Origin of the sequence: Brachybacterium phenoliresistens (genome assembly GCF_039530785.1) — a bacterium.
Classification (GTDB): Bacteria; Actinomycetota; Actinomycetes; order Actinomycetales; family Dermabacteraceae; genus Brachybacterium; species Brachybacterium phenoliresistens.
Genome location: NZ_BAAAOW010000001.1, coordinates 734,252 through 789,350 on the forward strand (window position 1 = coordinate 734,252; position 55,099 = coordinate 789,350).

Annotated in this window: 53 protein-coding genes, 2 tRNA genes and 1 other RNA gene (2 of these 56 cut by a window edge); 21 read left to right on the forward strand and 35 right to left on the reverse strand. The window is 72.7% G+C overall.

The genetic code is table 11. From position 1 onward, the window contains the following. Positions 1-26: the 5' portion of a nucleoside/nucleotide kinase family protein gene (locus tag ABD234_RS03370; protein WP_051487152.1), read on the reverse strand. The gene continues 700 nt to the left of window position 1, outside the view; only the first 26 of its 726 coding nucleotides appear in the window; its start codon is at positions 24-26; the stop codon falls past the left edge of the window. Then, the gene (locus ABD234_RS03375; RefSeq protein WP_038374385.1) at positions 23-241 is read right to left on the reverse strand and encodes a hypothetical protein; all 219 of its coding nucleotides are present in this window, start codon (positions 239-241) and stop codon (positions 23-25) included. Before ABD234_RS03375 ends, ABD234_RS03370 begins: the two co-directional genes overlap by 4 nt. Positions 242-450: 209 nt before the next feature. On the opposite strand from ABD234_RS03375, the gene ABD234_RS03380 reads away from it, so the two are divergent. Next, positions 451-524: transfer RNA gene (locus ABD234_RS03380), tRNA-Lys, on the forward strand. 148 nt (positions 525-672) lie between these two features. Further along, positions 673-2,163, forward strand: a complete 1,491-nt coding sequence (locus ABD234_RS03385) for a lipase maturation factor family protein (protein ID WP_038374384.1) — start codon at positions 673-675, stop codon at positions 2,161-2,163. A gap of 9 nt (positions 2,164-2,172) precedes the next feature. On the opposite strand, the gene ABD234_RS03390 is transcribed toward ABD234_RS03385, so the two are convergent. Beyond that, entirely contained in the window at positions 2,173-2,727 is a 555-nt protein-coding gene (locus ABD234_RS03390; RefSeq protein WP_038374382.1) for a P-loop nucleotide/nucleoside kinase family protein, read from the reverse strand. Positions 2,728-2,775: 48 nt separating this feature from the next. On the opposite strand from ABD234_RS03390, the gene ABD234_RS03395 reads away from it, so the two are divergent. After that, positions 2,776-3,543 carry a dienelactone hydrolase family protein gene (locus tag ABD234_RS03395; protein ID WP_232226486.1) on the forward strand — a complete coding sequence of 256 codons (768 nt, stop codon included), beginning with the start codon at positions 2,776-2,778 and terminating at the stop codon, positions 3,541-3,543. Positions 3,544-3,552: 9 nt separating this feature from the next. On the opposite strand, the gene ABD234_RS03400 is transcribed toward ABD234_RS03395, so the two are convergent. Then, on the reverse strand, positions 3,553-4,239 hold the full coding sequence (locus ABD234_RS03400) for an ABC transporter ATP-binding protein (RefSeq protein ID WP_051487151.1): 687 nt from the start codon (positions 4,237-4,239) through the stop codon (positions 3,553-3,555). Beyond that, positions 4,236-6,623, reverse strand: coding sequence for a hypothetical protein (locus ABD234_RS03405; protein WP_156954195.1), 2,388 nt, complete (start codon positions 6,621-6,623; stop codon positions 4,236-4,238). The genes ABD234_RS03400 and ABD234_RS03405 overlap by 4 nt, the downstream gene beginning before the upstream one ends. A gap of 190 nt (positions 6,624-6,813) precedes the next feature. Between ABD234_RS03405 and ABD234_RS03410 the strand changes: the two genes are divergently transcribed. From ABD234_RS03410 to ABD234_RS03420, 3 genes are read left to right on the forward strand one after another with little or no spacing between them, the layout of a single operon-like run. Further along, the gene (locus ABD234_RS03410) at positions 6,814-8,532 is read left to right on the forward strand and encodes a carbon starvation CstA family protein (RefSeq protein ID WP_038374379.1); all 1,719 of its coding nucleotides are present in this window, start codon (positions 6,814-6,816) and stop codon (positions 8,530-8,532) included. After that, entirely contained in the window at positions 8,532-8,879 is a 348-nt protein-coding gene (locus ABD234_RS03415) for a cory-CC-star protein (protein WP_332248925.1), read from the forward strand. Before ABD234_RS03410 ends, ABD234_RS03415 begins: the two co-directional genes overlap by 1 nt. Then, complete coding sequence (locus ABD234_RS03420; RefSeq protein ID WP_038374378.1) at positions 8,870-9,844, forward strand: ArsA family ATPase; 975 nt, start codon at positions 8,870-8,872, stop codon at positions 9,842-9,844. Before ABD234_RS03415 ends, ABD234_RS03420 begins: the two co-directional genes overlap by 10 nt. Positions 9,845-9,881: 37 nt before the next feature. Here ABD234_RS03420 and ABD234_RS03425 read toward each other — a convergent pair whose 3' ends face one another. After that, positions 9,882-10,439, reverse strand: coding sequence for a TetR/AcrR family transcriptional regulator (locus ABD234_RS03425; RefSeq protein ID WP_038374377.1), 558 nt, complete (start codon positions 10,437-10,439; stop codon positions 9,882-9,884). A 121-nt stretch (positions 10,440-10,560) separates the two neighbouring features. Between ABD234_RS03425 and ABD234_RS03430 the strand changes: the two genes are divergently transcribed. Continuing rightward, positions 10,561-12,084 (forward strand): MFS transporter, encoded by a 1,524-nt coding sequence (locus ABD234_RS03430; RefSeq protein WP_038374375.1) that lies wholly within the window; start codon positions 10,561-10,563, stop codon positions 12,082-12,084. Positions 12,085-12,114: 30 nt separating this feature from the next. Here the strand turns inward: ABD234_RS03430 and ABD234_RS03435 are convergent, their stop codons facing one another. The 4 genes from ABD234_RS03435 to ABD234_RS03450 form a co-directional block, all read right to left on the reverse strand. After that, positions 12,115-12,792 (reverse strand): DsbA family oxidoreductase, encoded by a 678-nt coding sequence (locus tag ABD234_RS03435; RefSeq protein ID WP_038374374.1) that lies wholly within the window; start codon positions 12,790-12,792, stop codon positions 12,115-12,117. A gap of 2 nt (positions 12,793-12,794) precedes the next feature. Then, positions 12,795-13,553, reverse strand: coding sequence for an SDR family oxidoreductase (locus tag ABD234_RS03440; RefSeq protein ID WP_038374372.1), 759 nt, complete (start codon positions 13,551-13,553; stop codon positions 12,795-12,797). Positions 13,554-13,678: 125 nt separating this feature from the next. Beyond that, positions 13,679-14,266, reverse strand: a complete 588-nt coding sequence (locus tag ABD234_RS03445; RefSeq protein ID WP_038374371.1) for a sugar O-acetyltransferase — start codon at positions 14,264-14,266, stop codon at positions 13,679-13,681. A gap of 43 nt (positions 14,267-14,309) precedes the next feature. Then, positions 14,310-14,750: a GNAT family N-acetyltransferase gene (locus tag ABD234_RS03450; protein ID WP_038374370.1), complete on the reverse strand. Its 441-nt coding sequence runs from the start codon at positions 14,748-14,750 to the stop codon at positions 14,310-14,312. A gap of 46 nt (positions 14,751-14,796) precedes the next feature. Between ABD234_RS03450 and ABD234_RS03455 the strand changes: the two genes are divergently transcribed. Further along, complete coding sequence (locus ABD234_RS03455) at positions 14,797-15,195, forward strand: YchJ family protein (protein WP_156954194.1); 399 nt, start codon at positions 14,797-14,799, stop codon at positions 15,193-15,195. A gap of 55 nt (positions 15,196-15,250) precedes the next feature. Here the strand turns inward: ABD234_RS03455 and ABD234_RS03460 are convergent, their stop codons facing one another. Beyond that, positions 15,251-15,571: a hypothetical protein gene (locus ABD234_RS03460; protein ID WP_051487150.1), complete on the reverse strand. Its 321-nt coding sequence runs from the start codon at positions 15,569-15,571 to the stop codon at positions 15,251-15,253. A 140-nt stretch (positions 15,572-15,711) separates the two neighbouring features. On the opposite strand from ABD234_RS03460, the gene ABD234_RS03465 reads away from it, so the two are divergent. Next, positions 15,712-15,793 (forward strand) — tRNA-Leu (locus tag ABD234_RS03465). Here the strand turns inward: ABD234_RS03465 and ABD234_RS19165 are convergent. Both ABD234_RS19165 and ABD234_RS03475 read right to left on the reverse strand, forming a co-directional pair. After that, positions 15,745-17,025: a glucose-6-phosphate dehydrogenase gene (locus ABD234_RS19165; protein WP_425546775.1), complete on the reverse strand. Its 1,281-nt coding sequence runs from the start codon at positions 17,023-17,025 to the stop codon at positions 15,745-15,747. The genes ABD234_RS03465 and ABD234_RS19165 overlap by 49 nt on opposite strands. Before the next feature lie 80 nt (positions 17,026-17,105). Beyond that, positions 17,106-18,887 carry a glycoside hydrolase family 15 protein gene (locus ABD234_RS03475; protein WP_344354057.1) on the reverse strand — a complete coding sequence of 594 codons (1,782 nt, stop codon included), beginning with the start codon at positions 18,885-18,887 and terminating at the stop codon, positions 17,106-17,108. A gap of 164 nt (positions 18,888-19,051) precedes the next feature. Between ABD234_RS03475 and ABD234_RS03480 the strand changes: the two genes are divergently transcribed. Continuing rightward, positions 19,052-19,720: a histidine phosphatase family protein gene (locus tag ABD234_RS03480; RefSeq protein WP_038374363.1), complete on the forward strand. Its 669-nt coding sequence runs from the start codon at positions 19,052-19,054 to the stop codon at positions 19,718-19,720. Next, the gene (locus ABD234_RS03485) at positions 19,717-20,256 is read left to right on the forward strand and encodes a DUF4916 domain-containing protein (protein ID WP_038374362.1); all 540 of its coding nucleotides are present in this window, start codon (positions 19,717-19,719) and stop codon (positions 20,254-20,256) included. Before ABD234_RS03480 ends, ABD234_RS03485 begins: the two co-directional genes overlap by 4 nt. Before the next feature lie 61 nt (positions 20,257-20,317). Here the strand turns inward: ABD234_RS03485 and ABD234_RS03490 are convergent, their stop codons facing one another. The 7 genes from ABD234_RS03490 to clpS all read right to left on the reverse strand — a co-directional run bounded on the left by ABD234_RS03490 (position 20,318) and on the right by clpS (position 26,955). Next, positions 20,318-22,180 carry an HNH endonuclease signature motif containing protein gene (locus ABD234_RS03490; protein WP_344354060.1) on the reverse strand — a complete coding sequence of 621 codons (1,863 nt, stop codon included), beginning with the start codon at positions 22,178-22,180 and terminating at the stop codon, positions 20,318-20,320. 612 nt (positions 22,181-22,792) lie between these two features. Further along, on the reverse strand, positions 22,793-23,431 hold the full coding sequence (gene rdgB, locus ABD234_RS03495; protein ID WP_038372938.1) for an RdgB/HAM1 family non-canonical purine NTP pyrophosphatase: 639 nt from the start codon (positions 23,429-23,431) through the stop codon (positions 22,793-22,795). Next, positions 23,428-24,186, reverse strand: coding sequence for a ribonuclease PH (rph, locus tag ABD234_RS03500; protein WP_038372937.1), 759 nt, complete (start codon positions 24,184-24,186; stop codon positions 23,428-23,430). Before rph ends, rdgB begins: the two co-directional genes overlap by 4 nt. Positions 24,187-24,227: 41 nt before the next feature. Further along, positions 24,228-25,025: an MBL fold metallo-hydrolase gene (locus ABD234_RS03505; RefSeq protein ID WP_038372935.1), complete on the reverse strand. Its 798-nt coding sequence runs from the start codon at positions 25,023-25,025 to the stop codon at positions 24,228-24,230. Then, positions 25,022-25,837: a glutamate racemase gene (murI, locus tag ABD234_RS03510; RefSeq protein WP_038372933.1), complete on the reverse strand. Its 816-nt coding sequence runs from the start codon at positions 25,835-25,837 to the stop codon at positions 25,022-25,024. Before murI ends, ABD234_RS03505 begins: the two co-directional genes overlap by 4 nt. A gap of 81 nt (positions 25,838-25,918) precedes the next feature. Then, on the reverse strand, positions 25,919-26,566 hold the full coding sequence (locus tag ABD234_RS03515; RefSeq protein ID WP_038372932.1) for a DUF2017 domain-containing protein: 648 nt from the start codon (positions 26,564-26,566) through the stop codon (positions 25,919-25,921). Continuing rightward, a complete protein-coding gene (gene clpS / locus ABD234_RS03520) occupies positions 26,566-26,955 on the reverse strand; it encodes an ATP-dependent Clp protease adapter ClpS (RefSeq protein WP_084148513.1) in 390 nt (129 codons plus the stop codon). Before clpS ends, ABD234_RS03515 begins: the two co-directional genes overlap by 1 nt. 112 nt (positions 26,956-27,067) lie before the next feature. Here clpS and ABD234_RS03525 point away from each other — a divergent pair, with 112 nt between their 5' ends. After that, a complete protein-coding gene (locus tag ABD234_RS03525; RefSeq protein WP_344354068.1) occupies positions 27,068-28,447 on the forward strand; it encodes a nicotinate phosphoribosyltransferase in 1,380 nt (459 codons plus the stop codon). Between the two features lie 34 nt (positions 28,448-28,481). Here the strand turns inward: ABD234_RS03525 and ABD234_RS03530 are convergent, their stop codons facing one another. Both ABD234_RS03530 and ABD234_RS03535 read right to left on the reverse strand, forming a co-directional pair. Further along, a complete protein-coding gene (locus ABD234_RS03530; RefSeq protein ID WP_038372930.1) occupies positions 28,482-30,296 on the reverse strand; it encodes a DEAD/DEAH box helicase in 1,815 nt (604 codons plus the stop codon). Between the two features lie 166 nt (positions 30,297-30,462). Beyond that, positions 30,463-30,843 carry a DUF3039 domain-containing protein gene (locus tag ABD234_RS03535; protein WP_038372928.1) on the reverse strand — a complete coding sequence of 127 codons (381 nt, stop codon included), beginning with the start codon at positions 30,841-30,843 and terminating at the stop codon, positions 30,463-30,465. Between the two features lie 72 nt (positions 30,844-30,915). Between ABD234_RS03535 and ABD234_RS03540 the strand changes: the two genes are divergently transcribed. Beyond that, positions 30,916-31,317: a VanZ family protein gene (locus tag ABD234_RS03540; RefSeq protein WP_051486898.1), complete on the forward strand. Its 402-nt coding sequence runs from the start codon at positions 30,916-30,918 to the stop codon at positions 31,315-31,317. On the opposite strand, the gene ABD234_RS03545 is transcribed toward ABD234_RS03540, so the two are convergent. Beyond that, positions 31,301-32,758 (reverse strand): NAD-dependent malic enzyme, encoded by a 1,458-nt coding sequence (locus ABD234_RS03545; RefSeq protein ID WP_038372926.1) that lies wholly within the window; start codon positions 32,756-32,758, stop codon positions 31,301-31,303. The genes ABD234_RS03540 and ABD234_RS03545 overlap by 17 nt on opposite strands. A gap of 76 nt (positions 32,759-32,834) precedes the next feature. Next, on the reverse strand, positions 32,835-36,719 hold the full coding sequence (gene hrpA / locus ABD234_RS03550; RefSeq protein WP_038372924.1) for an ATP-dependent RNA helicase HrpA: 3,885 nt from the start codon (positions 36,717-36,719) through the stop codon (positions 32,835-32,837). Between the two features lie 621 nt (positions 36,720-37,340). Between hrpA and ABD234_RS03555 the strand changes: the two genes are divergently transcribed. From ABD234_RS03555 to ABD234_RS03565, 3 genes are all read left to right on the forward strand, one after another. Further along, entirely contained in the window at positions 37,341-38,246 is a 906-nt protein-coding gene (locus tag ABD234_RS03555; protein ID WP_156954138.1) for a hypothetical protein, read from the forward strand. A gap of 155 nt (positions 38,247-38,401) precedes the next feature. Then, positions 38,402-39,466 carry an L-threonine 3-dehydrogenase gene (gene tdh / locus ABD234_RS03560; RefSeq protein ID WP_038373008.1) on the forward strand — a complete coding sequence of 355 codons (1,065 nt, stop codon included), beginning with the start codon at positions 38,402-38,404 and terminating at the stop codon, positions 39,464-39,466. A 42-nt stretch (positions 39,467-39,508) separates the two neighbouring features. After that, positions 39,509-40,729, forward strand: a complete 1,221-nt coding sequence (locus ABD234_RS03565) for a glycine C-acetyltransferase (RefSeq protein ID WP_038372922.1) — start codon at positions 39,509-39,511, stop codon at positions 40,727-40,729. A 12-nt stretch (positions 40,730-40,741) separates the two neighbouring features. On the opposite strand, the gene ABD234_RS03570 is transcribed toward ABD234_RS03565, so the two are convergent. The 4 genes from ABD234_RS03570 to ABD234_RS03585 form a co-directional block, all read right to left on the reverse strand. After that, a complete protein-coding gene (locus ABD234_RS03570; protein ID WP_198025424.1) occupies positions 40,742-41,707 on the reverse strand; it encodes a phosphotransferase in 966 nt (321 codons plus the stop codon). Positions 41,708-41,795: 88 nt separating this feature from the next. Beyond that, positions 41,796-42,683, reverse strand: a complete 888-nt coding sequence (locus ABD234_RS03575; protein ID WP_038372921.1) for a prolipoprotein diacylglyceryl transferase — start codon at positions 42,681-42,683, stop codon at positions 41,796-41,798. Positions 42,684-42,970: 287 nt separating this feature from the next. Beyond that, entirely contained in the window at positions 42,971-44,305 is a 1,335-nt protein-coding gene (locus ABD234_RS03580) for an MFS transporter (protein WP_038372920.1), read from the reverse strand. Between the two features lie 145 nt (positions 44,306-44,450). Further along, positions 44,451-45,656, reverse strand: coding sequence for a Gfo/Idh/MocA family protein (locus tag ABD234_RS03585; RefSeq protein WP_051486896.1), 1,206 nt, complete (start codon positions 45,654-45,656; stop codon positions 44,451-44,453). A 282-nt stretch (positions 45,657-45,938) separates the two neighbouring features. On the opposite strand from ABD234_RS03585, the gene ABD234_RS03590 reads away from it, so the two are divergent. From ABD234_RS03590 to ABD234_RS03600, 3 genes are read left to right on the forward strand one after another with little or no spacing between them, the layout of a single operon-like run. Then, complete coding sequence (locus tag ABD234_RS03590; protein ID WP_038373003.1) at positions 45,939-46,766, forward strand: sugar phosphate isomerase/epimerase family protein; 828 nt, start codon at positions 45,939-45,941, stop codon at positions 46,764-46,766. A 42-nt stretch (positions 46,767-46,808) separates the two neighbouring features. Further along, positions 46,809-47,678, forward strand: a complete 870-nt coding sequence (locus ABD234_RS03595; RefSeq protein ID WP_051486895.1) for a sugar phosphate isomerase/epimerase family protein — start codon at positions 46,809-46,811, stop codon at positions 47,676-47,678. A 42-nt stretch (positions 47,679-47,720) separates the two neighbouring features. Further along, positions 47,721-48,653: an aminoglycoside phosphotransferase family protein gene (locus tag ABD234_RS03600; protein ID WP_051486894.1), complete on the forward strand. Its 933-nt coding sequence runs from the start codon at positions 47,721-47,723 to the stop codon at positions 48,651-48,653. A gap of 32 nt (positions 48,654-48,685) precedes the next feature. Here ABD234_RS03600 and ABD234_RS03605 read toward each other — a convergent pair whose 3' ends face one another. The 3 genes from ABD234_RS03605 to ABD234_RS03615 form a co-directional block, all read right to left on the reverse strand. Continuing rightward, positions 48,686-48,895 carry a hypothetical protein gene (locus ABD234_RS03605; protein ID WP_038372918.1) on the reverse strand — a complete coding sequence of 70 codons (210 nt, stop codon included), beginning with the start codon at positions 48,893-48,895 and terminating at the stop codon, positions 48,686-48,688. 135 nt (positions 48,896-49,030) lie between these two features. Further along, on the reverse strand, positions 49,031-49,237 hold the full coding sequence (locus ABD234_RS03610) for a CsbD family protein (RefSeq protein WP_038372917.1): 207 nt from the start codon (positions 49,235-49,237) through the stop codon (positions 49,031-49,033). 113 nt (positions 49,238-49,350) lie between these two features. Further along, positions 49,351-49,944 (reverse strand): TetR/AcrR family transcriptional regulator, encoded by a 594-nt coding sequence (locus tag ABD234_RS03615; protein WP_051486893.1) that lies wholly within the window; start codon positions 49,942-49,944, stop codon positions 49,351-49,353. 192 nt (positions 49,945-50,136) lie between these two features. Between ABD234_RS03615 and ABD234_RS03620 the strand changes: the two genes are divergently transcribed. After that, positions 50,137-51,795, forward strand: coding sequence for an MDR family MFS transporter (locus ABD234_RS03620; RefSeq protein ID WP_038372916.1), 1,659 nt, complete (start codon positions 50,137-50,139; stop codon positions 51,793-51,795). 75 nt (positions 51,796-51,870) lie between these two features. Here ABD234_RS03620 and ssrA read toward each other — a convergent pair. Further along, positions 51,871-52,242, reverse strand: a transfer-messenger RNA (tmRNA) gene (gene ssrA, locus ABD234_RS03625). A gap of 231 nt (positions 52,243-52,473) precedes the next feature. Between ssrA and ABD234_RS03630 the strand changes: the two genes are divergently transcribed. Then, positions 52,474-53,034, forward strand: coding sequence for a hypothetical protein (locus ABD234_RS03630; protein WP_038372915.1), 561 nt, complete (start codon positions 52,474-52,476; stop codon positions 53,032-53,034). A gap of 84 nt (positions 53,035-53,118) precedes the next feature. Here the strand turns inward: ABD234_RS03630 and smpB are convergent, their stop codons facing one another. The 3 genes from smpB to ftsX form a co-directional block, all read right to left on the reverse strand. Further along, the gene (gene smpB / locus ABD234_RS03635; protein ID WP_038372914.1) at positions 53,119-53,628 is read right to left on the reverse strand and encodes an SsrA-binding protein SmpB; all 510 of its coding nucleotides are present in this window, start codon (positions 53,626-53,628) and stop codon (positions 53,119-53,121) included. Positions 53,629-53,734: 106 nt separating this feature from the next. Next, positions 53,735-55,030 carry a M23 family metallopeptidase gene (locus ABD234_RS03640; protein ID WP_038372913.1) on the reverse strand — a complete coding sequence of 432 codons (1,296 nt, stop codon included), beginning with the start codon at positions 55,028-55,030 and terminating at the stop codon, positions 53,735-53,737. A gap of 3 nt (positions 55,031-55,033) precedes the next feature. Beyond that, positions 55,034-55,099, reverse strand: partial view of a permease-like cell division protein FtsX gene (gene ftsX, locus ABD234_RS03645; RefSeq protein ID WP_038372912.1) — the 3' portion only. It continues 852 nt past the right edge of the window; the window shows 66 of its 918 coding nt (coding positions 853-918); the start codon falls outside the window, past its right edge — the gene reads right to left on this strand; the stop codon is at positions 55,034-55,036.

A 55,099-nucleotide genomic window follows, 5' to 3' on the forward strand; every position in this document is an offset into this window, starting at 1 on the left:
CCGGAGGTCGCCGCCGGCGGCGTCACCAGTCGGTCGCCGAGCCCTGCAGCACGGAGGCATCCAGCACACGCTGGGGCCCGGGCGGCGCGCCCTCGGAGGGCGTGACGACGCTCGTCGCCCCGGAGGCGCTCGAGATGCCGGCGAATCCGGCGCTCATCAGGCCGAATCCCGCGATGAGCGGGACGGACACGGCGAGCGCGATGGAAGCCCGACTGCGGCGGCGGATGCTTCGCATGGACATGCGTACCCCTCGTGCTGGACGTCGGGCGACTCCCCTGTCCCCCGACGTTTTACCGTTCGTTGACTCTTTCGCCCACTGCGCCATACCTTTGCACGCCCGTCGGACGGAGTCAATCCGTCGCACGGTCGGCGAGGTGACGGGCATCATGGCCCCGACGTGACGCAGGCGGCAGACCTCGCCCGCATCGGCGTGTAGAGTCTTCTCCGTTCGCGTCATTAGCTCAGTTGGTTAGAGCAGCTGACTCTTAATCAGCGGGTCCGGGGTTCGAGTCCCTGATGACGCACCCGCGAGAGAAGCCCCATCGGTCCGCCGGTGGGGCTTCCTCGTCTCCGGACGTCTCCGGACCATCGGCCCTGGGGCCGCAGCAGCTCTGGCCATCGGCCCCCGGCGAGGGGAGAATTCCCGGTGCCGGTCCGAGAGGAGGCGATCCGATGGACATCGGCCCCTGGCTCGCGCTGCTGGATGCGCACGAGTACTCGATCTCGCGCGAGGTGATCCAGCGCGGCGTCGCCGCCGTGTACGTCCTCGCGTTCCTCTCGAGCTTCCATCAGTTCCCGGCCCTGCTGGGCGAGAGGGGCCTGCTGCCCGCCCCCGACTACCTGGCCCGCACCGCGGCGGATCCCGGCCGCTCCCCCAGCCTGTTCCGCTGGCGCGCCGTCCCGTACTCCGACCGGGCGCTGCGGACGGTGTGCGTGCTGGGCATGGCGCTGGGCGCCGCGGTGGTCCTGGGCCTGCCCCAGGCCGGCCCCGCCTGGGCGCCGATGCTGGTCCTCCTGGCGATGTGGGGGCTCTACCTGTCGATCAATTCCCTGGGGCAGCGCTTCTACGGCTTCGGATGGGAGTCGATGCTGCTGGAGACGGGATTCGTCGTCGCGTTCCTCGGCTCCCACGCGGTGGCTCCGCCGCTGCTGGTCATCCTCTTCCTGCGCTGGCTCCTGCTGCGCCTCGAGTTCGGGGCCGGCATGATCAAGATGCGCGGCGACGCGGCCTGGCGGAACCTCACGGCGATGGACCACCACCATCAGACGCAGCCGATGCCGAACCCCCTCAGCCGGTTCGCGCATCAGAAGCCCGCCTGGTGGCACCGCGCGGAGACCCTGGGAAGCCATATCGTCCAGCTCGGCGCGCCCTGGCTCCTCCTGCTCCCGCAGCCGCTGGCGTCGATCGGCGCGGGAGCCATCATCCTCACCCAGCTGTTCCTCGTCCTGACCGGCAACTACGCGTGGCTGAACTGGCTGACCATCCTCATCGCGACCAGCGGCATCAGCGACCCCGTCTGGCGGTGGCTGCTGGGAGGGCCGTGGCCCGGCTGGGGCTGGGAGCGCACGGCCGATGCCCTGGCCGCCGCGGATCCGGCGGGGCTCTCGCCGCTGTGGTGGCAGGTGATCGTCGTCCTGGTCGTCGCCGGTCTCGTGGCCCTCAGCCGGAGGCCGCTGAGGAACCTCTTCCGCCATGACCAGCTCATGAACGCGAGCTTCAACCGCTTCCACCTGGTCAACGCCTACGGGGCGTTCGGCTCCATGACGCGGATCCGCCGGGAGGTGATCATCGAGGGCACCGAGGCCGAGAATCCGCGCGAGGAGGACTGGCTGCCCTTCGAGTTCCGCGGGAAGCCCGGCGACGTCCACCGCCGCCCCGGGCAGTTCGCCCCGTACCACCTGCGTCTGGACTGGATGATGTGGTTCGTGCCGCTGGGCCAGTGGCACAGCCTCTGGTTCGCCCGGCTGCTCGAGCAGCTGCGCCGCGGCGACCCGGGGATCCGGCACCTGCTGCGCCACGACCCCTTCGCGGGTCGGGCGCCGCGGGACCTGCGGGTGCGGGTCTTCGAGTACCGCTACGCGAGCCGTGCGGAGCGCCGCGCCACGGGAGCCTTCTGGGTGCGCCGTGAGGTCGGCGAGCTCACCGGAGCCCGGCCGGGATGAGCGGCGTGCTCAGGACCGCCCGAGATCGAGGCGGGGCAGCGAGGGCCAGCGGCCGCAGGCCCAGGCCGCCCAGCTCCCGCAGCCCTCGGGCGGGGCCGGGATCGGCGCGCCGCGCAGCTCCTGCGCGTCGGGCGGCTCGAACATCGCGGCGTAGCGATCGTGGTCCGCGGCGCTGATGTCCACGGTCGTGCCGGCCCCCTCGCGGAAGCGGGCATCGGCCCGTCGCCGTCGCTCCGGCTCCGGAAGGCTGAGCGCGTGCAGGACGAACCGCGCCCCCGCGCGCTCGGCGAGGTCGCGGATGGCGTACCGCTCCGGCGCGGACCAGCATCCGAAGTCCAGGATCACCGACATCCCGCCGCGCAGGACCCGGTCGGCGACGACGAGGAAGCGGCCCTCGAGCACGTCCCGGGCGGGCTCGACCTCGAGCTGCCCGAACAGCGGCATCATCCAGTCGTCGGGCGTGAGCCGCAGGGCGCCGTGCTCCTGCTCGAGCCGCCGCGCGAGGGTCGTCTTGCCGACGCCGGGCAGGCCGACGGTCAGGTGCAGGGAGGGCTGCGGGGGCATCCGCTCATCGTGCCACCGGCGCAGCGCGGGCCGCGCTAGAGTCTCGCTGTGACCTCCGCCATGCCGCCCTCCGCCACCGAGATCGCCATCCCGACCGATGCCGGGCAGCTGCCCGGCCTGCTCTGGCTGCCTCCGGGCGGCGGGGACCCCGTCGCCGGGATCGTCGTGCTCCAGGAGATCTTCGGGCTGTCCGACTACATCCTCGGCCGGTGCCGGGACCTCGCCGAGCAGGGGTACGCGGTGCTCGCGCCGCAGCTGTTCGCGCGGCTGGACCCGCCGATCGATGCCGTGCCCGAGGACGAGGACACGCAGGCATGGATCGGCGCGGGCATGGAGCTGGCCCAGGCGCTGCCCTGGGAGCGGGCGGAGGCCGATGCCCTCGCCGCCCTGGAGGCGCTGCGCGGCCGTCCCGAGGTGGACGCCGGGCGCACCGCGCTGCTCGGCTTCTGCTACGGCGGCGGGCTCGCGTTCTCCGCCGCGGCCGCCGCGAGCAGGCAGGGACGCGCCCCCGCCGCCCTGGTCAGCTTCTACGGCTCCGCGCTGCCGGGCCTGCTCGACCTCGCCGGGGACGTCACCGTGCCCAGCCTGCACATCTTCGGCACCGATGATGCGTTCATCCCGCGCGAGAGCGTCGAGCGGATCCGCGAGGCCGTCACCGCCGGCGGCACGCGCGAGCAGATCCGCTTCGCGCTGTACGAGGGGGCGGGCCATGCCTTCGACAACCCGCATCCCGCCCTGCACCACCCCGATGCGGCCCCGGCCGCCTGGCTGCGCACGGCCCGGTTCCTCGCCGAGGTGCTCGCCCCGCAGCGCTGAGCGCGCCGATCAGGCCGCGCGCAGGCGGCCGTCGACCATCTCCTGCACCCGGTCCGCGCGTCCGGCCACCGCGGGATCGTGCGTGACCATCAGGATCGCCGTGCCCTGGTCCCGCACCCGCGAGAGCAGCGCGAGCACCGTCCGCGTGGCCTCCGCGTCCAGGGCGCCGGTCGGCTCGTCCGCGAGCAGGACCCGGGGCGCGTTGATAAGAGCGCGGCAGATCGCCACCCGCTGCAGCTGACCGCCGGAGGCCTCCGTGATGCGCCGCTCGGCGAGCTGGCCGACGCCGGCGTCGGCCAGCAGGGTGCGCGCCCGGTCGACCACCGCGGTGCGGGGACGGCCGCCGGCGGCGAGCCCCGGCAGCAGCACGTTGTCCAGCAGGCTGAGCCCCGACAGCAGGTGGAACTGCTGGAAGACGACGCCCAGGCGGTGCAGCCGGGCTCGGGCCTGCGCGGGCTCGGACAGGGCCAGCAGATCCTCCCCGTCCAGCTCGACCCGTCCCGCATCGGGCGGGTCCAGGGTCCCCAGGGCGTGCAGCAGGCTCGACTTCCCGCTCCCGGAGGCGCCGACGACGGCGAGCATCTCCCCGGGGGCGAGGTCGAGATCCACCCCGTCGAGCAGGGTGCGTCCGGCGATGCGCCGGCGGAGCCCTCGGGCTCTCAGCACGGGGCCAGGGGCTGTGGTGTCGGGGGTCATGCGAGGGCCTCTCGGAGCTCGTCGGGATGCGGGTCTCGGGTGCCCGCCCAGGTCGCGGCGCCGACCACGAGGGCGAGCGCCGCCGGGGCGAGGACGGCGGTCAGCACGGGGGCGCCGTGCAGGGGCAGAGCGCTGGCCCCCTGGCCGAGGGCCTCGAAGCCGCCGTACATGCCCTCCAGGACCAGGTCCAGCAGAGGCTGCCCGATCGCCTGGGCGGCGGCGGCCCCCAGCGGCAGGGCCGCGGCCAGGGCGAGGGCGACGGGCACCGCGCCGGCGCGCCGCAGCACGACGGCGGGGACGCCCACGGCGCGGTGGATCGCCGACTCCCGCGCCGCCACGGCGCGCTCCAGCCGCAGGCACAGCACCGTCACCAGGGCGGACAGGGCGAGCGCGGCGGCGCCGGCGAGCAGCGCCGCCGCGCGCATGCGGGCGGCGATCGGCCCCAGCAGCTGCTCGCGGTACTCGTCGACGGCGAGCACCCGGGCTCCGGGCACCTCGCCGGCGATCCGCCGGGCCGCCGTCGCGGGATCCGCCCCCGGCGCCATCGCGACCGAGAGCACGTGGTCGACGGTCGGGGCGCCGGGGACGGGCTCCGCGGTGCGGGCCGTGCGCCCGCCCTGGGTGATGTCCTGGTAGGCGCCGACGATCCGCAGCGGTGCGCCCGCACCGTCCCCGCCGCTCCCGCTCAGGGTCACCCGGTCGCCGACCGAGAGGCCGGAGTCCGCCAGCAGCAGCAGCGAGAGGGCGACCTCTCCCGGAGCGTCGGGAGCCCGTCCCTGCGCGACGGTGATCGGGAGCCGGGTGTGGTCGCCGGCCAGGACGACGACGGGGACCGGGAGGCCGTCGGCATCGGGGAGGGTCGCGCGCTGGACGGTGTGCGCGACGGCCTCGGCGACGGCCGGATCCTGCCGCAGGGCCGCGGCCGCGGGCTCGGCATCGTCCGCGGCGACGGCGTCGGCCAGGAGATCCGCCGGGGTGATCCCGAGCGATCCGATGACCTCCGGCGAGCCGAGGGTCGAGGCGGCCCGCATCGGCGTGACCATCACCAGCATGGCTCCGGCGAAGATCATCGAGAGCAGCAGCAGGGTTCCCCCGCGCTGCACGGCGGACAGCAGCCCCAGGCGCAGCGACAGCGGACCGCGGGCCGCGTGCTGCAGGGACAGGCGGCCGGTCGCGAGGCGGCGCAGCCGTCCCGTCCCGCGGTCGATCCCGCGGGCGCGCAGCGCCGCCGCGATGCCGGTGCGGCCGATGCCCCGCAGGGCACGGTGGACGGTGGCGAGCACCAGCAGCAGCGCGAGCACGGCGGCGATCGGCGGGGCCAGCCAGGGCGCGATGCCGGACACGGGGCCGAGGTAGGCCCCGGCCGGTCGCAGCAGCAGCAGGCCCAGGCCCCAGCCCCCGGCCGTGCCCAGGCCCGCCCCGAGCAGCCCGATCGCCGCGAACGGCGCTGCCTGGATCCCCTGGATCCCACGGCGGGGGATGCCGAGGGCCGCGAGCACGCCGACCTGGCGCAGGCTGCGGCGCAGGGCGGTGAGCACCGCCAGGTGGAGGCAGAGGATGCTGATGCCGGAGAGCACCGCCGCGGCCAGCAGCACCAGCGCCGCCGGCAGCCCTTCGCCGATCATGCTCAGCAGCAGGAAGGTGGAGCGGTCCACCGTCGGTCCGTCCTGCGGGAGACCGGCCGCGAGATAGGCGGCGCTGACCGCGCCGGCATCGGCCGGATCGTGCAGCCACATCTCGACCAGGTGCTCGACGGTGCCGGTGCGCGCGGCGGCCTCGGCGAGGTCCTCCGGGTGCACGGCCAGGCGCTCGGAGCTGGAGATCGGGGTGGACATGGCCGCGTCGCGGTGGAACCCGGTCACCGTCAGCGCGAGCTCCCAGCCCGTCCCGTCGATGACGCGGACCTCGTCGCCGAGCTGGGCCGCCCCCGAGATCCGGTGGTGGACGGGCAGGGACACGGTCCCGCGCTCGGGCACGCCCAGCGGCTCGCCCTCGAGGTCGATCAGCATGTCCCGCCGCTGGCCGGGGACGGTCAGCGAGCTCTGCTGGGTGCTGGAGGCGCGGTCGTGCCCGTCGATGACCAGGTCCTGGCCGCGCAGGGTGAGCAGCTCGGCCACGCCGGCCTCGCGGATCTCGGGACGCCCCGCGGCCCAGTCCCGGATCGGCGCCGGATCCACGGCGCCGGTGTGCATCTGCACCAGATCCGGGGAGCGGGCCTGATCCAGCAGGCGGTCGGCGGAGGAGGACACTCCCATCAGCAGGAACCCCGCGCCGCCGGCGAGGGCCACCGCCAGGGCGATCAGGCCCGTCAGCGCGGCCGGGACGACCGGAGCCCCGCGCAGCTCTCGTCCGGTCATCGTCATGAGCAGTCTCGTGGTCCCCATCGGGCCGCCTTCCCTCTCGCATCCGAGGCTAGGAGAGGACGGCGGCGGCGAGAATGCGGCTCTCCCCCCGGCGATGCGGGGGCCACCTGGGATGCCGGCGGACTACAGTGACCGGGTGCACCCCCTGAGGTGCCGCGGGCCGCCGACGTCCCCCGGCGGTCCGGCGCGCCTCCCGACCGCTAGGAGCATCGTGAACTCCCTCCTCCTCGCCGCGATCGGCGTGAGCATGATGATCGCCGGGTACCTGCTGTACTCCCGCTTCCTCTCGCGCCGCGTCTTCCGGCTGTCCTCCTCCTTCCGCACCCCGGCGCACGAGCTGTCCGACGGGGTGGACTACGTCCCCACCAACAAGTTCGTGCTGTGGGGGCACCACTTCACCTCCGTCGCCGGGGCCGCCCCGATCGTCGGCCCGGCGGTCGCGGTGATCTGGGGCTGGGCCCCGGCCTTCCTCTGGGTCACGCTGGGCACCGTCTTCTTCGCGGGCATGCACGACCTCGGAGCCCTGTGGGCCTCGGTGCGCAACCGCGGGCAGTCCATCGGCGCGCTCTCGGCCCGCTACATCGGCGTGCGCGGCAGCCGCCTGTTCCTCGTGGTGATCTTCCTGCTGCTGCTGATGGTCAACGCCGCCTTCGCGGTGGTGATCTCGGGCCTGCTGGTCTCCACGCCCTCGGCCGTGATCCCCACCTGGGGAGCGCTCGTGGTCGCCGTGCTCATCGGACAGGCCATCTACCGCCTGCGCTGGAACCTGGCGACCGTCTCGGTGGTCGGCGTCGCCGCCCTGTACGGGCTGATCCTGCTGGGCGACCGGTTCCCGCTGGCCCTGCCGGAGACGGTGCTGGGCATGTCCGCCGGGGCGTTCTGGATCGTGGTGCTGTTCCTCTACGCCGGCATCGCCTCGATGCTGCCCGTGTGGGTGCTGCTGCAGCCGCGCGACTACATCAACGGCCTGCAGCTGTTCATCGGACTGGGCCTGCTGTACGGCTCGGTGCTCATCGCGAGCCCGACGATCGTCGCCCCCGCCCTGAACCGGGCCCTGCCCGAGGGCACCCCGGGCCTGATGCCGCTGCTGTTCGTGACCATCGCCTGCGGCGCCATCTCCGGCTTCCACGGCGTGGTCTCCTCCGGCACCTCCTCCAAGCAGCTCGACGCGGAGACCGATGCCCGCTTCGTGGGCTACTTCGGCGCCGTCGGCGAAGGGCTGCTGGCGCTCGGCGCGATCATCGCGACCACCGCCGGCTTCCGCACCCTGGCCGACTGGGAGCAGGTGTACAGCGCCTTCGGACAGGGCGGCGTGGTCGCCTTCGTCAGCGGCGGCGGCGCCATCCTGAACGCCGGGCTGGGCCTGCCCGCCTCGCTGTCCGCGACGGTGCTCGCGACGATGGCCGTGCTGTTCGCGGCCACCACCATGGACACCGGGGTGCGCCTGCAGCGCTTCGTGGTGCAGGAGATCGGAGAGATCGCCGGGCTGCGGCTGACCCCCGTCATCGCGACAGCGATCGTGCTGGTGGTCTGCGTGGGCCTGGCCTTCGGCGCCGGGGCCGACGGCTCCGGCGGCATGGTGATCTGGCCGCTGTTCGGCACCACCAACCAGATCCTCGCGGCGCTGACCCTGTCGATCCTCGCGGTGATGCTGACCCGCAAGCGCCGGCCCGTCCTGCCCGTGCTGCTGCCCCTGCTGTTCGTGCTGGTGGTCAGCCTGTACGCGCTGATCATCCAGATGGGCACGTTCTTCGCCGAGCGCAACTGGCTGCTGCTGGTGCTGGACGTGATCATCCTGATCGCCGCCCTGTGGGTGGTCCTCGAATCGGCGGTCGCCCTGAGCCGGGCCCGCAGCGCCGCCCCGGAGGTCGAGGAGGACGACGAGAGCGCCCCGGTCGGCGGCCGATCCGTCGGCGACGGCCCGGCCTGATGCGCGGGACGAGCCCGAAGCGCACGACCGGCCCGGAGCGCGCGGCCATCCCGGAGCGCACGGCCGACCCGGCGCCTCGTGCGGGCCGGCTGCGTCGGGGCTGGCGGGAGCTCGGAGCGGGTCTTCACGAGTTCTACGCCGCCCCTTATCGCCGCACCTTCGCGCGGGCCCGCCGGGACCAGGACGACCTGTTCACCATGATGGTGATGTCCGAGGCCCTCGGCGTGCCCACGCCGACCGGGCTGCTGTCCCTCGAGCTGCTGCCGGCGATCTACGAGGACTTCCACGACTGGCACCGCCGCGCGGGCATGGACCGCTCCCCTCTGGAGGGCATCGGGTGCTGCTGAACCTCGCCGCGCGGCGCCGTCTGCTGCTCCTGGGCGGCAAGGGCGGGGTCGGCAAGACGACCCTCGCCGGCGCCGTCTCCCTGGCCCAGGCTCGGCAGGGGCGGCGCACCCTGGTCGTCTCCACCGATCCGGCGCACAGCCTGGGCCATCTCTTCGACGTGCCGCTGGGCGACCGGCCGGCGGCCCTGGCGCCGGGACTGGACGGGCTGGAGATCGATCCCGATGCCACCGTCGCCCGGCACCTCGAGGACGCCGGGACGATGCTGCGGTCCATGATGCCCGCGCACCTGGCCGGCGCCGTGGACGCGCACCTGGAGCTGGCGCGCAGCTCCCCGGGCACGCACGAGGCCGCGGTGCTGGACCGGCTCGCCGCGGTGGTCACCGGAGCGCTCGAGGGCGGGCACGGGACGCCGGCGTACGACCTGGTCGTCGTGGACACGGCCCCCTCCGGGCACACCGCCCGCCTGCTCTCCCTGCCGGAGTCGATGACGCTCTGGATGGATGCCCTGCTGCAGCGCCGCGACCGATCGGAGCGCTTCGGCGAGCTGGTCTCGGCCCTCGGGCCGTCCGCGGCGGCGTCGGGGCGCGCCGCGCGCGACGCGCAGATCCGGGAGGTCATCACCCGGCGGCGCGACCGGCTGAGCGGACTGCACCGGATCCTCACGGACCCGCGGAGCTGCTCCTTCGCGATCGTCCTGAACGCCGAGCGCCTGGCGGTGCTGGAGACCGGCGAGCTGCACGCGCAGCTCAGCGCGGAGGGCGTGGACGTCGGCGCCCTCGTGGTGAACCGCCGCTCCCCCGCCGATCAGGGGCCCCAGCTGGCGGCGCGCCGGGAGCGGGAGGAGGTCCATCTCGCCGCGCTGCGCACGGCTCTGCCGCAGGTGCCGCTGCTGGAGGTGCCGCACCTGGAGCGCGACGTGCTGGGCACGGAGGGCCTGGAGGCGCTCGCCGCCCACGGGCTCTGAGCCGCCGTCGCGGCGGGTCGGGCGTCTCCGCGCCGGGTCAGGCCGTGCCGCGCCGGGTCCGGGCGAGCTCGACGAGATGGTCCACGACCTCCAGCAGCTCCTCGAGCGAGCCGGAGCTGCCCGGGGCGGGGACCTCGGCGCCGCCGACGAGCGCCGCGTCGTAGTAGAGCCCGTCCCCCATGAGGAGGATCGCCCGGCACACCGCCGGATCCCCGAGCTCCTCCATCAGCAGCTCCCGCCACGCCTCGCCCATGCGCACCATCATGTCCCGGGCCGCCGGCGTGGAGGCCTGGGCGAGCTGGGCGACGGCGATGCAGGCGCGGTCGAAGGCGCTGCCGGTCCACACGGAGGAGCGCACGTAGTAGCGGGCCGGCCCCTCGGGCGCCGCCCGCATGAGCTCGCGGTCCTGGGCGGCCAGCTCCTCCAGGCGCGCCAGCAAGCCCTCGGCCAGCGCCTCCTTCGAGCGGAAGTGGTAGAGCAGCCCGCCCTTGGAGACGCCCGCACGGGAGGCCACGGCCTCGAGGGTCGCGGCGCGGGCGCCCTCGTCGATGAGGATCGCCTCGTAGGCGTCGAGCAGGGCATCGCGAGCGGACATGGAAGCACCCTAGCGAGCCGGGGGCGTTCCTCGTCACCACCCCTCGACTGTACCGACCGGACGGTATAGCTTGGACGTGTGGCGCGGAGGTCCCGCGCCCGAGCCGTCCCAGGAGGTCCCTGTGCTCACCGCACCCAGCTCCGTCCGCTCCCCCGTCCGGTCCTCGGCCGGTCGCCGGTGGACGGCGCTCGCCGTGCTCATGCTCCCCGTGCTGCTGGTCGCGGTGGACAACACCGTGCTGTCCTTCGCGCTGCCGATGATCTCGGAGGCGCTCGCCCCCTCGGGGACCCAGCTGCTGTGGATCGTGGACATCTACCCGCTGGTCCTGGCGGGGCTGCTGGTGTCGATGGGCAGCCTCGGGGACCGTCTGGGCCGTCGGCGCCTGCTGCTGGTCGGCGCCACGGGCTTCACCGTCATCTCCGCCGTCGCGGCGTTCTCCACGGACGCCTCGCACCTCATCGCCGCGCGCGCCCTGATGGGCTTCTTCGGCGCGATGCTGATGCCGGCGACGCTCTCGCTGATCCGCAACATCTTCACCGACCCGCTGGAGCGGCGCACCGCGATCGCGGTGTGGGCGGCCGGGTTCTCCGGCGGCGCCGCCCTCGGCCCGATCGTCGGCGGCTTCCTGCTGGCGCACTTCTCCTGGGGATCGGTGTTCCTGCTGGCGGTGCCGGTGATGCTGCCCCTGCTGGTGCTGGCCCCGATCGTCGTGCCCGAGTCGAAGGATCCCGCCCCGGGCCCCGTCGACCCGCTGAGCGTCCTGCTGTCCCTGGCGACGATGGCCCCGCTGGTCTTCGCGATCAAGTCCTTCGCCGCGGAGGGCCCGACCACGGTGGGCCTGGCGGCCGCGCTCGTCGCGGTGCTCGCCGGCATCGGCTTCGTCCGTCGCCAGCTGCGGCGCCCCGTGCCGATGCTCGACGTCACCCTGTTCACCCGGCCCGTGTTCGCCGGCGCCGTCACCGCGAACCTGCTGAGCGTGTTCTCGCTGGTGGGCTTCCTGTACTTCGTCTCGCAGCACCTGCAGCTGGTCAGCGGCCGCACGCCCCTGCAGGCCGGATTCGTGCTGCTGCCGGGGCTGCTGGTGACGATCGTCGCCGGGCTGCTGGTGGTGCGCGTCGTGCGCCGCGTGGCCCCGTGGATCGTGGTCACCGCCGCGCTCTCGCTGAACGCCGTCGCCTTCACCCTGGTCGCGGCGACGGGCTCCTGGGGCAGCGACGCGACGCTGCTGCTGGCCTTCGTGCTGCTGGGCGCCGGCGTCGGCGCCGGGGAGACGATCAGCAACGACCTGATCCTCTCGGCCGTCCCGGCGGAGAAGGCCGGCGCCGCCTCGGCGATCTCCGAGACGGCGTACGAGACGGGGTCGGTGCTGGGCACGGCCGTGCTGGGCAGCCTCCTCAATGCCGCCTACCGGGCGCATGTGGAGCTGCCGGGCGGGCTCACCGGGGCGCAGCGCGCCGCCGCCGGGGAGACCCTCGGCGGGGCCACCTCGGTCGCGGGGTCGCTGCCGGCCGATGCCTCGGCGGCGCTGCTCTCGTCCGCGCAGCACGCCTTCGACTCCGGGGTCGTGATCACCGCCGGCATCGGGGCGGCGCTCATGGTGATCGCCGCGATCGTCGCCTCGCGCACCCTGCGCGCGGCCGCCTGAGCCCAGCAGCCGGGACGGCGCCGGCCGGTGTCAGCCGGCGTCGGTCCCGGCGAGCTCCCGCCCCTGGCGCAGGGCGTCGCGGAAGGCGTCGACGCCCACCGCGCCGGGCACGCCGAGGCGCCCTGCGATCACCACGAAGGGCACGCCGCGGGCGCCGAGCCGGGCGGCGGCGTCCTCGTCGGCCCGCACCGCCTCCTCGGAGGCCGGGTCCGCGAGGTCGGCGCGCAGCGCGTCCTCGTCCAGCCCCTGCGCCCCGGCCGCACGGATCAGCGCCTCGGGGTCGAAGGGATCCAGGGTCCCGGCGAAGTACGCCTGCTGCAGCGCACGGAACAGCTCGTCGTCCCGACCGCTCCGTCCGGCATGCTGCACGACCCGATGCACCGCGAGGGTGCTCGCGACCGGCCGCTCGAGCACGAAGTCGAGACCGAGGGCCTGCGCGGCGGACTGCACGACCTGCTCGCGGCGGATCGCCTCCTCCCGGTCCGTGCCGGTCTTCTCCGCGAGGTACTCCAGGTTGCTGCGGGGCTCGGCGGGCGCCTGCGGATCCAGCTCGAAGGAGTGCCGGCGGATCCGGACCGCGCCGGTGAGGCCCTCGGCCTCGATCGCCCGGCGCAGCTGCTCGTCGCCGAGCAGGCAGAACGGGCAGATGACATCGGCCCAGACGTCCAGCAGCAGCTCCTGCGGGGCGGGGTCCGGATCCGGGGCCATGATCAGGCCCCGGAGCCCTGGGCGAGGAAGTCCCCGGCGCCGCCGACCAGCTCGATGTGACCGGTCTCGACCTCGGCGGTGGCCATCTTCGCGACCTCGGCGGCGAACTCGGCGACCGAGTAGAGCCTGCCGGCGGCCTCGCGGCGCTGCTCGAGGGCGCCGGGGCGGGCACGGTTGAGCAGGGTGGCGGTGACGGTCCCCTCGATCATGTCCCCGGAGACCACGACGAAGGTGACGCCCTTGGCGGTCATGTCGGGGATCAGCTCGGTCAGGGCGTCCTCGCCGGCGCGCTTGGAGCGGGCCACGGCCTCGTACTCCGGCATCGTCTCCACCTCGTGGATGAAGTGCGCCTGGTGGCTGGTCACGAAGACGATCCGGCCGCCCTCGCCCATCAGCTCGAGGCCGGCCAGCAGGGCGTCGCGCTGCGCGTCGCGGTTCAGGCGCAGCGCGTAGTCCTCGCCGAGGTCCGTCTCCATGCCGCCGGAGGCGTTCAGGACCAGGATGTCGAGGCTGCCGTAGGTGTCCACGGCGGTGCGCATGAGGGTGCGCACGTCCTCCGGCTCGGTGAGGTCGGCGCCGACGGCGACGGCGTGGCCGCCCTCGGCCTCGATCTGCGAGACCACCTTGTTCGCGCGCGGCGCCTTCTGGCGGTAGTTGATGACCACGTTGGCGCCCTGCGCGGCGAGGAGCTTGGCGGTGTCGGCGCCCACTCCACGGGACGATCCGGTCACGACGGCGGTCTTGCCTGCCAGAGAGGTCATGGGAACTCCTGTTCTCGGGGTGCCGGGCCGGCGCTCGGCGCGCCCGGACGGGGGTCGCCCCGAGCCTACCGGCGCGGGCCCGGCGGCACCGGCGAGCACGCCGGGTCGGCCCTGTGGTGCTTCGCTCAGAGCGAGCGGATCACCCGGGCGGGGCTGCCGACGGCGAGGCTGCCGGCCGGCACGTCCCGGGTCACCACCGACCCGGCGCCGATCACCGAATCGGCGCCGATGCTCACGCCCGGGCAGACGACGACCCCTCCGCCGATCCAGACGTTGTCGCCGATGCTGATCGGCTCGGCGGCCTCCCAGCCCGCCCGGCGCGGCTCCGCCTCCAGCGGGTGGACGGCGGTGAGCAGCTGGATGTTCGGGCCCAGCTGGCAGTTCGCCCCGATGCGCACGTCGACGACGTCCAGCGCCGTGAGCCCGAAGTTCACGAAGGTCCCCGGGCCGATGAACAGCCGGCTCCCGTAGTCCACCGCGATCGGGGCGCGCACGTGCGCTCCCTCGCCGAGCTCGCCGAGCAGGTCCCGCAGGATCTCCTGGGCGGCGTCGGGGTCCTGGGGGTATGCCTCCTGGAAGCGGGCCGTCGCGGCGAGGGCCGCCCGGAATGCGTCCTGGATCTGCGGGTCGTCGGCGATGTACCAGTCGCCGGCGACCATGCGCTCGTAGGCGGTGCGGGGATCCTCGGGCGCGGGAGCGCGGAATTCCTTCATCGGTCTCTCCTGTGTCGGGCGGGCTCTCGCCGGCGTCGGGCGGCTATCGGGGCAGCAGCATGCCCAGGCTCGGGGCGGCGTCGACGAACCCCAGGGAGCGGTAGAGCCGCCGGCCCGGCGGGTCCGCCATCAGGGTGATGTACGGGTGCGGCGGGGCGGCGGCGTCGATGCGGCCGATGAGGTCGCGCATCACCGCCCGTCCCAGCCCCTGCAGCTGGTGCCGGGGATGCGTGGCGATGTCGACGATGTGGAAGTACCAGGTGCCGTCGCCGATCACCCGCCCCATCGCGGCGAGCGTCCCGTCCGGCGCCCGCACGCTGGTCCAGGCCCAGCTCGCGGCCAGCGCGCCGACGGCCTGCTCGGCGCTGCGCTCGCTGAGGCCGGCGTCGCGTCGCAGCGCGCAGTACTCGGCGGCATCGGGCGCCTCGCGCAGCAGCCGATATCCCTCAGGCAGGGGCTCGGGCGTCGGATCAGGCTCGGTCATGCCCTCGATCCTGCCAGGTCCCGGCGTCTGGGAGGATCGAGGGATGATGGACGATCCTCCCTGCCCCTGCCGCAGCGGCGAGAGCGCCGGGACGTGCTGCGGGCCGATCCTGGCCGGACGGCGCCGGGCGGGCACGGCCGAGCAGCTCATGCGCTCCCGCTTCACCGCCTTCGCCCGCGGCGACCTCGCGCACCTGCTCGCCTCCTGGCACCCGCGCACCCGACCGGGCGCCGATGATCTCGCCACGTCGCTGGGCGACGGGACGCGCTGGCTGCACCTGGAGATCCTGCGCACCGATGCCGGCGGCCCCTTCGACCAGGCCGGCACGGTCGAGTTCCGCGCCACGGCCCGCGGCCCCGAGGGGCGCCTCGTGCTGCACGAGGTGAGCCGCTTCGTCCGCGAGGACGGCGCATGGCTCTACCTCGACGGGGACGTCTCCGCCTGAGCCCGGGCATGCGACGGCCCGGCGACCGCGGAGGTCGCCGGGCCGTCGCGGACGATCAGTCCTTCGCCGCCTTCCGAGAGGATTCCTCCTCCTCGCCGCGCCCGCGGACCGCCGCGAGGACCGCGACGCCCGCCGCGAGCACGATCACGCCGATGACGCCGCCCGCGACCGCAGCGATGCGGCCCTGGGCGCCCTGTCCGTCACCGGCGGCGGAAAAACCCTTCGCGGCGTCCAGCGCCTCGTTCTTCCAGCGCATCAGGGCGTTCTTGGGGTGGATGCGATCGATGAGCTCGTCGATGTCGGCGGCGAGATTGTCCTGTCGGCGCTCGGCCTCGCGGCTCATGTCCTCGAGGCTCGCCTTCTTGCTCTTGCTCACCAGTTCCTCCGATGCGTTGCCGGTGCGTCTGCCCGGAATCGTATCGTGCCCGTCCCGTCGCCGCGCACGCGACCGCCCTGCGCTCGCCCGCTCGCCCTGCGCCGAGCGCCTCCGCTCCCGGATAGGCTGTGCGGGGTCGCGCGCGAGTGGCGGAATCGGCAGACGCGCTGGATTTAGGTTCCAGTGCCTTCGGGCGTGGGGGTTCGAGTCCCCCCTCGCGCACGCGGTCTCCACGTCTCCGGCACGCCCGAGCCGGCGGAGTACTCGTCCATCTCCACGCCTCCTGCCGACCAGGTCGCTCGCACCTCGTCGATGATCCGCCAGCATTCCTCGACGGCATCGGACCCCACTCCGAGAGCATCGCGCCCGTCGAGCACGGCTCCGACCACCGCACCATAGGCGCCCACGTGCGTGCCCTCCGCCGCCCCGTCGACCAGCGGCAGCAGGACCGGCTCAGCATCGGGCATCCTCAGCGCGACATGCTGCGCCGGCGCGCCCAGCGCCTTCCCCGAGCGCAGGGTGATCGGCACGCCCGCCCACGCCGGGAGATCGACCTCGACAGTGATCTGCGCGAGGGTCTCCGTCCCGCGCGCCGCATCCACCCCGGTCTCGTCCGTGTAGGCGGGAATCCGGCGCCCGCCGATGCTGCCCGCCGTGTACCGGCCTCGGCGCGAGGCCGATGCCGGATCGCCGCCCCATGGCCGGAGGGCCCGCAGGATGCGGACGCGCTCTTCGTGCACCGCGGAGCCGCTCCCGGGGGCCGCGGCAGGACGCAGCAGCTCGGCGAGGACCAGCAGCAGATGGGACTGGATCATGTCCACCAGCGCTCCGGCCCCGTCGTAGTACCCGGCGCGGCCCTCCAGCGCCAGGGACTCCTCGAAGCAGATCTCGATCTCCTCGGGACGATCCGACGCGGCATCGCAGCCGGCCAGGCGCTGCACGGAGGACATCCCGAGGAAGTGGTCGATCCGATGGATACGCTCCGGGGGCGCCAGCCCCAGGACGAGCTCTTCCATGTCCCGGGAGCTGCGAAGATCGCTCCCGAACGGCTTCTCGAGAGCCAGATGCGTCCTCTCACCCAGTCCCACGTGGCGCAGGGCCGCGCACACCCTCCGCGTGACCTCCGGCGGCAGGGCGAAGTAGAGGACGAGCCGCTCGGCATCGGCATAGCGGTCCAGCAGCCGGGCGAGTTCGCCCGGATCAGACATGTCGATCCGATGATGATCGGCTTGGTCCCGGATGCGGTCGATCGCCTCGGCACCGGCTCCGCCCGACGCCAGCGCATCTGCGACCAGCCCGGCGAACTCGCTCCGGGGTCGGTCCCGCCGCCCCACGCCGATCACCCGCAGGCGCCGGCCAGGTTCCCGCGACAGCAGCGATCCGATCCCGGGCAGCAGGAGTCTCAGGGTGAGATCGCCGGTGGCGCCGAGGATCAGCAGGGTCGGATCGGACAAGGCGGTCTCCTGGAGGTCGTGCTGTTCGAGTCGAGACCCAGAGTACCCGATTAGTTGCCCTCGCTAACTAAGCGGAGTCCCTACCGTTCGCGCGCAGCGTCGCGGATCGCATCGGCCGCCCGCACCAGTGCCAGATGGCTGAACGCCTGCGGGAAGTTGCCCATCTGCCGGCCCTGCTGCGGGTCGTGCTCCTCCGCCAGCAGGCCCAGCGGGTTCGCGCAGTCCACGAGCTCCTCCATGAGCGCCGTCGCCTCGTCGAGCCTGCCGGTGCGGGCGTACTGCTCGACCAGCCAGAAGCTGCAGGCGAGGAACGGGTACTCGTCGCCCGTCAGGCCGTCGGTGCTCGTCGCGGTGCGATAGCGCAGCAGCAGCCCGTGATGCATGAGGTCCCGCTCGATCTGCTCGACGGTGGCGAGCATGCGCGGATCGTCGTACGGGACGAAGCCCGTCTGCGGGATCTGCAGGAGCGAGGCATCGACCTCGGTCGTGTCGTAGGTCTGGGTGAAGCCGCCGGTCTGCGCGCTGACGCCGTGCTCGAGGATCTCCTCGCGCAGCGCGTCGCGCTGCCGGATCCATTCGGCGTCCGGGCCGGACAGGCCGTGCTCGGCCACGGCGCGGATGCCGCGGTCCAGGGCCGCCCACATCATCACGCGCGAATGGGTGAAGTAGTGGGCGTCCCCGCGCATCTCCCACACCCCCTGGTCCTTCCGATCCAGGTGGGTGGTGACGTGGCGGAGCATGCTGCGCTGCAGGGGCCAGGAGAAGTCGTCCTCCGCGACGCCCGCCTCGCGCAGAGCCTCCAGCGCGATCATCACCTCGCCGATCACATCGGCCTGGTACTGGGCGACGGCGCCGTTGCCGATCCTCACCGGCACCGATCCGAGGTGCCCGGGCAGATGCGGGAGGGTCCGCTCGGGCAGGGACCGCTCCCCCGCGATGCCGTACATGATCTGCAGATCCTCCGGATCGCCGGCGACGGCGCGCAGCAGCCAGTCCCGCCAGTGCAGGGCGCTCTCGGTGCGCCCGTGCAGCAGCAGCGCCTCGAGGGTGAGCGCCGAGTCGCGCAGCCAGCAGAAGCGGTAGTCCCAGTTGCGCACGCCCCCGGGGTCCTCGGGCAGGGAGGTGGTGGGAGCTGCGACGATGCCGCCGGTGTCGGCGTGCGTGAGGGCCCGCAGCACCAGCAGCGAGCGGTGGACCGCATCGGCCCAGGGGCCGTCGACCGTGATCGCATCGCTCCAGGACGTCCAGAAGCGGCGGGTGTCCTCGAGCGCCGCGTCCACGTCGATCGGCTCGGGCACCTCCAGGTGCGAGGGCACCCAGGTCAGCACCCAGGTGCAGCTGCGCCCGGCGCTCAGGTGGAAGACGCCGCCGTGGCGGGTCCCGTCGGCCTCCAGCCGCGGCCCGCGGAGGATGTACGCATCAGGGCCGGCCACCGCCTGCAGGCAGGGGCCGTGGCGGGTGTCGACGCGGCGCACCCACGGCAGCGTGGCGCCGTAGTCCGGCCGAAGCCTCAGGTCGACGTCCACCTCGATGGTCCCGGACAGGCAGCGGATCCGGCGCACCATGTCGGCGCGGCCGTCGGCCGAGGGCATGAAGTCCACGGACTCCGCCTCCCCGGTGGGGGTGCGCCAGCGGGTGCGCAGCACGAAGGTTCCCTGCTCGTAGTGCTGGTCCACGACCTCGCCGTCGCGCGGGGCGATGAGCCAGCGGCCGTGCTCCTCGGTCCCGAGGATCGCGGCGAACACCGCCGCGGAGTCGAACCGCGGCAGGCAGAGCCAGTCCACGCTGCCCTCGCGCGAGATCAGCGGGCCGGTGTGCAGGTCGGACAGGAGGGCGTGGTCGCCGATCGGAGTGCTCACCATCACATGCTCGCACGTGCCCGGAGCACGATGCAGGCCCTCGGCGCCGCCACCCCGGGTCCGTCCCGTGACCAGCGCCGATGCTCGCCAGCGCCGGGCGTGGCGGCGTGGCGCGGGATGTACCCTGAGAGCTGACGCCGCAGCCTGCCCCGCCCCGAGGAGCCCCCATGACCCTGTTCGGCCTCGTCCGCCACGGACAGACGGACTACAACCTGCGTGATCTGTTCCAGGGGTCCTCGGACATCCCGCTGAACGACACCGGGATCCAGCAGGCGCATCAGGCGCTCGACGATCTCCCGCCCGTGGACTGGGACGTGGTGGTCTCCTCCCCGCTGCAGCGGGCCCAGCAGACGGCGCAGATCATCTCCGAGGACCACGGGATCCCCTTCGGCGGCACCGATGCCCGGCTGGTCGAGATCGACTGGGGCGTCGCCGAGGGCAAGCCCACCCGCGAGATGGAGGAGACGTACCCCGAGCGCTCCTTCCCCGGCCGCGAAGATCATCAGGCGGTCGCCGATCGCGGCTACGACGCCCTCGAGGACCTCGAGCGGCGGTACCCGGGACAGAAGGTCCTCGTGGTCGCCCACGGCACCCTGATCCGATTCGTCCTGTCGGGGATCATCGAGAGGCCGCTGCCCTCGATCCCGAACGCGACGCTCTCGCTGGTCGACCTCGAGGGCACCACCTGGGGCGTGCGGATGATCGCGGGCGCTCCGGTCGAGCACGAGGTGCGGGTCGTCTCCCGGGACCAGAATCCCCGGTTCATCCTCGAGAAGTCGCATCTCGCTCCCGGCCAGATCGCGGCCGAGGTCCAGGAGTCGGAGGCCCGCCGATGAGCCCCCGGACGGCCATCGATGCCGAGGGCGCGTGGTTCGAGCCCGACCGCATCGCCGAGCTGCGCCGCCATCTGCCCATCCCGTACATCGACGTGGTGCCGGTGCGCACAGACGTCGACGGGACGGTCGCCCAGGTGGGCCTCCTGCTGCGCGCCTCGGGGACGGGGCGGATCGTGCGGACCATCGTCTCGGGCCGCGTGCTCATCCACGAGACGCTGCGTGAGGCGATCGCCCGCCACATCGACAAGGATCTCGGGTCGATGGCTCTGCCGCGCATCCCGGCGAGCCCGGTGCCGTTCACCGTCGCCGAGTACTTCCCGACGCCGGGGCAGTCACTGTTCACCGATCCGCGGCAGCATGCGATCTCCCTCGCCTACCTGGTGCCCGTGGACGGCGAGGCCTCTCCGCAGGAGGACGCGCTGGAGCTGAACTGGTACGACGTCGCCGAGCTCCTGGAGTCCGGGGTGATGGACGAGCTCGAGGGCGGTCACGACATCGTGGTGCGTCGCGCCCTGGCCCATGCCGGCGTGATCTGACCTCCTGCCCTGCCCGTCCTGGGCGGGCTGGCGGTCACGGTGCGATCCGATCCTGCCATCTTCAGAAGGGCGGGGGTCCGTCGGAGCCGAAAGGGAAGGCCAAACCGCCCTCGGTCCCGGAATCTCGATTCCGCTTCCGACGCTGCTGGATGCCCCACGGGTCGGCAGGATCGACGGTCGCCGGTGACACTCGGGTCGAGGCGTCGGTAGCGCGGCTGGGAGCACCATCATTCCTGGGGCGCTCGACGTCGTCGCCTCTCCCGGGGCGCACGCCAGCGCCACCGCCATGACCTCCAGTCCCATGCCCGGAGTCGTCTTCCCCGGACTCGCCGTGTCCTCCACCCCGGTCTCCGGGGTCGCTACCTCCAGGGTCCTTGCCGCCGGGACTTCCGCCTCCGGGGTCATCGCCGCCGCCGGGGTCCTGACCGTCGGGAGTGGGCGGGTCGTCGGGATCGTCGTCCTCGTCCGGGGGGATCGGCCGGCCGAAATGGCGGCAGTCCTGACCGCAGAGCACGCCCTGGTGGTCCTGGTAGTGGTCCATCAGATGCTTGACGGTCATCGTCCCGATCAGATCGACATCATCGACCACATCCCGGATCACGTGATGCCCCTCCCTGCTCCCGATCAGCCACCGCGTCCGCCCCGGACGCGTCACCCCGTCCGGACCGATCTGGACGGGCTGGATCCGGACAGGGTCGAGGACCCCGTCGGTCTTCTCCTGATGATGGAACCGGCACAACCAGTGCAGGTTCTCCAGATCCGTCGCCCCACCAGCGAGGAACTCCTCGATGTGATCACACTCCGACCCCAGCGACACCGGCCTCCCGCACCCCGGCACCGCGCACTGCGACCCCCGCAGACGCAGATGCTCCCGCATCGCCGCGGTCGGCCGGTACGTCGCCGCCGGAAGCTTCACGAACGCCCCGCTGACCGGGTCGGTCAGCACCCGGTACCAGTCCTCCTCCCCCGCCGCCAGCGTCCGCGCGAGGTCTGCCGGGACCGGCACCATCCCATCCAGCATCCCCGGCGCCTCACTCACCCCCAACAACGACAGGATCGGCACGGTCACGGTGATCCGGAACCGGTCCGCCGGCACCTCCACCCCATCCGTATCCACCTGCCCACGGGTCGCCAGCAGGAACCGCAGGGTCGCCAGGGACATCGGCCGCTGATCCTCCCGCACCATCCCATCCGGATCCCACGGAACCTCCCCACCCGCAGCCAGGGCCGCGCGCTGCTGGGCCTGGACCGCCCGCGCCGCCACATCCAGACGCCGCGCCGCCGAGTACACCTCGGGCGTCGGCCCGGTCAGGGTCATGCACGACATGCCCCCACCGACCTCCTGCACCCGCACACCCCGCTCCACCGGCACCGGCGCCTCGTCTGCCGCCTGCAGGGACTCCGCCCACGCCACCAGGGCCCGGAGGTTCTTGAAGAAGGTCTTCGGGGTGCAGTGCAGGTCCCAGCCGGCGACGACCTCATCGATGCCCTGCTGGAGGACGTGCCGCAGCGTCCGCGTCATCCGGATCATCTCCCGGAACCAGAAGGCCGGGAATTCCTCCCCCTCCAGACGCGTCAGGCATCCCGGGAAGTGCTCGACCGCCGTATACCCATCTGCGACCTCCCGCGCCCCGCGGGAAGCCGAGACCCGCAGCGCCTCCGCCGCGATGAGACTGCCGCAGTCCCCCTCCAGGCCCGGCTCGGGTGCCTCGTCGGGCCGATCCGACAGAGCATGCAGCGCGAAGTACTTCCGCGCCAGCAGAGGGCCTTCCTGGACCTCGAGATCCCACAGGGTCCGGGCGACCCCCGCCAGCACCGGGTCCTCCTCCACCCCCGCTCGCCCCGGCAGAGCCTCCCGCGACACCGGCCGACGGATCGCTCCCCGCGCGAGCGACAACGGCACCCGCGCCACGAACTGCTCCACCGTCGCCGGTCCCGGGAGTCGGGAACCCCGTCCCGCACCCTCCCCGTCGTCACCGGCGTCCGCTGCGGCACCCGCCGCGCGAGGGGCAGAGGCGGCCGGCGAGGACGCGGCGCGCGCTGAGCGCCCGGCCTCAGGAGCCGACGCAGGCAGAGCACGCGCGGGGCGATCGGGCATCCCCGGAATCTGATCCTGCGACATGCCGCCCCGCCCCCCTCCCCAGACTCTCCGGCGGCCCCGTCGCCGCCGATTTCGATTGCCTGTTCGAAACCCAGCCTACACCCGTACGCCGGTCGATGGAAGGCCATCACGACCATTGTGGAGAACTTCGTCCCACCTCTCCTCCCCACCGCGGCAGACCTCCCCGAATACGCTCTGACCAGCCACGTCATCGGGCGACGATGCGGTTCTTCGGAATACGTCCATGATGCACACGTTCCGCCACAGCGAAGCGCGGAAGATCATTCATCCTCGACCCCCGTAAACACGGGTGGCGGGACCCGGACGGCATCAGCGACGACGGCAGCCCCGCGGACGGTACCCGGAGGCCGGACATGACAAGAGCTCCTGACACCCCCTCTCGGGGACGCCAGGAGCTCAGGTCGGCCAGAAGCGCTAGGAGAGCAGCTCCCCCAGCCGCGTCGTGAGCTCTCGCAGGGCGCGGCCGCGGTGCGAGACCGCGTCCTTGTCCTCCGGGGAGAGCTCCGCAGCGGTCAGGGAGCCGCCGCCGGGCTGATCATCGGGCACGAACAGGGGGTCGTAGCCGAAGCCGCCCTCGCCGCGCCGCGCACGCAGCAGGGTGCCGGGCATCTCCCCGCGGCACACCAGCTCGCGACCGTCCGGGTGGACCGCGGCGACGACGGAGACGAAGCGCGCCGAGCGGTGCTCGTCCGGGACATCGGAGAGCTGGGCGAGCAGGAGATCGTTGTTCGCCTCGTCGTCGCCGTGACGGCCCGACCAGCGGGCGGAGAAGATCCCCGGGGCGCCGCCGAGCACGTCGACCGCGAGGCCGGAGTCGTCGGCGACCGCGAGCAGGCCCGTGGCCGCGGCGGCGGAGCGCGCCTTCTTCAGGGCGTTGCCCTCGAAGCTGACGGCGTCCTCGACCACATCGGGAAGGCCGAGGCCAGCGGCGGAGACGATCTGCTCCGCCTCCAGGCCCGGGACGGCCGGGGCGAGGATGCGCTGCAGCTCGCGCAGCTTCTTCGCGTTGTGGGAAGCCAGGACGATGCGGGCCCCGGCGGGAGCCGCGCTCACCGCTGCTCCGCGAGCACGTCCCGCTGGATCTGCGCGAGGGAGGCGCAGCCGGACTCGGCGAGATCCAGCAGGGTGGTGAGCTCGGCGCGGGAGAAGGGGACGCCCTCGGCGGTGCCCTGCACCTCGACGAGGCCGCCGGTGCCGGTGACGACCACGTTCATGTCGGTGTCGGCCGCGACGTCCTCGCGGTACTCGAGGTCCAGCAGCGGCCGGCCGTCGACGATGCCGACGCTGATGGCGCTCACCGAATCGGTGAGGACCGTCGCGGTGGCGGACAGCGAGGTGTGGCGCCGGCCCCAGGAGATCGCATCGGCGAGGGCGACGTAGGCGCCGGTGATCGCGGCGGTGCGGGTGCCGCCGTCGGCCTGGAGGACGTCGCAGTCCAGCTGGATGGTGTTCTCGCCGAGGGCGTCGAGGTCGATGACGGCACGCAGGGAGCGGCCGATGAGGCGGGAGATCTCGTGCGTGCGCCCGCCGATCTTCCCCTTGACGCTCTCGCGCGGGGACCGGGAGTCGGTGGCGCGCGGGAGCATCGCGTACTCGGCGGTGACCCAGCCGGAGCCGGACCCCTTCTTCCAGCGCGGCACGCCCTCGGTGAAGGAGGCGGCGCACAGCACGCGGGTGCGGCCGAACTCGATGAGCGCGCTGCCCTCGGCGTGGTCGAGCCAGCCGCGGGTGATCCTCACCTCGCGCAGCTGGTCGGGGGTGCGTCCGTCGACGCGGTCGCCGGTGGTCTGCGGGGTGGTCTCGCTCATCGGGTGCCTTCCTGGTGGGTGTCCTGCTTGCTGCAGCCGGCCTACTGCAGCTGGCGCTGCGCGGCCACCTCGAGGATAGCCATCGGCGCTGCCAGCTCGATCGGCCCGGGGTAGACGGCGCGGGCCTCGGCCAGCGGGACGGCCGGATTGGTCCAGGCGGGGATGTGGGTGAGCACCAAGCGGCGGGCCCCGGCGCGATCCGCGGTGAGCCCGGCGCGGCGACCGGTGAGATGGATGCCCGTGAAGCGGTCGTCGCGGCCCTCGATGTACCCGGCCTCGCAGAGGAACAGGTCGCAGCCCTCGGCCAGCTCGTCCAGGGTGGCGCACTCGTCGCAGTCGCCGGAGTACACGAGGACCTCGTCGTCGGCGGTGATGCGGAAGCCGTAGGTCTCCACCGGGTGGATCACGGGGCGCGGGGCGAAGGTGATGGGGCCGATGCTGAACGGCTCGCCGTCCACCAGCGTCCGATGGGCGAAGGGCACGGCCTGCACGCCGTCGGGCACGTCGCAGCTGCGGCCCTGGATGGCGCGCAGCTTGGCGGGGAGGTCCGCCGGGGCGTACAGCGGCAGCTGCGGCAGGTCGCACCGCTCGTTATAGGCCCAGAACACCTCGAGGCCGGTGAGGTCGAGGTAGTGGTCGGGATGCAGGTGGGAGATGACCACGGCGTCCAAGGAGGCCGGGTCGAGCACCTTCTGCAGAGGGCCGAAGGCGCCGCTGCCCAGATCCAGGAGGACCCGCCAGGTGCGCCCGGCGGCGTCCTCGTGCTCGATGAGGTAGCTGGAGGCGGCGCCCTCCGGGCCGGCGAAGCTGCCCGAGCAGCCGATCACGGTGACTCTCATACCGTCACCGCCGGGAGCGTCGCGGTCATCGGCACGGCCGGGCCCAGGAAGCGCCGGGAGAGCGGGCCGAAGGTGGAGGTCCCGCCCAGCTCGGTGCCGGTCTCGGCGAAGACGTGCCGCGGGGCGGTGACGTCGGTGCGCTCGAGGCCCGCCTGGCGCAGCTGGCGGTACACGTCCAGGGCGGTCTCCTCGGCGGAGGAGACGAGGGTGACCTCGGGGCCCATCACGTAGCTGATCGGGCCGGTGAGCATCGGGTAGTGCGTGCAGCCCAGCACGAGGGTGTCGACGCCGGCATCGCGCACCGGGGCCAGGTACTCCTCGGCGATCTCGACGATGTCGTCCCCGCCGACCTCGCCGCGCTCGACGAACTCCACGAACCGCGGGCAGGCCGCGGAGGTGATCGTGAGGTCCGGGGCGGCGGCGAAGGCGTCCTCGTAGGCGCGCGAGCCGATGGTCGCCTGGGTGCCGATGACGCCGACGCGACGGTTGCGGGTGGCGGCGACGGCGCGGCGCACGGCCGGCTGGATGACCTCGACGACCGGCACGTCATAGCGCTCGCGGGCATCGCGCAGCACGGCCGACGAGGCGGTGTTGCAGGCGATGACCAGCATCTTCACGCCCCGCTCGACGAGGGTGTCCATGATGTCGAGCGCGAGGGAGCGGACCTGCGCGATCGGGCGGGGGCCGTAGGGCGTGTGCGCGGTGTCGCCGATGTAGACGATCTCCTCGCGGGGCAGCTGGTCGAGCACCGCTCGCGCGACGGTCAGACCGCCGACGCCGGAGTCGAAGATGCCGATGGGCGCGTTGTTCATCCGGTCCAGGTTAGGCACAGCTTTCCTGGTCGGCAGTGATGCCGCGCTCACTGCGGGGCACATCACACGCGCCGGGAGCGCTCAGAAGGGCTCGAGCACGCGGATCAGGCTCTCCTGCAGCCAGCTCAGCAGCTCGTAGATCGCGATCATGACGTCCCCGCCGGCGGTCTCGGAGGACTCGTCCTCGCCCTCGGCCGCCTCGGGGACCCGCTCGCCGATCTGCTGGAGCATGCGGACGGTCTCGAAGTCGCCGTCCCGCTCCACGCCGAGGCGGTCGGCGACGACCGTGCGCAGGGTGGTCAGGGCGCGCAGCCAGTGCATCGCCTCGTCCTCGGTGAGCGAGACCTCGGTGGTCCCCGGGCCGGTGCGGTCGATGCTCTCGCACAGCGCCGCGAGGTCCTCGAGCTTGATGGCCACGAGGTCCTGCTGCCCGAAGCGGCGGAACTCGGCGGCGAGGGCCTCGTCCGGGGAGGCCTCGGGGAACAGGCGGCGCACGGCCGGGTCGCCGGGCTCGCGGGCCTCGTGGGTCGCGAACTGCGCCTCGAGCCTCTCGAGGGGATCGTCCGATGCGGCGGCGCGGCGCACCGCCAGGGAGTCCTCCGTCACCGCGAGGTCGAGGCGGACGAGGTCGGAGACCTCCTGCGCGACCTGCACGATGACCGCCTTCTCCTCCCCCTCGAGACGGCAGGCGAAGCTGCCGTCCGCGCGGGGCCGGAACGCATGCGCCATCAGTCCTCGCCCTCCTGCTCCATGGTGGCGTGCAGACCGAAGGAGTGCATGGCCTGCACATCGGACTCGACCCGCTCGCGCGATCCCTGGGAGACGATCGCCCGGCCCTCGTGGTGGATGCGCCGCATGAGCACGTCGGCATGCTCGCGGGAGTACCCGAAGTAGCGCTGCAGCACGAACACGACGTAGCTCATGAGGTTGATCGGGTCGTTCCAGACCACCGTGCGCCAGGGGCGGGCGGTGCCGGCCTCCTCCCGCTCCTGGAGCCCGGTGGAGCGGGAGCGCTCGGGCGCGCCCTCGGTCTGCGCGAGGGACGGGGCGAAATCGGGCGAGGGGGCGTGCAGCAGCGAGGGGCCCTCGCTGCGCGGCGTCGTCCCGTGCTCCGACATGCTCAGCTCCGTCCTCCTGATCCGGCCGGTCGCCGGGATCGCATCGATTCTACGGTCGCGCGCGGCAGCGCGGGGAGACGGCGCGCGGCCCCGCACCCAGTACCGTTGACCCGTGACATCCTCACTGATGACGGATCTGTACGAGCTGACCATGCTGCGCGCCGCGCGCCAGGCCGGGATCGCCGATCGCCGCTGCGTGTTCGAGGTCTTCGTGCGGTCCCTGCCCGCGGGGCGGCGCTACGGAGTGCTCGCGGGCACCGGGCGCGTGCTCGAGGCGATCGCCGACTTCCGCTTCGACGCGGAGGACATCGCCTACCTGCGCTCCCTGGACGTGATGGACGAGGACACCCTCGCCTTCCTCGCGGACTACCGCTTCGGCGGGACGGTGCTCGGGTACGAGGAGGGCGAGCTGTTCTTCCCCACCTCTCCCGTGCTGCGGGTGGAGGGCACCTTCGCCGAGGCGGTGCTGCTGGAGACGGTGATCCTGTCGATCATCAACCACGACAGCTCGGTCGCCTCGGTCGGCTCGCGCATGGTCACGGCGGCCCGCGGGCGGCCCTGCATCGAGATGGGCGGTCGGCGCGTGCACGAGGAGGCGGCGGTCGCCGCCGCCCGCGCCGCGGCGATCGTCGGCTTCGCGGCCACGTCGAACCTCGCCGCCGGGCAGCGGTACGGCATCCCCGTCCGCGGCACGGCGGCGCATGCCTTCACCCTCCTGTTCGACCAGGAGCGCGAGGCCTTCACCGCGCAGATCACCGCGCAGGGGGCGGGCACGACCGTGCTCGTGGACACCTATGACGTCGCCGAGGCCGTCCGCACCGCCGTGGACATCGCCGGGCCCGAGCTCGGCGCGGTGCGCCTGGACTCCGGCGACCTCGCCGAGCAGTCCCGCGCGCTGCGGGCGCAGCTGGACTCCCTCGGCGCGACCGGCACGAAGATCACCGCCACCAGCGACCTGGACGAGTACCGCGTCGAGGCGCTGGCCGGGGTGCCGGTGGACTCCTTCGGCATCGGCACCCGCCTGGTCACCGGCGGCGGGCACCCCGCGCCGGGATTCGTCTACAAGCTCGTCGAGCGGGAGGGGGCCGATGGCCTCATGCACCCCGTCGGCAAGCGGTCGGAGAACAAGTCCACCCTGGGCGGGGCCAAGCGCGCCTTCCGCCTGGGCGCGGCCGGCACCGCGCGGGCCGAGCTGGTGCTCCCCTCGGCCGCGGAGATCTACGAGTTCGAACGCGAGCTCATGGACGAGCTGGACCGCCGCGAGGCGTCGCCGCTGTGGACGGAGGCCACCGTCCGCGAGCTGCAGGTGCCGCTCATCGTCGACGGCGAGCCCGTCGAGACGCCCACCCCCGCCGAGCAGGTCGCCCGGGCGCGGGCCCGCCACGAGGCATCGCTCGCGGAGCTGGGCCTGACCGCCGAGGACGGCCCGGACGGCCATCTCGCGATCCCCACCATCACCGACGGGCTCCTGGCCGCCGCCGTGCTGGACTGACTCCGGAGCGGGCGCCGATCGGGCGCGGCGGCGCTCAGGAGCGGCCGACGAACCAGCCGCGGACGGTGTCGATGCGGACCTGGATCTGCTCGGCGCTCGCCTGGGCGACCGCCGGCCCGCCCGAGCGGGTGCGCAGCGTGGCATGGATCTGGCCGTGCGGGATGCCCGATCTGCGCGACCAGGCCCCCACCAGCGAGGACAGCTCCTTGCGCAGCTCCATGAGCCGGCGGTGGTCGACCACCGCCGGAGCCTCCTGGGCCGCGGGGGCGGGGCCGCCGCCGCGGCGGGCCTGCTGATCCGCCTGGCGCTGCTGGAGGACGGTGCGCATCTGCTCGGCGTCCAGCAGGCCCGGGATGCCCAGGAACTCCTGCTCGTCCTCGCTGCCGACCACTCCCCCGGCGCCGTACTCGCCGCCGTCGAAGAGGACGCGGTCGAAGGAGGCCTCCGACTCGAGCGCCTCGAAGGAGAAGGCCAGCTGGTCCTCGCTGGCGCGCTCCTCCCGGTTGGCCGCCTCCAGGAGCTGGTCGTCCAGCCCCGTCTCCTCGCTTCCGGTGTCGGGGCGCAGGTCCAGCACGTGGTCGCGCTGGGCCTCCATCTCCGCCGCCAGGGCCATCAGCACGGGGACGCTGGGCAGGAACACGCTCGCCGTCTCGCCGCGGGTCCGGGAGCGCACGAAGCGCCCCACGGCCTGCGCGAAGAACATGGGCGTCGCGGTGGAGGTGGCGTAGACGCCCACGGCCAGGCGCGGCACGTCCACCCCCTCGGACACCATGCGCACGGCGACCATCCAGCGGTCCTCGCTCTGGGAGAACTCCTCGATGCGCCGGCCGGCGCCGGCGTCGTCGGACAGGACCACGGTGGCGGGCCGGCCCGTGAGCTCCTGGAGCGTCGCCGCGTAGGCGCGCGCGGCCTTCTGATCGGTCGCGATGACCAGACCGCCGGCATCGGGGACGTGGCGGCGCACCTCCGACAGGCGCCGGTCCGCGGCGGCGAGCACCGCCTGGATCCACTCGCCCTCCGGGTCCAGGGCGGTGCGCCAGGCCTGCTGGGTGATGTCCTTCGTCTCCAGCGCGCCGAGCTGGGCGGAGACCTCGTCGCCCGTCTTGGTGCGCCAGTGCATGCGCCCCGAGTAGGTCATGAACAGCACCGGGCGCACGACGTGGTCGCGCAGCGCCTCGCTGTAGCCGTAGGTGTAGTCCGCCTTCGAGCGGAGGAATCCCTCGCCGTCCTCCTCGTAGGTGACGAAGGGGATCTGCGAGTCGTCGGAGCGGAACGGCGTACCGGTCAGCGCCAGCCGGCGCCGCGCCGGCTCGAAGGCCTCCCGCACGCCGTCGCCCCAGGTGAGGGCGTCGCCGGCGTGGTGGATCTCGTCGAGGATGACGAGGGTGGGCTCCGCCTCGGTGCGGGCGCGGTGCAGGCCCGGGTTCATGCCGACCTGGGCGTAGGTGATCGCCACGCCCTGGTAGCCGGCGCCGTGGCGGCCCTGGGCGTTGGAGAAGTTCGGGTCCAGCGAGATGCCGACGCGGGCGGCGGAATCGGCCCACTGCGACTTGAGATGCTCCGTGGGGGCGACCACCGTGACGCGGCGGACGATGCCCTCGGAGAGCAGGCCCGCGGCGATCTGCAGCGCGAAGGTCGTCTTGCCGGCGCCGGGCGTCGCGACCGCGAGGAAGTCGCGCGGGTCGGTGCGCTGGTAGAGGTCCATGGCCTCGGCCTGCCAGGCGCGCAGCTTGGTCGCGGTGCCCCAGGGGGCGCGGCGCGGGTATGCGGGAGGGAGGGACTGCGCGGCCGCCGGCGAGGGGCGGCGCGGGTCCTGATGGGCGGAGGCGAGAGTCGGCTGGTTGTTCACGGCGTGCCCCACAGTACCGCCGCCCCCGGACCTCCGGAGGACCGGCATGCCCGGGATCGCGGGGCGGGAACTGTGAGGATTCTGGCGCGCTCGCGGCCGACGGGCAGGGCGCCCACCGGCCGCGCGTGCGGACGCGCCGGAGACCTCGGCGGCAGGGCCGCGCGGGTCAGCGGCGCCCGCCGAACAGACCGCGGAACCCGCCGCGGCCGGAACCGCCGGAGCCGCTGCCGGAGCCGCCGCCCTCGCCGTCGTTCGGCTCGCGGATGCCGTCGTAGATCTCCTTGCACTGCGGGCAGACGGGGTACTTCTTGGGGTCGCGCCCGGGGACCCACACCTTGCCGCACAGGGCGATCACCGGCGTGCCGTCCAGGGCCGCCTGGGTGATGCGGTCCTTGCGCACGTAGTGGGCGAACCGGTCGTGGTCGCCGTCGTCGGTGGTCGCCTCCTTCTCGGCGACCTGCCGGTCCAGCACGGCGGTCGAGCCGGGGGCGGCCCCGGGGTCGGCGCGGTAGGGGTCGAGACGGTCGGGATCGGAGGTCGACGCCATCGCAGGCTCCTCGCTGTCGCGGTCGGGACGGATGGACCGAGCCTAGCGCCTCGACCTCCGTACCATCAGGGCATGCGCCCGCAGCCCACGCCCGCCCGACTGGCCGTCCTCGCCCTCGCCCTGGTGGCGAACATCGGCTTCTACCTGCCGCGCGTCCCGGACCTCCCCGGCGGCGGCGATGCCCTGCCGGGGACCGACAAGCTCGTGCACATCGGGGTGTTCGCGCTGACGGTGTGGGCGGCCGGCCGCGTGCTCGCGCCGCGGCGCCGCTTCCCGATGGGCTGGGTGGTGGTGGCCGCCCTCGGCCATGCCGTGCTCATCGAGGTCGTGCAGGCGCTGCTCGCTCCTCTGCGCAGCGGCGATCCCGACGACGTGATGGCCGATGTCGTCGGGATCGCGCTGGGCGTGCTGCTGTGGTGGCTCGAGCGCCGGGCCGCGGCCCGGCGCCCGGCGGCGATCAGCCCTCGAGGGTGATCTCGTCGGCGTAGACCGCCTTCATGGTGCCGGTGATCGTGTCCACCGTGCCGGCCTCCTCGCGGGCCACCTGCTCGACGGCGGTGGCGACCGCCTTCGTCACGCCCTCGTGGAAGACGCTGGGGACGATGTACGTCGGGTTCAGCTCGTCGGGGTGGACCACGTCGGCCAGCGCCTCGGCGGCGGCCAGCAGCATGCGGTCGCTGACGTCGGTCGCATGCGCGTCCAGCAGGCCGCGGAAGACGCCGGGGAAGGCGAGCACGTTGTTGATCTGGTTGGCGAAGTCGCTGCGGCCGGTCGCCACCACCTCGGCGTGCTTGGACGCCTCGATCGGGTCGATCTCCGGGGTCGGGTTCGCCATCGCGAAGACGACCGACCGCTCGGCCATGGTGGCGACGTCCTCCGCGGTGAGGATGTTGCCGGCGCTGACGCCGATGAACACATCGGCCCCCGCGATCGCGTCCTGCAGCGTGCCGGTGAGGCCGCGGCGGTTGGTGACCTCCGCGATCCACGGCAGGCGGCCGTCGAGCTGCTCGCGGTCCTCGTGGACGATCCCGTGGATGTCGGTGACGACGACGTCGCGCGCCCCGGCGGCCCGCAGCAGGCGCAGGATCGCGGTGCCTGCGGCGCCCGCCCCCGAGAGCACGATGCGCGCCGACTCGATGTCCTTGGACACCACGCGCAGGGCGTTGCGCAGCGCGGCCACCACCACGATCGCGGTGCCGTGCTGGTCGTCGTGGAACACGGGGATGTCCAGCTCGGAGCGCAGACGGTCCTCGATCTCGAAGCAGCGCGGCGCGGAGATGTCCTCGAGGTTGATCCCGGCGAACACGGGGGCGATCGCCTTCACGTGGGCGACGATCTCGTCCACCGTGTGCGCGTCCAGGCAGATGGGGAAGGCGTCGATGCCCGCGAAGCGCTTGAACAGCGCGGCCTTGCCCTCCATCACGGGCATCGCGGCCAGCGGGCCCAGATCCCCCAGGCCCAGGATCGCGGAGCCGTCGGTGACGACCGCGACCGTGTTGCGCTTGATGGTCAGGCGCCGGGCGTCCTCCGGGTGCTCGGCGATGGCCTTGACCACGCGCGCCACGCCGGGGGTGTAGACCATCGAGAGGTCGTCGCGGTGGCGGATCGGGACCTTCGACTCGACGGTGAGCTTGCCGCCGAGGTGGGCGAGGAAGGTGCGGTCGGAGACCTTGCCCAGCTCGACCCCGTCGAGCTCCTTGAGGGAGTCCACGACCTCCATGGCATGGTCGTGGCCGGCGGTGAGGACGGTGATGTCCGCCCGCATGCGCTCGGGCCCCGAGGCGGAGACGTCCAGCGCGGTGACCGAGGCGCCGTGCTCCTCGATCCTTCCGGTGATGTCGCTGACCGCGGCCGAGCGGGCGGCGAACTCGAGGCGAATGGTGATGGAGTAGCTCACAGATGGCGTCGGTGACATGTCCCGATGGTAGCGGCCCGGCGGGCCGTCCCGGACCCCGACGGCGCACCGGATGCCGACCCGTCGGAGCGCGCCGTCAGAGCGCGGCGATCGCCTTGCGGATCCGGGTGTCGGAGACGGTCCGGCGCGTGCCCAGGGTCTGCGCGAACAGGCTCACCCGCAGCTCCTCGAGAAGCCAGGGGATCTCCCGGGCGTCGGGCTCGGCCCGGCGCGCCGGGGACAGCTTCTCGCGGGTGCGGGCCCACAGCTGCTCGAGGTCGGCGACCTGCCAGGCGAGCTGCTCGTCGCGGCGCGGGTTGTCCTGCATCTTCTCCAGCCGGATCTCGTCGGCCCGCAGGTAGCGCTCCAGGTCCCCGATCCGCTCGGTGCCGGTGCGGGAGATGAACCCGTCCCCCAGCAGCGCCTCGGCATGGGCGCGGATCTGGGTGAGGCGGTCCAGCAGGGCGAGGGAGGACACCCGGGAGACGGACCGCTGCAGCCGCGCGTTGGCCGCGAGCGCCGCGGCCGCGCGGCGCACCGTCTCCGCGGCGAGGTCGGTGTGCTCGGCGCGGATCCGGGCGAGCGCCGCGTCGAAGGCGGCGCGGTCGCGGATCGGCTCCTGGCCCAGCAGGGCGTCGACGGCCGCGCGGGAGGCATCGGCCAGCAGCGCCGGGGTCGAGGGGTAGGGCGAGGACGCCACGGCGAGCTTCGTCGGGTTGGGCAGGGCGCCCAGCACCTCCCCGAGGTCCGGGTGCAGCTCCCGGTCGATGAGTGCGATCACGCCGTCGCGATGCTTCAGCGCCTGCTCCTCGGCGCTCGCGAGGACCTGCAGGTCCACGCGGTCCACGCGGCCGTCCGCGCCGCGCCGGGCCACCAGCGCCGGATAGCCGGTCACCGTCATCCCGCCCACGCTCGAGCGGTGCACCGCCGGGACGCCGTCGGCCGGGAAGGCGTCCAGCGCCGTGCGGGCGAGGTCGTCGCCCGCCTGGGAGACGGAGGTGCGCACACGCTGGGCGAGGCGCTTCTTCAGGGCGGCGAGGTCATCGCCGGTGCCGATCTCCTTGCCGCGGGAGTCCACCACGCGGAAGTGCATGCGCAGGTGCGCGGGCAGGCGGGACAGGTCGAACTCCCTGCCGTACAGGGGCAGGTCCTGCGGCACGCCCGGCAGGGCGACCAGCTCGTCGGCGACCGCCTCGACGAAGGGCTCCCCCGCATCGGGGTCGTCCTCGTGCAGGGTGGCGGCGACCGCCTTGGCGCGCTCGGGCGCGGGCACCAGGTGGCGGCGGATCGCCTTGGGCAGGGAGCGGATCAGCTCGGTGACCAGCTCCTCGCGCATCCCCGGGACCAGCCAGTCGAAGCCGCGCTCCTCGACGCGGTTGAGCACCGCGAGCGGGATCGTCGCGGTGACGCCGTCGCTGCCCTGCGCCCCGACCTCCCCGAAGGAGTAGCGCAGCGGCAGGGTCAGGTCGCCCTGCACCCAGGTGTCGGGGAAGTCCCGGGCCACGCCGGCGAGATCCGCATCCGGGTCCAGCAGGTCCTGCTCGGTGAGGGTCAGCAGGTCCGGGGTCTCGTGGCGCTGCTTCTTCCACCACGCGTCGAAGTGGCGGCCCGAGAGCACCGTGGCGGGGATCCGGGCGTCGTAGAAGCGGAACAGCTGCTCGTCGCTGATCAGCAGGTCGCGGCGGCGGGTCTTGGCCTCGAGCTCCTCGAGCCGGGCGATCAGCGCCCGGTTGTCGCGGAAGAAATGGTGCCGGGTCGTCCAGTCGCCCTCGACCAGGGCGTTCTGGATGAAGATGTCCCGGGAGAGCTCCGGATCGACCTTCCCGTAGCTGGTCACGCGGTCCGCGACGATCTGCACGCCGTAGAGGGTGACCTTCTCGTGGGCCATGGCGCTGGCACGCTTCGAGGACCAGTGCGGGGCGGAGTACGAGCGGCGCACCACATGCGCGCCGATCTCCTCGACCCATTCGGCGTCGATCTTCGCGGCGGTGCGCCCCCACAGCCGGCTGGTCTCCACCAGCTCGGAGACCATCACCAGGTCGGGACGCTTCTTGGCGAGCGCAGAGCCGGGCCACAGCGCGAACCGGGCTCCGCGGGCGCCGTCGTACTCGCGATGGCGCTCCTGGTAGAGGCCGATGTGGCTGAGCAGCCCCGCCAGCAGCGACTGATGGATCGCCAGGGAGCTCGCATCGTTCGAGCTGGTGTGCAGCTCGGCGTCCTTGGCCATCTCCCGCAGCTGCTGGTGCAGGTCCCACCATTCGCGGATCCGCAGGTAGTGCAGGTGATCGGCACGGACCTCGCGGCGGAAGGCGGAGCCGGACAGCTCCCGGCGGCGCTCCTCGAGATGGTTCCAGAGGTTGAGGTAGGACAGGAAGTCGCTGGTCTCGTCCTCGAAGCGCTTGTGCTTCTCGCGGGCCTGCTGCTCCTGGCCCAGCGGCCGCTCGCGCGGGTCCTGGATCGACAGCCCGGCGACGATGATGAGCACCTCGCGCAGCGCGCCGAGGCGGTCCGCCTCGATGAGCATGCGCGCCAGGCGCGGGTCCAGCGGGAAGCGGGCGAGGCGGCGGCCGATGTCGGTCAGGCGGCGCCCGCCGGGGGCCTCGGGCGCCGGCTCGATGGCGCGCAGCTCCTCGAGCAGGCGCACGCCGTCGGTGACGGCCCGCGAGGCCGGCGGCTCGACGAAGGGGAAGGATTCCACGTCCCCCAGGCCGAGGCTGGTCATGAGCAGCACGACGGAGGCCAGGGAGGTGCGCAGGATCTCCGGCTCGGTGTACTCGGGGCGGGTCTCGAAGTCCTCCTGCGAGTACAGGCGGATCGCCACGCCGGGGGCGGTGCGGCCCGATCGGCCCGAGCGCTGGTTGGCGCTGGCCTGCGAGATCGGCTCGATGGGAAGACGCTGGACCTTGGTGCGCTGGGAGTAGCGCGAGATGCGTGCGAGCCCGGAGTCGACGACGTAGGTGATGCCGGGGACGGTCAGCGACGTCTCGGCGACGTTGGTCGCCAGCACGATGCGGCGGGAGGTGCCCTGCGCGCGCGGGGTGAAGATCCGCTGCTGGTCGGCGGCGGAGAGCCGCCCGAACAGGGGCAGGACCTCCATCGGCAGCCGTCCGCGGCCGCTGCGCCCCGGCCGGGTCAGATGGGCCTGGAGGGTCTCCTGGATCTCCCGGATCTCCCGCTCGCCCGGGAGGAACACGAGGATGTCGCCGGGCCCCTCGGCCACCAGCTCGTCCACCGCGTCCGTGATCGCCTGGCCGAGGTCGCGCTCGACGGAGTGGACGTCCTCGAGCTCGTCGTCGTCCTCCAGCTCGGGCTCGAGCACCAGCGGCCGGTACCGGATCTCGACGGGATAGGTCCGCCCGGAGACCTCGACGATCGGGGCGGGACGGGTCTCCCCCGAGGGACGTCGCTCGGCGAAGTGCTCGGCGAACCGCTCCGGGTCGATGGTCGCGGAGGTGACGATGATCTTCAGGTCGGGACGCTCGGGCAGGATCTGCCGCAGGTAGCCGAGGATCACGTCGATGGTGAGCGAGCGCTCGTGGGCCTCGTCGATGATGATCGCGTCGTACCGCTTCAGCAGGCGGTCATGGGCGATCTCCGCCATGAGGATGCCGTCGGTCATGAGCTTCAGGCGGGCGCCGCGGGCGACCTCGCGGGTGAAGCGGACCTGGTACCCGACCGTGCCCTCGCCGAGCTTCTCCCCCAGCTCCGAGGCGATGCGCTGCGCCACCGAGCGGGCGGCGATGCGACGGGGCTGGGTGTGGCCGATGAGCTTCCCGCGCGTGCCGTAGCCCAGCTCGAGCAGCATCTTCGGGATCTGGGTCGTCTTGCCCGAGCCCGTGGCGCCGGCGATCACGACGACCTGGTGCTCGCGGATCGCCGCCTGGATGTCGTCCCTGCGCTGGGAGACCGGGAGGTCCGCCGGATAGGTGATCACGGGGGCGTCGACCCCCGGGGTCGTCGGGGTGGCGGGGCGCTCGGTCATGGTGCACCACTCTAGATCCCCGGCGCAGAGCCGCGCCTCCCGATATCCGGGCGCCGCCCGCGCGATGCGCAGACCGGAGCCCGAGGTGCGGGAACCTCGCACCCGAATGGTGGGCTCCGGCGACGCGGGAGATCTGTTCCGGGGAATTGGAACGACAACCTGCTGGGAGATGGCGGTCCTGCGAGCCAGCGAGGGATTCTCGGCGCCGCGAGCCTTCCTGGGGATGTCGGTGTCGAGAGCCTGGGGATGGCTGATCGATCACACCCCTCAAAACTGCGGGATGAGGGATGAAATCGATCAGTGATCCGAAGCGCGCAGGAACCCATCGCCTCGGCCAGCAGGCCCCGGCACGGTCCCGCTGGAGGCACAAGCTGGACGCCGGCGGGTGGACCGGCCGACCGCGAGAGGGGCACGCGACGAACCTGGTCGTGGACAGCACCGATGGCGAGCTCCCGACCTGCGCGATGTGGATGGTCCGCGGGAGCGTGGGGAGGGGCGTGGTCTGCTGGGGGCATGGCCAGGCCCCCAGCCCCGCTCCCTCCTCAGCTGATAGCCGCGGCATTCACGACCCGTCAGGCGCTGCGCCTCGGGGTGACTGCGAAGCGGCTGCAGAGTTCTGCGGTGGAGTCCATCGGTCGCGGACTGCATCGGGTCCGCGGTGAGACGACCGGCGAGGTCGATATCGCGATCGCGCTGCAGGCGGATCTGCCCGATGCCGTCGTTGCCGGGCTGTCCGCGGCGCGCCTGCACCGCATGCCGCTGCCCCCGGGGCTCGGACTGGACTCGTGGACCATCGAGACTCCGCTGGAGATGTGCATCCCCATGCTGGGGGCGCCGCTCCGGCGTCAGGGAATTCGTGCACGGCGCAGCGATGTTCCCCCGCAGCATCGGACCGAGGTCGATGGCGTGGTGGCGACCTCACCCGAGCGCACCTTCCTGGACCTCGCCTCGGTCCTCGATCTGGACGCACTCGTCGTGATCGGGGACTTTCTGGTGCGGCGGGCACCGGCCCGCCGGGAAGGGGCGCGGAGGACGATGCGCGACCTCGGAGCCATCCTCCAGGCCACGGGGCCCCGGCCGGGCTCCGTGGCCGCCGGCGAGGCGCTCTCCCACGTACGGATCGGTGCCGGCTCCACGGAACAGACGCTGCTGCGGCTGGCGCTCGAGCGAGCCCGACTGCCGGAGCCCGCCCTGAACATGACGATCCACGGAGCGGACGGGACGGCGCTCGCCGCTCGCCACCTGCGGTGGGACCGGTACGCCGTGGCCGCGCAGCACGTGCCGACCGAGGCGGAGGAGGAGACGCCCCATCAGCACCAGCAGCGGCTGCGCGGCTCCGATGCGCTGCGCCGGAACGGATGGGTCGAGCTGATGATCTGCGATGCGGACCTCGAGGTCCGCTGCCGTCGGGCGGTCCGGCGGATCGACGAGGCGCTGCGGGAGAACGGATGGGACGGGCGTCGGACGCTGTGGCCCGCCGGCCGCATCGACGCCCGTCGAGGCGCCCAGCCCGCTGCGTGGAGGTGACGGGCGGGGGCTGCACTGCGCAGCTGTGCGCAGCCAGTAAGCTCGGGTCGTCACTGGAGACACCACCCCTGGAGATGAGCCCGCCCATGTCGAGAACCGACGGCGCGCACGCCCTCACGACGCCCAGCACCCCGGGCGCCGCGACGGGACGCACCATGATCGCCCTCCGCAAGACCGGCCCCGGGCCGGGACTCGAGCTCGCCGAGGTCCCCCTGCCCGGCTGCGGGCCCTTCGACGTCACGGTGCGGGTGATGCGCACCGGGATCTGCGGGACGGACCTGCACATCCTTGCCTGGGACGCCTCCGCCCGGGCGATGTGCGACACCGTGCCCTTCACCCCCGGCCACGAGTTCTACGGCGAGGTCGTGGAGGTCGGCGCGGACGTCCACGACGTGCGCATCGGCGACCGCGTCTCCGGCGAGGGGCATGTCGTCTGCGGCACCTGCCGCAACTGCCGTGCCGGCCGCAAGCAGATGTGCATCCGGGTGCGTTCGGTCGGGGTCCAGCGCGACGGCGCCTTCGCCCAGTACGTGACGATCCCCCATTTCAACGTGTGGGTCCATGAGCACGACGGCGGCGAGGAGGTGATCGTGCCGGAGCTGGGCGCGGTCTTCGACCCCCTCGGCAATGCCGTGCACACGGCCCTGAAGTTCCCGCTCGTGGGCGAGGACGTGCTGATCACCGGCGCGGGGCCGATCGGCCAGATGGCCGTGGCTGTCGCGCGCCACGCCGGTGCCCGCTACATCACCGTCACCGATGTCGCCGCCCACCGCCTGGAGATGGCGCGCCGTGCCGGGGCGGACGTCATCGTGGACGTCTCGCGCACCCGTGTGCGCCATGCCCAGGAGGAGCTGGGCATGCGCGAGGGCTTCGACGTGGGGATGGAGATCTCCGGACAGGCGGCGGCCCTCCAGGAGATGATCGAGAACATGAACCACGGCGGGAGGATCGCCCTGCTGGGGCTGCCCTCGCGGCAGTTCGAGATCGACTGGACCGCCGTGGTCACCCGCATGCTCACCCTGCAGGGCATCTACGGCCGCGAGATGTTCGAGACCTGGAACGTCATGTCCGCGATGCTCACCACCTCCCGTCCCCTGCGCGAGACGATCCTCGCGACCGTGACCGACGTCCTGCCCGCGCAGGACTGGGAGCGCGGCTACGAGATCGCGCGCTCCGGCGCGGCCGGCAAGGTCGTGCTGGACTGGACCACCCTGGACTGACCGCCCCCGCCAAGACCCCGCCCCGGACCCGAGGAGACCCCCATGGCATACACCGCAATGAAGGACCAGCTGCGCCTCGAGCTCGACGAGATCCGCGAAGCCGGCACGTACAAGCACGAGCGGGCGATCCTCACCCCGCAGTCGGCGCACGTGGCCACCGCAGGCCCCGGCGGTGGGACCGCCCGGGTGCTGAACTTCTGCGCCAACAACTACCTGGGCCTGGCCGATCATCCCGCGATCATCGCCGCCGCCAAGGACGCCCTGTACGAGCGGGGGTTCGGGATGGCCTCGGTGCGGTTCATCTGCGGCACCCAGGACCTGCACCTCCAGCTGGAGCGCGCCGTGAGCCGCTTCCTCGGCACGGAGGGGACGATCCTGTTCTCCTCCTGCTTCGACGCGAACGGCGGGGTGTTCGAGTCGCTGTTCGGCGCGCAGGACGCGATCATCTCCGACGAGCTGAACCACGCCTCGCTGATCGACGGGATCCGCCTGTCCAAGGCGGCGCGGCTGCGCTACCGCAACGCCGACCTCGACGATCTGCGCGCCCGGCTCGAGCAGACCCGGGAGCTGAACGACGGCGCCGGGGCCCGGCGCACGATCATCGTCACCGACGGCGTGTTCTCCATGGACGGGTACCTCGCCCCGCTGCCGGGGATCTGCGACCTCGCCGACGAGTTCGGGGCGCTGGTGCTGGTGGACGACTCCCATGCGGTGGGCTTCCTGGGCGAGCACGGCGCCGGCACCCCCGAGCACTTCGGCGTCTCGGACCGGGTGGACCTGTACACGGGCACCTTCGGCAAGGCGCTCGGCGGGGCCAGCGGCGGCTACGTCTCCGGGCGCGGCGAGATCATCGAGCTGCTGCGCCAGCGGGCCCGCCCCTACCTGTTCTCCAACTCGCTGGCCCCGTCGATCGTGGCGGCGACGCTGAAGGCCCTCGAGCTGGTGGCGGGCAGCCGCGAGCTGCGGGCCCGCCTGATGCGCAACGCCGCGCAGTTCCGCACCCGCATGGCCGAGGAGGGCTTCGAGCTGCTGCCCGGGGAGCACGCCATCGTCCCGGTCATGTTCGGCGATGCCCGCCGGGCCGCCCAGATGGCCGATGCGATGCTCGCCCAGGGCGTCTACGTGACCGCCTTCTCCTACCCGGTGGTGCCGAAGGACAGGGCACGCATCCGCGTCCAGCTCTCCGCCGCGCACAGCGAGGACGATGTCGAGACCGCGGTGCAGGCCTTCGTCACCGCCCGCACCGCGATCGGGAAGTGCTGAGGCCGTCGGACCTCAGACGGACCAGGCGAGCAGCAGGTTCCGCGCGCACTGCGCGAGCGGTGCCTGCGCGTCCGCCTCCCCGCGCAGCGCGTGGGCGAGGATCATGACGGCGAAGCGCACGGCCCAGGCGCGCGAGCGCGCCTCGAGGGCGGCGACGTCCGCGAGCACCGCGGCGCTGCCGGCGCGCCCGCCCCGCACCGCGTCGAGGTAGGCGGCCAGTCCGTCGCCGCCGGGATCCAGCAGGAACAGCTGGGCGAGGTCGCTCGCGGGGTCTCCGGCGCTCGTGTCCCCCCAGTCGATCATCCCCAGCCGGCCGTCCCGGAGCATCACCAGGTTCGCCGGATGCGGGTCGCCGTGCAGGAGGAGGTCCGGCCCGCGCCAGGGGGCGGCGTCGAGACCGCGGCGCAGGATCTCCTCGACCCGGGCGAGCTGCTCCGCCCCGAGGCCCTCGGGCTGCGGCCGCTCGCGCAGGGCGGCGAGGTCGGACTCGGTGCGGCCCGGCCGGGAGGCCAGCGGCACCCCGCGATACGGGCTGCGCGGGTGCTCGGCCGGAGCGGGCCGATGCAGCTGCGCGAGCGCGCCCGCCAGGAGCCGCGCCGGCCGGGATGCCTCCCCCGCGTCCCGGCGCTGCAGCACATCGGCGACGACCTCCCCCTCCAGCCAGGTCATGAGCGAGGCCGGCCCCGCGGGCTCGTCCTCGCCGAGGACGGCGAGGAGCTGCGGGGTCGCGAACTCCGCGCACGGGACCATCGTGCGCAGCGCGGCGATCTCCTGCTGCAGCGCCCAGCGGCCGAGCTCCCGGTAGGGGCGACGCAGCACGACCCGGGTGCCGTCGTCCAGGGTGCCGACGTGCCACATGTCGTTGTCCCAGCCGCGTCCCAGCAGCACGGGCTCCGCGACGCGGCGCATGCCGGGCAGCTGAGGGATGCTCGAGGGATCCGGCGGCGCGTCGGAGGGAGCGGGAGCGGCATCAGGCATCGGCCCACCGTACCGCGGCGCCCCCGAGCAGGGATCAGGCAGCAGGGTCACGGAGCCCGGCGGCCGCGCCCGGGTCCGCACGGGCCGGTCAGGCGCCGGCGGCGGTGGCCTCCTCGGTGGGGGTCGGGGTCTCGCTCGGCGTCTCGGACTCCGCGACGGCGGGCTTCGAGGCGTCGGACTTCGGGGCATCGGAGGGCTCCTCGACCGGCGGGGCGGGCTCGCGCGCGGCCTTCGCCGTGTCCGCGGGCTTCTCGGCCTCGGTCTCCTCGGGCGCCGGGGCCTCGTCCTTCGCCGGGTCCTCCTCGGTCACGGGAGGCTTCTCCTCCGCAGGAGGCTGCTCCTCGGGGGCCGGCTCCTCCTCGGCCGGCGGCTCCTCCTCGACGGTCGCGGTCTCCTCCGGGGCGTCCTCGACGAGCGCGGCCTCCTCCTCGGGGAGGGCCTCCTCGGTCCGGGCCGCGGTCTTCGCGGCGTCCTCGCCCTTGCACGGCGGCAGGCCGCCGATGGAGATCGACCCGGAGACGGGCTGCTCGGCTCCGCCGCCGACCTTGCGGACCTCGAAGGTGAACACGGCGCTTCCGTTGGAGCTGTTGGTGCTCTCGTTGGAGATGAACGTGGCCGCGGTGCTGCCGTGGGCCGAGAGCGAGGTCCAGGCCGTCGGGAAGCTGTAGGGGAAGGTGATGTTCGATCCCGAGTTGGGGTCGACGTACAGCGAGGTCACCCTCCACTCGATGTCGTAGTCGCGGTTGTTCTCGATGTTGAAGATCAGCTTGTACGAGAAGGCGTTCGGCGTGCTCTGCCCGGGGTACTTGCACGAGTCCCCGTCCAGCGAGACGTCGATCGGCGGCGTCGGGGAGGTCGCGACCGCCGGCGCGGCGATGGACACGACGGCCACGGGGGTCGCCCAGGCGACGCCCTTCATGAGCGACCTGCGGGTGGTGGTGGATGCGGAATCGAGGGTGGCGATGTGTCGAGCCATGGGAATCTCTCCGTCCTGAGGGCCGGACCGAGCCACCCGATCGTCAAGGCGCCCCTGCCCGCGCACCGGTTCTCCCGAGCGGTGGTCTGCCGCCCGTCCCGGCGTGCCGACATCATAGATCGACACGTGTCCAGAACACGACAGTTGTCTAGAACTTGCCGAGATCGATGCATCCGCGCAGGTCGGAGGGCTGCCGACGATGCCTCATCGGCGCCGGACGCAGCAGAAGGGCCCGACCGGAGGTCCGGTCGGGCCCTTCTGGGCAGGTGCGGCGAGGCGCCGAGACGTCAGATGGCGCCGTCCAGCAGCGCCGCGGTGCGGGCGTCCTGCTTCGCCCGGTCGCGCGGGTAGGTCCGGTAGAAGCCGAACCAGAGCAGCGCGTTGAGCAGATAGGGGACGGTCATGAACCACAGGAACGTCCCGCCCAGGCCGATCGCATCGGCGATGCTGCCTGCGAGCATCGAGAAGATCGCGGCGATGCCGCCCTGGATGAACGAGAACAGCAGGGCGAACGCCGTCGCTCCCAGCTGCAGCGGGACGACGGTCGAGATCATCGGCAGGACGCAGCCGGAGAAGCCGATCGAGAACACCAGGCCGAGCACGAAGGAGGCGGGGTACACGAACCCGCGGCCGTCGAAGGGCAGCTGGGTCACCAGCGCCACGGTGATCGCGAAGGAGACCAGATAGATCTGCATGAGCATCACCCTCCCCTTCGCCCCGAAGCGGCGGTCGAACAGATCGCCCAGGAAGCCGCCGAGGAAGCTCGAGAGCATCACGCCGATCGAGTTGATCGCCATGATCACCGTCGACTCCGGGACCGAGTACCCTCGCTCGTCCACCAGGAAGGTCGAGTAGAACGGCAGCACCGCGACCGAGGTGACGAAGGGGATCATCGCCACCATCAGCGCGATCGTGGGGATGCGGAACAGCTTCATCGCATCGGCGACCCGGAACGCCCCGGAGGCGGAATCCCGGGAGATCCTCGAGGCCGTCCCGCCCACGCTCGGCACCCACAGCAGGATCATGATCCCCGAGAGGATCGAGACGGCGCCCATCGCCCACATCGCGTAGCGCCAGCCCTCGGGATTCGCGCCGAACAGGCCGATGGCCGGTCCCATCACGATGCCGACCCCGCCTCCGATCCCCCGCACGAGGCCATAGGCCTTTCCACGCTCGGATCTCGCGAAGATGTCCGGCAGGAGGCCGTTGAGGATCGGCTCCGAGGCGACGGTCCCGATCGCGGAGATGGCGAACAGCGCCACCAGCACCGGATAGTTCGGCGCGAACCCCGCCGCGACGGTGAACAGGCCCCACACCCCGGTGACCAGGAACAGGATCGGCTTGCGGCCGAAGCGGTCCGCCATCATCGCCCAGAAGGGGCCGAAGATCATCCGCGAGAAGCGCGGGATCGAGGTGAGCAGGCCGAGGGCGCCGTAGTCCAGGCCGAAGGCGGTGCGGATGAGCGGGAAGAAGGTGTTGATGAGCCCGGACTCGGAATTGTCCACGGCCTGGGAGAAGCCGAGGGCGGCGACGGTCCGCCCTCGTCCGCGGGGCGGGGCGGCGTCCCCGGCGGAGGGCGGGCCCGCTGCGGGGCCGGGGCTGGATTCGAGGGTCGTCGACATGGGGTGCCTCCTTGCTGTCGAGGGCTGCCGCGCGGGCGCGGCAGGGCATGACGACAGGGGCGTCGCGCCGCGCGGGGCGGCGGCGCACGCCTGTCGTCAGGTCGAGGAAGGGGCGGGGACGGCGTCCGTCCCCGCCCGGAGATCCTCAGCTCTGGGTGGGGTACACGCCTTCGGCCTCGATGCGCTTGTTGAGCTCGGCGAGGTACTCGCTCTCATCGAAGTCGATCGGCACCTCGCGGCCGGTCCAGGCCGAGAGGTGGATGGCGTTGGCCAGGCGCACGCCGTGGATGCCGTCGGTGCCGGGGGCCAGCAGCTCCGCCTCGCCGAGCACGGTCAGGGCGAAGTTCTCCAGCACGCCGGAGTGCTGGGCGCCCCAGGCGGAGGTGTCCTCGATGACCTCGGTGCTCACCACGCCCTCCAGGCCTGCGGAGTTGCCGCTCATGAGCTGGCGGGCGCTCTCGGGGGTGGATTCGTCGGAGATCTGCTTCTCCGGGCGGGCATAGCGCTTGACGGTCGCCTTCTTGGACCCCTCGACGACGATCTTGCCCTGGGTGCCGAGGATCTCGAGGCGGTCGGTGCCATCGAGGTCGTGGGTGCAGGTGGTGAAGGTGCCGGTGCGGCCGTCGCCGTAGTCCACCAGCGCGGTCACCTCGTCCTCCACGGCGATGTCGCGGCGGAAGCCGAAGCCCGCCTTGGCGAACACCTTCTGCGGCACGCCGCAGATCCACTGCCACAGGTCCAGCTGGTGGGGCGCCTGGTTGACGAGCACGCCGCCGCCCTCGCCGCCCCAGGTGGCGCGCCACGCGGACTGCTCGTAGTAGCCCTGAGGACGCCACCAGGTGGTGATGATCCAGTTCGAGCGGAGGATCTCGCCGATCTCCCCGCCGTCGACGATCGCCTTGATCTGCTGGTACAGCGGGTTGTTGCGCTGGTTGAACATGATCGCGAAGGGGACCTCGGGGTGCGCCTCGGCGACCGCGTTCATGCGCTTGACCTGGGTGGTGTGCACGGCGGCGGGCTTCTCCACGAGGGTGGCGACGCCGGCCTCGATCGCCGCGATGGCGACCTCGGGGTGCTGGTAGTGCGGGATCGTGGTGACGACCGCGTCGACCAGGCCGGAGGCCAGCAGCTCCTGGTGGGTGGAGAAGGTCGCCGCCCCGGGGTGCTTCTCCGCGGCGGCGGCGAGCTGGGCAGGGTCGGTGTCGGCGATGGCCGTCAGGGTCATGTGCGGGACCATGCCCTCGGCGATGAAGCGGGCGTAGCTCGACCCCTGGGTTCCTGCGCCGATGATGCCGAGGCGGACGGTGCGCTCGGCGGCGGGGGTCTCGGCGGGCTGGGACGTCGTCGTCATGGTGTGCCTTTCGTTCGCGTCCTCGCGGGGCCCGGCGCGCGGCGCAGCGGCCCGGAGGTGGGGGGTCCTCTCCGATGGTGGTGGTCGGGACGAGCGGCGGGCGGGAGTTGCCACGGGTTGCCAGCTCTCCGACGCGGGCAACCGACGGCAACCGCAGAGGTCAGCGGAACCCGCTCGATACTGTTCGGGACGACCCCGGGCACAGCGGCCCGCTCCCGGGCGCCGGTGGACCCGGCGCCGGCGGCCCGCGGCCCGTCCCTGTGACAGGAAGGCATGCAGCCGATGTGGACCCTCTCCGGATTCTCCGACGAGATCTCCTCCGACCTCGCCGAGCAGGTGCAGGTGGTGCGGGAGCTGGGCATGGACTGGATCGAGTTCCGTTCCGCCTGGGACACGAACGTCCTGGACCTCGATGAGCAGCAGCTGGCCGAGGCGAAGCGGATCCTCGACGAGGCGGGCGTCCGGGTCTCCTCCATCGGCTCCCCGATCGGGAAGATCAAGATCACCGACGACTTCGCCCCGCACCTGGAGCGCATGCGCCACGCGGCCGACGTCGCCGCGCACTTCGGTGCCGAGTACATCCGCATCTTCTCCTTCTTCCTCCCCGAGGGCGAGGATCCGGCGACGCATCGCGACGAGGTGCTGCGGCGCATGCGCGCCCTCGCCGACGTCGCCGAGGAGCGCGGGGTGACGCTGCTGCACGAGAACGAGAAGCACATCTACGGCGACACCCCGGCGCGCTGCGCGGACATCCTCGTCTCCGTCGGCTCGCCGCGCCTGCGGGCGGCCTGGGACGCCGCGAACTTCGTGCAGGTCGGCGTGCGCCCCGTGACCGAGGGCTACGAGCTGCTGCGCCCGCACCTGGAGTACGTGCAGATCAAGGACGCCCGGCTGGAGGACGGCGAGGTCGTCACCTCCGGCAAGGGCGACGGGGAGGTCCGCGAGTTCCTCACCGCGATCCGCGACGACGGCTTCGACGGGTTCTTCTCCCTCGAGCCGCACCTCTCCCTGGCCTACGCCACCGGCGGCTTCTCCGGACCGGATCTGTTCCGGGAGGCGCACGGAGCCTTCACCGGGCTGCTGGACGAGCTCGGCATCCAGTACCGCTGACCCGCCCCACCGACAGACCCCACCGAGAGACAGGACCATCCCATGGCTCGCATCGGCATCCAGCTGATGATGCTCAAGGACCACATCGCCGAGCGGGGCGTCGCCGACGTCCTGGCGCAGGTCAAGGACACCGGCTTCACCGTCGTGGAGGTCTCCCAGATCCCCATGACCGACGAGAACGTCGCCGCGATGGCGGCGGCCCGCGAGGACCTCGGCATCGAGTACGCCGCGATCTCCGCGAAGACCTCCGTCCCCGAGGGCAGCGGCGAGCTGTCGCTGGCGGCGGACTTCGACACGCACGTGGAGCATGCCCGCGCGCTCGGCACCGGCTTCGCGCGCATCGGCATGATGCCGATGGACGCCCTGCGCTCCCCCGCCGCCCTGGACGAGTTCTGCGTCGAGGCCAACGGCTACGCGAAGCGCCTGGCCGATGAGGGCATCAGCCTCAGCTACCACAACCACCACGTGGAGTTCGCGAAGATCGAGGGCCGCCGGATCCTCGACATCATCCGCGAGAAGGCACCGGACCTGCGTTTCGAGATCGACTGCCACTGGGTGGCGCGCGGCGGCCTGGACCCCCAGCGCACCCTGGCCGAGTTCGACGGCGTGCTCGACCTGGTCCACCTCAAGGACTTCCGCATCGCCCTGCCCGGACCGGACTTCTTCGAGCGCCTGGACTCCGGGGACCGCTCCGCCTTCGGCGACTACTGGTCGCGGGACATCGTCCAGTTCGCGGAGGTCGGCCAGGGCAACCTGGACTGGAGGCCCGTGATCGAGCAGGGCATCGCCTCCGGCGCCCAGCACCTGCTCATCGAGCAGGACCAGACCTACGGCCGGGACATCTTCGAGTCCCTGGCCATGAGCCGTGCACACCTGGTCGAGCTCGGCTTCGAGGACCTCATCACCGGATGACCGCCACGGCGGCCGGGACCCGGCCGGGACGCTGAGGTCCGCATGACCGGCTCCCCGGACATCCCCGCGGCCGTCCGGCACCGCCTGGTCAGCCAGGACCGGGCGGCCGCGGCATGGCTGGACGGGCTGCCGTCCCGGATCGGAGCGGTCCTGGAGCGGTGGGATCTGCGGGTCGCGGGGCCGCCGTCGTTCGGCGGCACCAGCGTCGTGCTGCCGGTGCGGTCCGGGGGCACGGGCTCCGCGGCGCTCAAGCTGGTCTCCCCGCTGGGCGATGCCGTGCAGGAGGCCCGTGCGCTCGAGGTCCTCGCCGGGCACGGGACCGTGCGCCGGGAACGGCACAGCCCCGAGGACCAGGCGCTCCTGCTCGAGCTGCTGCCCGGTCCGACCCTCGCGGACCTCGCCGACGAGCGGGAGGCGGTGGCGGCCGCCGGAGCGGTGGCCGCGAGGATCGCCGCCGTGCCCGCACCGCCGGATGCACCGCAGCTGGCGGCATCGGCCCCGGCCTGGCGCGAGGCCTTCGCCCGGCAGCACCGGCGCGCGATCCGCGAGGGCCGCGCGCTGCCGGCCGACGTCGTGCAGGCCGCCGATGCGACGATCGGGGACCTCGCCGGCGCGGCGGCGCCGGGTATGACGCACGGGGACCTGAGCTTCGCGAACGTCCTCCGCCGCGACGACGGGGCCTGGGTGGCGATCGACCCGCTGTACCGGAGCGGGCCGGCGGAGCACGAGGCGCACACCGTCCTGCGCAGCGTGACGCGGCCGCCCCTGTCCGAGGGGCTCTCCCGCGCGCGCGGGATGCGCCGGATGCGGGAGCTGCTCGGGATCTTCTGCGAGGCCGCCTCGCTCGACCCGCAGCGGGCGTGGAGGATCTCCCAGGCCCGCTTCGCGGCATCGGCCTTCTGGGAGGCCGAGCACGGCGGGGACGCTGCGGACATCGCGTGGCTGCGGGAGATGGCCGCCGAGATCGAGCTCTGAGCCGCGGCGGCGGAGACCTCCCCCGGGGGCGGTCAGTCGCCGCAGAGCGCGTGCCGCCCCGCGACGACGGCGGCGACCAGGCCTGCGAAACCGAAGCTCGCCAGCAGCGAGGGGACGAACCAGCCCCAGGTCAGGGCCGCGACCACGGCTCCGGCGAAGAAGAGCGCACTCAGGAGGACCAGGACCCGCGGCAGCGCCCCATCGGGCCGCCCGGCTGTGCTCATGTCGTCGTTCTCGTCCATCCTCCGAGAGTAGGACGGGGGCGATGGAGGAGGTGGCGAGGGGGCGTGGACGATGCGCGGGGTTCTGGTGAAGACCCCGTCAGCGCGACGCGCCCGCCTCCCCGGAGGGAGACGGGCGCGCCGGACGGGGAGAGCTCAGTCCTCGCCCTCGCGCTGGAGACCGCGCAGGGCTCCCCGGGCCGTGTCCTTCGCGTCCTCGATCTTCTGCTTGACCTCGGCCCCGGCCTGCTGGACCTTCCCCTCGGCCTCGACCTCCTTGTCGCCCGTGAGCTTGCCCAGCCCTTCCTTGGCCTGGCCTCCGAGCTTCTCTGCGCTGTTCTCGAACTTGTCATCGGTGCTCATGGGAGCCTCCTCGATGTCGTGACGGACTGCGGAGCGCCGAGTCTAGGACCCGTCCCCGGGAGCGCGTCCAGCCTCCGGACAGGATCCGTCCCGCGCATCCGGCGCCGAGGGGGTCAGCGGGCGAGGACCCGCTCGAGGACCCCGCGTGCCTCCTCGACGCGGGAGGCCATGCTCTCCCCCCGCCGGGCCGCGGAGGCCTCGGAGGTCGCGAACCGCATCATGCCGCCCATGAGACAGGTGATCAGCGCGGATTCGCTCTCCCGGGCGGCGTCGTCGCCCGCCGGGTCGGCGTGGGCGATGCGCTGGGAGATGATCTCCCGCAGCTCGGCCTCGAGCGTGCTGACCCGTTCGATCTGGCGCGCCAGCAGATGCGGATGCCCGGCGATGATCCGCATCCTCTCGTCCATGCGCGGCGGGGCGGCGTCGCCCTCGGGAACCGGGATCAGCAGCAGGGCGTCCAGCAGCAGGGGCCCGTCGGCGAGGACGAAGGCCCGGGCGGCCCGCTCGTCGATGCTGGGCATCTCCCGCCCCAGGATCGCGTCGTCCTTGGTCGGGAAGTGGTTGAAGAAGGTGCGCTGGCTGATCCCCACCTGCTCGCAGATCCGATCGACCGTCACGGTCTCGTAGCCGTGGGCGAGGGCCAGGTCCAGCGCCGCCTCCTCGATCGCCGCGGTGGTCGCGGCCGCCCTCGTGCCTGTCTGCGCCATGGTCCCTGCCTCTCGATCCGACCCGCCCACCGTACTCGGGACGCCGGCCCGCGGCCTGCGGGGGACGGTGAGGTCCGGCACATCGGCCGCGGATCCCAGCAACCTTTCATGCAGTGACTGCACACTGCCTTGCAGTTACTGCATATTGCGGAGTCCCGGGACCCCGCACCACCGTCCCTCCCCAGGAGCTCCATGAATGCCACCGCGGCCCCGCTGCTGCTGACCCGGCGCCGGATCTGGATCATCTTCTCCGCCCTGCTGGCGGGGATGTTCCTCTCCAGCCTCGACCAGACCATCGTCTCGACCGCCATGCCCACGATCGTCGGGCAGCTGGGCGGGGTGGACCATCAGGTCTGGATCACCACCGCCTATCTGCTGGCCACCACCATCGTGATGCCGATCTACGGGAAGCTGGGCGACATCATCGGCCGCCGGCGCCTGTTCCTCGTGGCCATCGCCCTGTTCACCCTCGCCTCCGTGGGCTGCGCGTTCGCCGGGGACTTCTGGACCTTCGTGGTCTTCCGCGCCATCCAGGGCCTGGGCGGCGGCGGGCTGATGATCCTGTCCCAGGCGATCATCGCCGATGTCGTCCCGGCCGACGAGCGCGGGAAGTACATGGGCCCCCTCGGCGCCGTCTTCGGCATCTCCGCCGTGCTCGGCCCGCTCCTCGGCGGCTACTTCGTGGACCACCTGACCTGGCACTGGGCGTTCTACATCAACATCCCCGTGGGCATCGCCGCCTTCGCGGTGGGCCTGTTCGCGCTGCGCCTGCCGGCGAAGAGGGCGACCCGCCGCATCGACGTGCTCGGCGTGGTGCTGCTCTCCGCCGCGACGACCTGCCTGATCTTCTTCACCGACTTCGGGGCCGATGCCGACCACGGCTGGACCTCCCCCACCACCCTGGCCTGGGGCGCCGGGCTCGTCCTCGCCGCCTCCGCGTTCGTCCTGGCCGAGTCCCGTGCGGAGGACCCGATCATCCCGCTGTCGCTGTTCCGCAACCGGCTGTTCGTCCTGACCACCGGGATCGGATTCGTGCTGGGCCTGGGCATGTTCGCGGCCATCGGCTTCATGCCCACCTTCCTGCAGATGGCCTCCGGGACCTCCGCCGCGCAGTCGGGCCTGCTGATGATCCCGATGATGGCCGGCATGATGGGCAGCTCGATCGTCTCGGGCATCCTCGTCTCCCGCAGCGGCCGCTACAAGGCCTACCCGATCGCCGGCATCGCGATCGTGATCCTCTCCCTGCTGGCGATGACCACGCTCGCCGCGACCACGCCGATCTGGCTGATCTGCGCCTTCCTCGCGGTGTTCGGCATCGGCCTGGGCCTGGTCATGCAGATCATCGTGCTGGTCGCGCAGAACGCCGTCCCCGCCGACACGATCGGCACGGCGACCAGCACCAACAACTACTTCCGCGAGGTCGGAGCCTCCCTGGGCACCGCCGTGTTCGGGGCCCTGTTCACCACGCGCCTGACCGAGCGCCTGCTCGAGGTGTTCTCGGGGGCAGGGGCGGATGCGGCCGATGCGCAGGCCAGCGCCTCGAGCATCGACCCGCAGACCCTCGCGAACCTGCCCGAGCCCGTGCGCGAGGGGATCGTCGGCGCCTATGCCGACGCGCTGGCGCCCGTGTTCTGGTACGTCATCCCGTTCATGGCGGTGGGCCTGGTGCTCGCGCTGTTCATCCGCGAGATCCCGTTGAAGTCCGAGTCCGGGCTGGTGGCGCGCGGCGAGGCGATCGGCGGCGAGGAGGCCGAGCGCCTGGCCGCCGAGCTCGAGGGCCGCGGGACGCCGGCGACCGTGGAGGAGCCCTCCGAACCGGCCGGTCCGTCGGCGCAGGCCGCCCCGCGCTGACGGGCCCCGGGCGCGGGAAAGGCCCCCTCCCCCGCGCATCTGCGCAGGGGAGGGGGCCTTTGTCGGTGAGTGCAATGGTGGAGACGGCGGGAATCGAACCCGCGTCCGATAGTGCGAAGCCAGGGCTTCTCCGGGCGCAGTCCGTGAAAGGCGTTTTCTCAGTCCCGACGCTCGCACGAACACGTCGTCGACGGACTCAGTCACTCTAGGTTGTTCACCCGACCCCGATGACGAAGGCCGGAAGCAGTGGCTCCTTAGATGATGGAACGATCCGGGTCAGGAGCAAGCCCGGGGTTCCAGACTGCTAACGCTGATCAGGCAGCGAGAGCGAAGTCAGTGCGCTTGGTTTCGGCACTTATTGGTTTCCAGAGGACATTAACGAGTTGACTCTGGGTTCTCGGCCCGCTTCCCCTCGCTGGACAACTACCGTCGAAACCGATCGTCCCCATGCGTGGGTCGCAGCACTGTGACGGCCTGGGCCGTCGTTGCACTCACTCTTCAGTTGTCAACCACACCGGCTCCGGATCAGCTCGTCGACTCAGCACATCGACCGGGCCACCCCTTCGCCGTCCGACCAGTCTACTCCTCTCCCGCTCCGGGGCGAAGCGATTATCTGTCTGCTCACCGCGAACGGGCCCGGCCCTGGTCGCCGCGGCGCGGAAGGAGCAGGATGGGAGGATGATCAGCTTCGATGCCGCCGGCGTCACGGTGCGCGTGGACGACGAGACCCTGCGCGAGGTCGTCGAGGACGCGGACGGGCTCGCCGCCTGGTGCGCGGCCCACCCGGAGGACCCGCGCACCGTCGCCTACCTGCGGATGCTGGGCCGGCTCGACGAGGCGGCCGCGGCCGCCCGCCGCACCCTGCACGGCTCGATGCCTCCGCTGGTGCGCGCGGTGCGCCGCACCCGCTACGCCCACGTGCTGCAGTGGCAGGGCGCCTACGCCGCCGCCGAGGAGCTGCTGGACCTCGCCGCGGAGGAGACGGGCCTGGACGACCCCACCTCCCCCAGCTCGCTGTCCGTGCTGGCCTCGGTGTTCCAGCATCGGGCGAAGTGCCGCTTCGAGCATGCGGCGCTGCTGCGCCGCTCCGGGCGGCCGATGGCGGCGCGGCGGCTGCGCGACCTGGCGCTCGAGGACGCGCGGCGCGCGCTCATGATGCGCGAGAACCTCGGGGTGGCCGACGAGGGACAGATCGCCTCGAGCCGGCAGACGGTGGCCCGCCTGGAACGGGCCGAGTGATCGCCCCGGCCGCGCAGGCTCGAGCAGCCACCCCGCGCCCGAGGCCGATCCATCGGCCCCGGGCGTGACCCATCCCTGACGGGTTCAGACGAGCTCGCGCTGGCGCATGGCGCGCTGGGCCTCGCGCAGATCCTGCTGCTCGCGCAGGGTCTGGCGCTTGTCCCATTCCTTCTTGCCGCGGGCCAGTGCCACGACGACCTTCGCGTGCGAGCCCAGGAAGTACATCTCCAGCGGGACCAGCGTGTAGCCCTTCTCGCGGGTCTTGCCGGCGAGCTTGGCGATCTCCGCCTTGTGCAGCAGCAGCTTGCGCTTGCGCCGCGCGGCGTGGTTGGTCCAGGTCCCCTTGACGTAGGGCGCGATGTGGACGGCGTCCATCCACACCTCCCCGCCCTCGAGATAGCAGTAGCCGTCCACGAGGGAGGCGCCGCGGTCGCGGAGGGACTTCACCTCGGTGCCGGTCAGGACGATGCCGGCCTCGTAGGTGTCGTCGATGTGGTAGTCGTGACGGGCCTTCTTGTTGGAGGCGATGAGCTTCTTGACCGGCCCGTCGTCCTTCGCGGCCTGCTTCTTCGCCGCGGACTTCATCCTCGACATGGCTCCTCCTCACCTCCCGGGATCTCCGGCACGGACCATCCAGCATACGAGGCGGTGCCGGGGATGCGCGAGCGGATTTCTCCGAGGGCGCAGGGGCGGACCGGGATCAGAGATAGTTCATCGGGTTGACGGCGGTGCCGTCCTCGTGGACCTCGAAGTGGAGGTGGCAGCCGGTCGAGGAGCCGGTGGTGCCGATGTAGCCGACGACCTCCCCGCGCTTGACGCTCTGCCCCTGCGAGACGGCGAAGCCCTGCAGGTGGTGGTAGGAGGTGGTGATGACGCTGCCGTTCATCGTGCCGTGGGTGAGGATGATCTTGTTGCCCGCGCCGGAGTTGTGGTACGCCCGGGACACGCGGCCATCGGCCGCCGCCCGCACCGGGGTGCCGCAGGCGGAGGGGAAGTCCACGCCCTTGTGCAGCTTGCGCGTGCCGTAGATCGGGTGGACGCGCCAGCCGAAGTTGGAGTTCAGCCGGCCGGCGACCGGCTGCAGGAAGCCCGATCCCGAGACGGGGCCCAGGGCCGCGCCGCCGCCCGACCCCCCGGAGCTGCCCCGCTCGCGCTCCTCGTCGGCGAGGGCCTGGATCTCGGAGTCGAGGGTCGTGCCCTTGTCCTCGAGGGCCTCGGCGTCGCCCTGGTACTGGACCTTCTTCGTCTCCAGCTCGTCGCGCTGGGCGATCTGCGCGGCGTAGAGGTCATCGAGGTCCTGCTTCTTCTTCTCGGCATCGGCCTCGGCCTGCTCGGCGGCGGCCTGCGCCTCCTCCGCCTCGACCTTGAGGTCGGCGATCTCCTGCTCGACGGCGGTGACGCGGTCGGCGGAGCTCTCGGTGACGGACTGCTCGTCGCGCAGCTCGTCCAGCCGCGTGCCCTGGGAGGCGAGGGTCAGCTTGTAGTTCATGGAGCGGTCCACCGCGTCCTGCGGGTTCTGCGAGCCGACGTAGACGCTCGCCGGGTTCGGGGGGCCGCCGCCCTTGTAGGCGTCCAGCGCCACCTGCGAGAGCTCCTCGCCGGAGGCGTCGACCTGCTGCTGGCCCGTCTCGACCTCGGTGGTCAGCCGGTCGAGCTCGGCCTGGGCCGTCTCCAGCCGCTCCCCGGCCAGCCGGTTCTCCTCCTCCGCGGCGGCCGCAGCGGCCTGCGCGTCCTCGAGGTCCTGCTGGGCCTGCGGGATGAGCAGCTCCGTCTCGGCGAGGGCGACGTAGGTGTCGGCGAGATCCTGGTTGGTGCCCTCGAGGGAGGTGCGGACGTCCTCGAGCTTCTGGTCGATCTCGGCGCGCTCGGCGACCTTGTCGTCCCGGTCGCCCTCGGCGAGGGAGGCCGGGGTCCCCAGCACCAGCAGCTGGGCCACCAGCATCGTCGCGGCGAGCGCGGCCAGCAGTGCACGGCGGGCAGGGAGGACGGCGTTCATGGCTCAGACCTTGAGGTAGCGGTTCAGGGAGACGACGCAGGAGGCGACCGACAGGGCGGCCCCCGTCGC

Bases quoted from the DNA above. Each gene is read 5' to 3' on its own strand.
- ABD234_RS03375 (WP_038374385.1), bottom strand. From the start codon at position 241: ATGTCCATGCGAAGCATCCGCCGCCGCAGTCGGGCTTCCATCGCGCTC.
- ABD234_RS03385 (WP_038374384.1), top strand. From the start codon at position 673: ATGGACATCGGCCCCTGGCTCGCGCTGCTGGATGCGCACGAGTACTCG.
- ABD234_RS03390 (WP_038374382.1), bottom strand. From the start codon at position 2,727: ATGCCCCCGCAGCCCTCCCTGCACCTGACCGTCGGCCTGCCCGGCGTC.
- ABD234_RS03400 (WP_051487151.1), bottom strand. From the start codon at position 4,239: ATGACCCCCGACACCACAGCCCCTGGCCCCGTGCTGAGAGCCCGAGGG.
- ABD234_RS03405 (WP_156954195.1), bottom strand. From the start codon at position 6,623: ATGGGGACCACGAGACTGCTCATGACGATGACCGGACGAGAGCTGCGC.
- ABD234_RS03415 (WP_332248925.1), top strand. From the start codon at position 8,532: ATGCGCGGGACGAGCCCGAAGCGCACGACCGGCCCGGAGCGCGCGGCC.
- ABD234_RS03425 (WP_038374377.1), bottom strand. From the start codon at position 10,439: ATGTCCGCTCGCGATGCCCTGCTCGACGCCTACGAGGCGATCCTCATC.
- ABD234_RS03435 (WP_038374374.1), bottom strand. From the start codon at position 12,792: ATGGCCCCGGATCCGGACCCCGCCCCGCAGGAGCTGCTGCTGGACGTC.
- ABD234_RS03440 (WP_038374372.1), bottom strand. From the start codon at position 13,553: ATGACCTCTCTGGCAGGCAAGACCGCCGTCGTGACCGGATCGTCCCGT.
- ABD234_RS03445 (WP_038374371.1), bottom strand. From the start codon at position 14,266: ATGAAGGAATTCCGCGCTCCCGCGCCCGAGGATCCCCGCACCGCCTAC.
- ABD234_RS03450 (WP_038374370.1), bottom strand. From the start codon at position 14,750: ATGACCGAGCCTGATCCGACGCCCGAGCCCCTGCCTGAGGGATATCGG.
- ABD234_RS03455 (WP_156954194.1), top strand. From the start codon at position 14,797: ATGGACGATCCTCCCTGCCCCTGCCGCAGCGGCGAGAGCGCCGGGACG.
- ABD234_RS03475 (WP_344354057.1), bottom strand. From the start codon at position 18,887: ATGGTGAGCACTCCGATCGGCGACCACGCCCTCCTGTCCGACCTGCAC.
- ABD234_RS03480 (WP_038374363.1), top strand. From the start codon at position 19,052: ATGACCCTGTTCGGCCTCGTCCGCCACGGACAGACGGACTACAACCTG.
- ABD234_RS03485 (WP_038374362.1), top strand. From the start codon at position 19,717: ATGAGCCCCCGGACGGCCATCGATGCCGAGGGCGCGTGGTTCGAGCCC.
- rph (WP_038372937.1), bottom strand. From the start codon at position 24,186: ATGAGCGAGACCACCCCGCAGACCACCGGCGACCGCGTCGACGGACGC.
- ABD234_RS03505 (WP_038372935.1), bottom strand. From the start codon at position 25,025: ATGAGAGTCACCGTGATCGGCTGCTCGGGCAGCTTCGCCGGCCCGGAG.
- murI (WP_038372933.1), bottom strand. From the start codon at position 25,837: ATGAACAACGCGCCCATCGGCATCTTCGACTCCGGCGTCGGCGGTCTG.
- ABD234_RS03515 (WP_038372932.1), bottom strand. From the start codon at position 26,566: ATGGCGCATGCGTTCCGGCCCCGCGCGGACGGCAGCTTCGCCTGCCGT.
- clpS (WP_084148513.1), bottom strand. From the start codon at position 26,955: ATGTCGGAGCACGGGACGACGCCGCGCAGCGAGGGCCCCTCGCTGCTG.
- ABD234_RS03535 (WP_038372928.1), bottom strand. From the start codon at position 30,843: ATGGCGTCGACCTCCGATCCCGACCGTCTCGACCCCTACCGCGCCGAC.
- ABD234_RS03540 (WP_051486898.1), top strand. From the start codon at position 30,916: ATGCGCCCGCAGCCCACGCCCGCCCGACTGGCCGTCCTCGCCCTCGCC.
- ABD234_RS03545 (WP_038372926.1), bottom strand. From the start codon at position 32,758: ATGTCACCGACGCCATCTGTGAGCTACTCCATCACCATTCGCCTCGAG.
- hrpA (WP_038372924.1), bottom strand. From the start codon at position 36,719: ATGACCGAGCGCCCCGCCACCCCGACGACCCCGGGGGTCGACGCCCCC.
- tdh (WP_038373008.1), top strand. From the start codon at position 38,402: ATGATCGCCCTCCGCAAGACCGGCCCCGGGCCGGGACTCGAGCTCGCC.
- ABD234_RS03565 (WP_038372922.1), top strand. From the start codon at position 39,509: ATGGCATACACCGCAATGAAGGACCAGCTGCGCCTCGAGCTCGACGAG.
- ABD234_RS03570 (WP_198025424.1), bottom strand. From the start codon at position 41,707: ATGCCTGATGCCGCTCCCGCTCCCTCCGACGCGCCGCCGGATCCCTCG.
- ABD234_RS03575 (WP_038372921.1), bottom strand. From the start codon at position 42,683: ATGGCTCGACACATCGCCACCCTCGATTCCGCATCCACCACCACCCGC.
- ABD234_RS03580 (WP_038372920.1), bottom strand. From the start codon at position 44,305: ATGTCGACGACCCTCGAATCCAGCCCCGGCCCCGCAGCGGGCCCGCCC.
- ABD234_RS03585 (WP_051486896.1), bottom strand. From the start codon at position 45,656: ATGACGACGACGTCCCAGCCCGCCGAGACCCCCGCCGCCGAGCGCACC.
- ABD234_RS03590 (WP_038373003.1), top strand. From the start codon at position 45,939: ATGTGGACCCTCTCCGGATTCTCCGACGAGATCTCCTCCGACCTCGCC.
- ABD234_RS03595 (WP_051486895.1), top strand. From the start codon at position 46,809: ATGGCTCGCATCGGCATCCAGCTGATGATGCTCAAGGACCACATCGCC.
- ABD234_RS03600 (WP_051486894.1), top strand. From the start codon at position 47,721: ATGACCGGCTCCCCGGACATCCCCGCGGCCGTCCGGCACCGCCTGGTC.
- ABD234_RS03605 (WP_038372918.1), bottom strand. From the start codon at position 48,895: ATGGACGAGAACGACGACATGAGCACAGCCGGGCGGCCCGATGGGGCG.
- ABD234_RS03610 (WP_038372917.1), bottom strand. From the start codon at position 49,237: ATGAGCACCGATGACAAGTTCGAGAACAGCGCAGAGAAGCTCGGAGGC.
- ABD234_RS03615 (WP_051486893.1), bottom strand. From the start codon at position 49,944: ATGGCGCAGACAGGCACGAGGGCGGCCGCGACCACCGCGGCGATCGAG.
- ABD234_RS03620 (WP_038372916.1), top strand. From the start codon at position 50,137: ATGAATGCCACCGCGGCCCCGCTGCTGCTGACCCGGCGCCGGATCTGG.
- ABD234_RS03630 (WP_038372915.1), top strand. From the start codon at position 52,474: ATGATCAGCTTCGATGCCGCCGGCGTCACGGTGCGCGTGGACGACGAG.
- smpB (WP_038372914.1), bottom strand. From the start codon at position 53,628: ATGTCGAGGATGAAGTCCGCGGCGAAGAAGCAGGCCGCGAAGGACGAC.
- ABD234_RS03640 (WP_038372913.1), bottom strand. From the start codon at position 55,030: ATGAACGCCGTCCTCCCTGCCCGCCGTGCACTGCTGGCCGCGCTCGCC.